Source organism: Sphingomonas cavernae, assembly GCF_003590775.1.
Classification (GTDB): Bacteria; Pseudomonadota; Alphaproteobacteria; order Sphingomonadales; family Sphingomonadaceae; genus Sphingobium_A; species Sphingobium_A cavernae.
In genome coordinates this window covers 911328-968998 of the sequence record NZ_QYUM01000002.1, presented here as the reverse complement: position 1 = coordinate 968998, position 57671 = coordinate 911328, and the positions used below count along the sequence as shown (strand labels likewise).

Sequence of the window (57671 nt, the reverse complement as noted above, 5' to 3'; positions counted from 1 at the left end):
GATGAATGTTCCGCCGCAGGCACTCCAACACAGGACACCTTCGCCCAGAAGCTCCTGGGCCCGGTGCTCAACCATTTCGCCACGCCCGAGCAATGGCAGGAGCACGCTCCACCGATCCTGAAGGGCGAACGCAAATGGTGCCAGGGTTTCTCCGAACCCGGAGCGGGTTCCGACCTCGCGTCGTTGCGAACGAAAGCCGAGCGCCGGGGCGACCATTATGTCGTCAACGGCCAGAAGATATGGACGACCAACGCGCACCGCGCAGACTGGATCTTCCTGCTGGTTCGCACCGATCCTGAGGCACGCAAGCAGGCAGGAATCAGCTTCCTCCTCGTTGACATGAAGACGCCGGGGATCACCGTCCGACCGATCTGGGGCATTGATGGGCACCACCATCTGAACGAGGTGTTCTTCGACGAGGTCGAGGTGCCCGCCGCCAATCTCATCGGCGCCGAAAACATGGGCTGGAGCATCACCAAGTTCCTGCTCAACAACGAGCACGCCTACACCGCAGATTTGCCGTTGCTGAAGCGCTATCGGGGGGAAATGAGGCGGCTTGCCGTGACGCAATCCGTCGGCGGGACACGGCTGATCGACCGGCCCGAGGTTGCACACCGGATCGCGTTATTCGAAACCGAGCTGCGCGCGGTGGAAATGATGGTCCAGCGCACCGCCGCCCTCCACGGCGACCAGGGGCACTTCGCCCACGCGATGGGATCGATGCTCAAGCTGCGCGGGACCGACCTCCAGCAGCGCATGAGCGTGTTCATGGTCGAGTTGCTTGGCGACAGCGGTGCCGTGGCGGACACGCAATCCACCAACGACCTCGCGGCGGAAATGTTCTTCCGGCGTGCCTCCACGATCTACGGCGGATCAAGCGAGGTGCAGCGCGGCATCGTCGCCAAGCTGATGTTCGGGCTCTGAGGAACGGACAATGGACTTCACACTCAATACCGAACAGCAGTTGCTGAGCGATAGCGTCGCTCGCTTCATTCAGACTGAATATGACTTTGAGACGCGAGCCAAGTCGGTCGGTTCCGGCGATCAGAGGAGGGCGTCCCGTTGGGACACCTTTGCTGCGAACGGCTGGCTGGCGGCGGCCGTGCCCGGCGATCTGGGGGGATGGGGAGGCACGGCCGTCGAAACTGCGGTGATCAGCCAGCAGCTCGGCCGCGCCCTGTTTGCAGGGCCTTGGCTCGGGAGCGCGGTGCTCGCGACGCAGGTGCTCATCGCCAGCGGAAATCAGGCACTCATCCGCGAATGGCTTCCTTTACTTTGCGATGGGTCGCGCCGGCTGGCGCTTGCCTATAGCGAGCAGGGCGCGCGTGGCATCGCACATATCGTCGAGACGCGGGCCACCAAGGATGGCGCAACGCACAGGATCAGCGGGCGCAAAACGCTGGTGCTTGGCGGGCTCGGGGTGGATGCGTTCATCGTGTCCGCACGCAGCGATGGAGCAATCAACGATCGGAATGGGGTGGGGCTGTTTCTGGTCGCGGCCGACGCCGCGGGTCTTTCCATGACCGCTACAAAGCTTCACGACGGCACCGAGGCAGCGGACCTGGCATTCGAAGAGGTTCCCGCCACCGTCATATCGAGCAATGCGGCCGACGGCCTGGATGGGCTGGAATACGGGCTGTCCCACGCGATGCTGGCGCTGTGCGCCGAGCTCGTCGGCTGCATGGAACGGTCGATCGAGATCACCGCAGAGTATCTGCGCACGCGAAAGCAATTTGGCGTGCCGATCGGCAGCTTCCAGAGCCTGCAGCATCGCATGGCCGACATGGTGGCCGAGATGGAGCTTGCGCGCTCGATGCTGTTCGCCGCGCTCGCTTCGTTCGAGAATGACGACGTTGCGACACACCGGCGCGTTCTTGACGGAGCCAAGACGCTGATCACGACGGCTGCGCGCAATGTCTGCGGCCAGGGCATCCAGCTCCACGGCGGCATCGGCATGACCGAAGAATGCGCGATCGGCCATTATTTCAAGCGCGCGGTCGTGGCCGATGCGCTCTTTGGCAGCTCCTCGCTTCACGAGGCCGCATGCGCTGCGGCGCTTCAAGACGAGCTTCGGGCCGTACACGCATGACCGCTGACAAGAAGGGCCCCCTCGCCGGCCTGAAGGTGCTGGAGATCGCGGGTATCGGCCCAACGCCTTTTTGCGGAATGCTGCTCGCCGATCTCGGCGCCGATGTGGTCGTTGTCGATCGCACGGTCCCGAACGCGCAGAATATCGATCTCGGGAGCGCCGCCATCACCCAACGCGGCAAACGCTCGATGGCGGCCGACCTCAAGTCGCCCGCCGATGTCGCGCGGGTCCTGGATCTGGTCGAGCGATGCGACGTGTTGATCGAGGGGATGCGCCCGGGCGTCATGGAGCGGTTGGGACTCGGCCCTGACATTTGTCTCAAGCACAATCCGCGGCTCGTCTACGGCCGGATGACGGGTTGGGGGCAGCAGGGGCCGCTCGCCCATGCAGCGGGCCATGACATCAACTATATCGCGCTGTCGGGCGCGCTCTGGTACTCGAGCGAGCCGGGAGAACCTCCCTTTTCGCCGCCAAGCCTTGTAGGCGACATGGGCGGTGGAGCGCTCTACCTTGCGGTTGGATTGTTGGCGGCGGTGACGAACGCCCGCACGACCGGCGACGGTCAGGTGGTCGACGCCGCGATCGTCGATGGCAGCGCACATATGATGAACCTTCTTTTGAGCCTGAAGGCGGCAGGCGAGTTCACGACCACAAGGGGTGAGAGTGTTCTCGATGGTCCTCCCTGGTACGCAACATACCGGTGCTCCGACGGCCACTTCATTTCGCTGGGTTCGCTTGAGCCGAAATTCTATGCCGAGCTGCGCGAGAAACTGGGCCTGGCCGACGACCCCGAATTTGCGCAGACCCGCGAGCCGAAGTCCTGGCCAGACCTCAAGAGGCGCTTCGGCGATCTGTTCGCGATGCGCACACGTGCCGATTGGTGTGTGCTGCTCGAGGGAACCGACGCCTGTTTCGCGCCCGTTCTCGATCCTGACGAAGCGGCAAGGCACCCGCATATGGCGGCGCGCGACATCTATCGGGAAGTCGACGGCGTGCTTCAGGCCGCGCCCGCTCCACGCTTTTCAGGAACGCCCGCGTCCCTGCCCGGCTCGATCCGTGCGGTCCGTACCGATGCCGGTGAGATACTGGACGACTGGGCTTTCGGCTAGTCGATCAACCCTTGGCGCCGCGCCCAGATCATCGCGTCGTAGCGGCTCGATACGCCGAGCTTTATGAAGATGTTCTTCAAATTCCACTTCACCGTTTCTAGCGTGATGTTGAGTGTCAGCGCGATGCGCTTGTTGGACATCCCGGCGGCTACCAGCCCCAAAATCTCGATCTCGCGGGGCGTGAGCAGTGTCTTGGACCGCGGATCGGCGGCATCGGCTGCAATGGGACCGTCGTTGCTGCCGAAGTGCTTGAGCAGCTTTTCCAGATAGTCCTGCGAACGACTGTCCAGCCGGTTTGCCGCGAACAGCCCGCCAAGCAGCTTTTGCAATGCTTCGCCTTCGTCGACAAAAGTCCGGATCAGGCCCAACTCCGCGCCCGTGCGGACGAGTTGGGCCAATTGTTCCAACGCTTTCTCGGTTCTTGTCGTGGCGTCGAGCGCGAGCGTCCTAACGAGGCCCAGGCTGATGCGCAGTCGCCCGCGCCCAATTTTATTGGCGATCTCGTCAGCACCCTGGGCGGCGTGCAATGCCGAGTCGCAATCGCCTGCATGCAGCGCAAGTCGCGCGCGCGCGAGCCCTGCCACAATCAGAATCTCCGACGAAAAGGCGGGAGTCGGGTCGACGCGCGATGCCATCGCGTCCAGATCGGCGACCAGTTCCGCGGCACGTTTGTCGTTGCCCGATCCAAGGAGGATCCGGACCTGCTCACCGACAACAAAGGCCAGCGCGCGATCGAGCCCCAATGAACGGAAGTAGCTTGCGCGGCGCTCGAGCAGCGCCAGCGCGGTGTGAGCGGAATCCTGCAACAGGTCGAGCCGCACCTCGCAGAGGGTCGACCAGATCATGAGCTGGGGCGAGGAGGTCTTGAGGCTACTCTGGCGGTTTGCCAGCAATTCACGCGCATCGTCGATGCGATCAAGTTCGTAATAGACTTCTGCGAGCCCCACAGCGCTCAGCGTGGCGCCGGTCGACGAACGGCCGTGGGTGGCGGCCGACCGGCCGTATACGACGGTCGCAACCTTCTCCGCTTCAACCACCTTGCCCATCATGATCAGCATCACGGTCCGGCAGCCGGCAACCCTTTGCGCCATCGCATTGTCGTTGTCCTCGGGCGGGATCGGGTTGAGATCGAGAATCTGAAGCGCATCGATGAACCGCCCGGCGGCGGCCAGCGACATCGCGCGGATCATGAGATAAACATAGCGCTCGAAGGCGCTGCCAGCTTCACCAAGCTGGCGAGAATCGAGACTTGTCACGCTCTGCGCGGAATCGTCGCGCTGAAAGGAGATCGTCGCATTGACCAGCGCGATCTTGAACATCGTCGCGCAGTCGTCTCTCGCATGTTCGTTGAGCTTCGCAGCCCAGGCCGTAGCGCGAGAAGGCGTTCCCGCCATCGCGAGCGTCAGGCTGCCGAGATAGAGCAGGCGTGGATGCGCCGCGATGGCATCCAGCGACAGGTTTTCGACCAGATGGAGCAGCGGGCCGAGATAGCTGAGCTGCCATGTGCCGGGAACGGCGCGCTCGATGATCGCAACCGCCCCTTCCAGATCGTCCGCGAGCATCGCATGGCGGACCGCCTCGACGATGAGCCTGCGATCGGCAAACCAATTGCTCGCGCGACGATGCAGAGCCTTCATCGCATCTGGTCCCCGGCGTGCGAGGCGTGCTGCCAGAAATTCGGCGAAGAGCGGGTGGAAGCGATACCAGGGCGACCGGTTGTCGGACTCTGCCCGAGTGATGAGCAGATTCTCATCCTCGATCCGGGCGAGCAGGCTTGCTGAATCCTCGCGGCCGGTGAGCGCCTCCGCGAGCGATCCGTTGAACCGGCGGCAAATGGAGAGTGTCTCCATGAAGGCCGACAGTTCGACGGGCAGATGACCGACGACGTCCTCGGCAAGATAGTGCTGCAGGTCGGACGATTGCCAGGCAAGGCTGGACAGTGTCGCGCGGCTTTCGGGGCGGTTCTTGAGCACGATCGACACAAGCTGCAGGCTTGCCGGCCAGCCATTGGTGAAGTCGTGTATCTGCCGCACCTCGTCCGCGGTGAGCCGTGCATTGCCGATATTCTGGGCGAGGAAGGTCCGCGTTTCGGCGACGTCGAAGGGAAGATCGGCACATTCGATCTCGCTGACCTGCCCCATGACGCGAAGCTTGGCGACGCTCAGCGGAGGCAGTGCGCGCGAGGCGATGATCATGTGAAGATTGGGCGGGCCGTGATCGAGCAGCTTCTGCACGAGCTTGTGCGCCCAGGGATCCTCGACATGGTGATAGTCGTCGAGGATCAGGTACAGGTCATGGTCGATAGCGGCCGCCCCGTTCACGATCGCGACGACGAGCCCGTCGAGCTGTGCATTGCCCTCGCGCGCCAGCGGCAGCTCGTCCTGGACCGCGACGCCAAGCCGGGCAAACGCGGCGAGGAGATGCGTGCAGAAGTTGGGAAACTGCTTTTCGTCGGGGTTGAGTGACAGCCAGGCGACCGGAGAGCCTGCCTTCATCAATTCCTGTCGCCACTGCGCGAGCAGGATCGTCTTCCCGAATCCTGCACTGCCCGTGATCAGCAGTAACCGGCAATGCCGTTCGCGTCGCAGTGCCGCGAGAAGGTGGCTGCGTACGAGATGGCGCGAGCCGATCCTTGGCGGCGCGAACTTGGTGGAGACGAGCAGCTTCTCGAGGTCGGTGGGCAGATGCGGCGTGTTCATGCGATGCTAGGGGTTCCGGCTTTGGCTTGGACCTACACCCCCTCGAAGCGGCGCGTCCACCCCCTCCCCAAGGGGGGTTAGATCGCGCGGCGCCCGCCCATAGCCTCGCATCCAATAGCAATAGCGCCGAACGGAGTCAGAGGTGCCGATTTCATATTCAAAGGCGGGCGCCGTTGGCTGGCTGGTGCTGGATCGCCCCGATGCGCTCAACAGCCTCGACCGCGAGAGCGTGCAGCAATTCACCGAGCGGCTCGCGACCTGGCGCGATGATGCAAGCGTGCGCGTGCTGGTGGTCACCGGTAGCGGGCGCGCCTTTTGCGCGGGCGCCGATCTCAAGCAGGCGGGAAGCAAGCCCGAACCGGGAGAGAAGGACCTGCTCGATCTGATCGTGATCCTGTTCGACGCGCTGCGCAGCTTTCCCAAACCCGTCATCGCGGCGGTCAACGGGCTGGCCTTCGCGGGCGGGCTGGAAGTCGTCTTGTGCTGCGATCTCGTCATCGCGGCCGAGACTGCGCGTTTCGGCGATGCACATTCCAATTTCGGCGTGTTTCCGGGGGGCGGCGGTGCGGCGATCCTGCCGCGCAAGATACCGGCGAATGTCGCGCGCTACCTGCTCTTCACGGGCGAGGCATTGAGTGCCGCAGACGCCAGGCTCTATGGCCTCGTCAATGAAGTCGTGCCCGCGGGCGAACTCGAAACGCACGTTCAGGCGCTTGCCGATCGACTAGCGGCGAAGAGCCCGCTGGTGCTGGCGGGCATGAAGCGCGTCGCGAACGAGGCGGCCGACAAGAGCGCCGCGGATGCGCTGCGCCACGAGCTGCTCGAATGCCGCAATCACGGCCGTAGCTGGGACATCACCGAAGGGCTCGCCGCATTCCGCGAGAAGCGCGAACCGCAGTTCAAGGGCTACTGAAATGGCATCGGACGACATCTACATCGTCGGCGTGGGGATGACCCCGTTCGGACGGCATTTCGACAAAAGCGTCAAGCAGCTCACGGCTTGGGCGGTGGAGGATGCGCTGGCGGACTCGGAGTGCGATCGCGCAGCGATCGGTGCGGCGTTCTTCGGCAATACCGGCCAGGGTCATTTCGACGGCCAGCATATGATCCGCGGCCAGGTTGCGCTGCTGCCGCTCGGCATCAAGGGCATTCCCATCCACAATGTCGAGGCAGCCTGCGCGTCAGCCAGCGCCGCCTTCAACCTCGCGGTAACGCATCTGCGCGCGGGCGCGGCGGACGTCGCGCTCGCGGTGGGCGCGGAGAAAATGTACTATCCCGACAAGGCGAAGATGTTCGGCATTTTCCAGTCGGCCTGGGACATCGAGACCGCCGACACCAACGCGGATGCGTACAAGGCACTCGGCGCCGGACTGGAAATCCCCACGGGAACGACCTCGGACAAGCCCTACAGCAACTTCATGGACGTCTATGCCGGCAACGGCCGCGCGTTGATGCTGCGTTATGGCATCACCCAGCGGCAGGTCGCGGCGGTTGCGTCAAAGAACCACGGCCATTCGGTCCACAACGAGCGTTCGCAATACCGGATGCCGATGACGATCGAGGAAGTGCTCGCCGCGCCGCCGATCACCTATCCGCTTACGCTGCCGATGTGCTCGCCGATTTCTGACGGCGCCGCCGCCGCCATCGTCTGCACCGAGGAGGCGATGAAGCGATATGGTTTCGACAGGACGCGCGCGATCAGGGTGCTCGCTTCGGCGATGCGCACCGCCTCGGGCCGTGCCGTCGATGATTACGAGAACCATGTTTCCCACCTGCTGGCGCGTCAGGTTTACGAGCAAGCGGGCATCGGTCCCGAGGACATCGACGTCGCCGAGCTGCACGACGCTGCGTCGATCGGCGAGCTTTCGGGCTGTGAACATCTCGGCCTGTGCAAGCCCGGCGACAGCGGCGCGATGGCCGAGCGCGGCGACACCACGATCGGCGGCAAGCTGCCGATCAATACCTCGGGCGGTCTCGAATCCAAGGGGCACCCGATCGGGGCGACCGGCCTCGGCCAGATCTTCGAGATCGTCCAGCAGCTTCGCGGCGAGTGCGGCCAACGTCAGGTCGAGGGCGCGCGCATCGGCATGCAGGTGAATGGCGGCGGCGTCTGGGGGATCGAGGAAAGCGTCGATCACATCGGATTATTCGGCCGCGCCTGAACGAAAAATCAAGGAACGATAATGACCTATATTCAACCCACCGAGGAACAGCGCCTTGCTGTCGAGGGCTTTCGCAAGTTCCTGCACGGCGAGATCAAGCCGATCGCGCGCGAATATGCCGACCGTTTCATCCCCAAGGACAAGATGCGCGAGATCACGCAGGCGATTGCCGAGTTCGGCATGCCCGGGGCCGCGGTGCCGGTCGAATATGGCGGACTTGGACTCGGCTTCGTCACGCAGGCGATGCTGTTCGAGGAGCTGGTCACCGTCTCGGTCGATATCGGCCTGTGCGTGATGATCAACAACGGTGCCGCCGAGCACCTCAGCCATGCGCCCGATCATATCCGCGAAAAGTATCTGCCGGGCGTGCTGGCGGGCAAGCTGTTCGGCAGCTTCGCGATCAGCGAGCCCGACGTCGGATCCAATGTTGCCGACATCAAGACGCGCGCGGTTCGCGAGGGTGACCATTTCATCGTCAACGGCGAGAAGACGTGGATCACCAATGGCCATTATTCCGACTTCGTGATCTGCACCGCCCGGACGGGCGAAAAGGCGCTCTCGCATATTCTCATCGACCGCGAGGAGCATGGTTACGAGAGCCGGAACATCGAGAAGATCGCGCTCAATTCGCAGTCGACGGCGCAGCTCTTCTTCACCGATGCGCGGGTGCCGGTCGCCAATCTCCTGGGCGGCGAAGGCGAAGGCCTCAAGAACACGATGAAAACGTTCGAGCGGGCGCGATGCCATGTCGGCCTGCTCTCGGTCGGCCTGATGCGCGCCGCGCTCGAGGAATCGATCGCCTATTCCAAGGAGCGCAAGCAGTTCGGCAAGGTGATCGCGGCGCACCAGCTCATCGCCGCGAAGATCGCGGAGATGGCGACGCTCACCGATGCCGCGCGGCTGCTCTGCTTCCGGGCGCTCTCGCTGATCGATGCGGGCGTGCGGTGCGATCTTCAGTCGTCGATGGCCAAATGGTTCGCAACCGAGGCGGGCGTGAAGGTCTGCCGCATGGCTGTCCAGCTCCATGGCGGCAACGGGCTGACCAAGGAATTCAGTGTCGAGCGTCTTGCGCGCGAGGCGATCGTGATCCCGATCCCCGACGGGACAACCGAGATCCAGAAGCTCATCATCGCGCGCGGTCTCACCGGCATCCCGGCGTTCGTCTGAGCGATGATCGACCGCTCTCATATCGGAAAGGCGCTTCCTCAGTCCGTTCTGCGGGTTGAGGCGGGCCGCCTTCAGTTCTTCGCCAAGGCGATCGGGGAAACCAACCCGATCTACCTTGATGAAGCGGCCGCCCAGGCGGCTGGCTACTCCTCTCTGCCCGCGCCACCGACCTTCATCTTTGCCGCCGCGCAGGATGCGGGGACGATGGCGCGGGGCCTTGTCGACATGGGTGTCGACACCAGGCGCGTGCTGCACGCAGAGCAGGGCTTCACCTATCACGGCATGGTGCTTGCGGGGGACATGATCACCGTCACCACGCGTGTCTTCGACATCTACGACAAACGCGACGGCGCGCTCGAGTTCATCGTGCTCGACTCTGCCGCCGCAAACCAGAAGGGAGCCATGGTCGCCGAGATGCGCGCCGTGGTCGTGGTGCGGCATTGAACGGCGGCACGCAGACGATCGCCGCGGGCGACGAACTTCCGCCCCTAGCGCTGCCACCGCTCAGCCGCACGACCTGCGCCTTGTTCGCGGGCGCATCGGGCGATCACAATCCGATCCATATCGATATCGATGCGGCGAAGGCTGCGGGCCTGCCCGACGTGATCGGCCACGGGATGCTCTCAATGGCGATGCTAGGGCGCCTGCTGACCGGCTGGATGCCGCAGGCGCATCTGCGGTCGTTCACGGTCAGGTTCCAGGAACCGACGCTGATCGGCGACGCGGTCACATGCGCGGGACGCGTTCTGGAACGCACCGAAGCCGGGCAGGAGGTGCTGATCCGTGTCGAGATCAGCGCGGTCGACCAGCAAGGCAAGATCAAGACCGTGGGAGAGGCGACCGCCGCGCTGACGATCGAAAATGAAAACGAGACGCCGTAAAGGCGAATATGGGGAGGATTTGATGACCAGAAGAATGCTGTTTGCATCGGCCTGTGCGTTTGCGCTCAGCGCTGGTGGCGCAAACGCCCAGAATGAGGCGCCAGTCGATGAGCCGACGGCGGAGGAGCAGGGAATCATCGTCACCGCGCAGCGCCGTGCCGAAGCGTTGTCGGACGTTCCGATCGCGGTCAGCGCCATCGGCGCGGAACAACTGCAGAACACCGGGCTCACCGACATCCGCGCGCTGAACCAGTTGGCGCCGTCGCTCGTCATCAACACCGGTACCAGCGAAGCGACGACCGCTGCGCGTATTCGCGGCATTGGCACGGTCGGCGAGAATCCCGGCCTCGAGTCGTCGGTGGCGCTGTTCGTCGACGGCGTGTACCGGTCGCGGACGGGCGTCGGCATGACCGATCTTGGCGAGATCGAACGCATCGAAGTGCTGCGCGGTCCGCAAGGAACGCTGTCGGGGCGCAATGCAACCGCGGGCACGATCAACATCCTGACCAAGGGTCCCGAATTCGACCTCGGCGGATATGCCGCGGCGAGCTACGGCAATTACGATTATATGCGGCTCGAGGGCGGCGTCACCGGGCCGCTCGTGAGCGATGTCCTCGCGGCGCGTATCGATGCCTCATGGACCAAGCGCGATGGCTTCATCGAACAGGTCACCCCCGGCGAGCCGGATATCAACGATCGCGATCGCTGGATGGTGAAGGGCCAGTTGCTCTTCACGCCCAATGACGACATCAGCTTCCGCCTGATCGGCGACTATACGAGCCGCGACGAGAATTGCTGCGGCAACGCCTATGTAGCGCCGATCCAGATGCTGACGCGCACCAGCCCGGCGGGCGGCACGCCGCGATTCGGCCCCAACCCGCTCCATCCGATCCTGCAGGCATTGGGCGCCAATATCCAATTGCCCGCGGACAATAAGGGCTATCTGCGCCGGACCGCGACAACTGCGGGCAGGCCCTATACCGCGGAGATGGAGGACTGGGGTTTCTCGGGCGAGCTCAACTGGCAGCTAGGCAACACCGCGCTGACCTCGATCACCGCCTATCGCGATTATTTCTACAGTCAGGGCGTCGATGCCGACTTCAACGCCGCCGACATCCTGATCATTCCCAATCGCGATCGGGAATTCCGTGTCTTCAGCCAGGAACTCCGCCTGCAGGGCACGCTGCTCGATGATCGGCTCGACTGGCTGGTCGGCGGATTCTACGCCGACGAGACGCTGAAGACGAGCGACGACATCAAGTTCGGCGCGGATTACGAGAAGTGGGCGAACTGCCTCGTCGCGGTGCAGACCGGCCAGCCTATCAATACCAATGTGCCGACCTGCACCAACGGAACGCTGCCCGGCGGCGGCTTCGGCGGGATCGCCACCGCATTGGGCGCCCGCCGGTTGCCCGGAACCGGCGCCATCGCGAACATCTTCGAGCAGAAGAGCCGCAACTATGCGCTGTTCACGCACAATGTGATCCAGATCATTCCGAGCAAGCTCGCGCTCACGCTCGGGCTGCGCTACACCAACGAGCGCAAGACGCTGGAATCCAGCGCGAACATGAACAATGATCTGTGCACGAAGATCAACGCTTCGCCGTTCAGGACATTGGCGGCGTTGCCCTGCCTCATCAACGCCACCGCGCCGAGCTTCGCCAAGGGCGATCCGGGTACCCGCAAGTCGGAGGACGAATGGACCGGCACCGCGGTGCTGAGTTACCACTTCAGCGATGACGTGATGGGCTATGCCTCCTATTCGCGTGGCTACAAGGCGGGCGGGTACAACCTCGACGTCAACGCCATCGACCGGCCCTGCGTGACGACGGGCGGCACGCCCGCGCAGAACGCCGCCTGTGTCGCGCAGCTTGCCACCGCTCCGGCCTTCACACCGCTCAACGGCCGTCCAGAGGCGACCGATATGCAATTCGGTTCCGAGACTGTCGATGCATATGAAATCGGCCTGAAATGGGATGGCCGCATGATCGACGTCAATGCGGCGCTGTTCTACCAGAGCTTCAACAACTTCCAGATCAACGTCTTCAACGGCATCAATTTCGAGGTCACCAACCTTCAGGCCTGCAAGGACGATCTGAACGGCGCCGACCAGGACAACAGCGCGGCGACGGGCGCGTGTGCGCCAGACCGGCTAAAGCCGGGCGTCGTGTCCAAGGGCGCCGAGCTGGAGGTTTTCGCCTATCCGGCGGATCATCTGCAACTGAGCACCGGCTTCACCTATCTCGATGCCAAATATCAGCGGAATCTTGCCGGCACCAACGGGCGGCCGCTCATCCCGAACCTGTTCCAGTTCCCCGGGCGACGAACCTTCTCGTCGGAATATTCAGTCACGGGTGCGGCGACCTGGACGCCGCCGCTCTCCGATACGCTGTCGGGTCTGGTGCATGTCGATTTCCGCTACATGAGCGACATCAACACCGGTGGCGATGCCGACTTCGAAAAGAGGCAGGATGGCTACGGCATCATCAATGGTCGCATCGGCGTCTATGGCGAGGACAAGCGCTGGGGCATCGAGCTCTGGGGCCAGAATCTGCTGAATACGAAATACCAGACGACGTTATCCGACGCCCCGTCGCAGGGTAGCGGCACCTATCGCGCCGTCGCCGCCCCCGCCTCGTCGGGCTTCGGTGCAACGTCGACGCAGATCTTCCTGGCCTTCCCGGGCGATCCGCGCACCTATGGCGTGACGCTCAGGACGCGCTTCTGACATGAGCACGGTGCAGGGGGCGGGCATCGGGCTGCCCCCTGCACCGGCTGCGACCGCGCAAATATGCTCCGGTGACGCAAAAATGCGGCGGATACGGAGGGATGAAAATGAAGATTGACCAGCACTTCCCCGCAGTTTCCAGACAATCGTTCCGCTTATCGACCGCGATATTCGCAGCCTTGCTGGCGGGGCCCGTGATGCTCGTATGCCCTGCGATGGCAGAAGCGCCTCGCGCCACGGCGAAGCCCGCCAGCAATGCCACGGCGACGCGAAATGCCGCTGTGCTCGATCGCCTGCCCGTGACCGATCGAGACGATTACGAGGCTGTGCGGCGCGGCCTCGTTGCTTCCTTTCGCGACAATATCGTGGACGCCGATGGAAATACCGTTCTGGATATCAAGACCTATGATTTTCTGAAGCACGCGAAGAGTCCTGACAAGATCAATCCCAGCCTCTGGCGGATGGCGCAGCTCAACGCCAATGCCGGACTCTTCAAGGTCACCGATCGCGTCTACCAGATGCGCGGGTTCGATCTTGCCAACATGACGATCATCGAGGGCGATCATGGCCTCATCGTCGTCGATCCGCTGACGACGACCGAAACCGCACGCGCGGCGCTGGACTTCTATGCACGCCACCGCCCGAAGCGATCTGTTGTCGCGGTGATCTATACACACAGCCATCTGGATCATTTCGGCGGGGTCCGCGGCGTCGTCGACGAAGCCGATGTCAAGGCGGGCAAGGTGAAGATCTATGCGCCCGCGGGCTTCATGCAAGAGGCGGTCAGCGAAAACGTCTTTGCCGGCACAGCGATGCTCCGCCGTGCTCAATATCAGACCGGCGCTCCTGTCACGCGTGGCGAGCGCGGCCAGATCGACACCGGGATCGGCAAGGTCGGCCCGCGAGGGGGGAGCGTCAGTCTCATTGCACCGACTGACCTCGTGACGGCACCCTATGAAACGCTCAAGATCGACGGCGTCGAGTTCGAGTTCCAGATGACCCCCGGCACCGAGGCGCCCGCCGAAATGAACTTCTACCTGCCCCGGTTTCGCGCGCTGGGCATGGCCGAGAACGCGACGCGCACAATGCACAATATCCTCACGCCGCGCGGTGCGCTGGTTCGCGACGCCCGGGCCTGGGGCCGATTTCTCGACGACAGTCTCGTTCGCTACGGACCCCGAGCCGAAGTGATGTTCGCGCAGCACAACTGGCCGACCTGGGGGCGCGAGCGCATCGAAACGATGCTGGCCGACCAGCGCGACATGTACAGCTTTCTCAACGACCGGACGCTGCACCTCGCCAATCAGGGGCTCACGCCGGTCGCGATTGCCGAGGCGATGAAGACGCTCCCCGGCAATCTTGAAAGCAAATGGTACACGCGCGGCTATTACGGCACACTCAGCTTCAATTCGCGCGCGGTCTACCAGCGCTATCTGGGCTTTTACGACGCTAATCCCGCGAACCTCGATCCTTTGCCGCCCGCTGAAAACGCCCAGCATTATGTCGAAGCCATGGGCGGACGCGACCGCGTGCTGGATCTCATGCGCAAGGCTATGGCGGCCGGCGACTATCGCTGGGCGGTCCAGCTCGGCAACCATCTGGTGTTCGCCCAGCCCGACGATCAGAAGGCTCGCAACACGCAGGCCGATGCGCTCGAGCAACTGGGCTATCAGGCCGAGAGTTCGATTTGGCGCAACATGTACCTGACAGGCGCGACCGAGCTGCGAAATGGCGTACAGGCCAAGGGCGGACGAACGACGCCGGACATGGTCCGCGCGCTCGATCCCGCGATGTTTTTTGATCTGATGGCGATCCGTCTGGATGCGGACAAGGCGCAGGGCCATGACATGACCTTGAACTGGGTGTTCAGCGATCTCGATCGGGCTTTCGCGATCACCGTGCGCAACGGGGTGCTGACCTGGCGCGAAGGCTCGCAGCACGCCGCCGCCGATGCCTCGATCACGATGGACAAGGAAACGCTCGATCGCATCAACCTGCGCGAGATCGACGTGGCGGGCGCGGTGATGGCGGGCCGCGTCCGGATCGAGGGCGATGCCGCAAAGCTGCGCCAGCTCATGGGCATGCTGGTGACGTTCGATCCGGCCTTCAACATCGTGACACCGTGACATGGAGAAAGCGCGAGTGAAGACGCGAAACCCCACGAAACTCGCCGCCCTCATGCTGTGCGTTCTCGGCGGAACCCCTGCCGCCACGCAGTCAGCCCCACCGACAGCGGTGCGGGTTACCCCGGATAATTTCGCGCGGGCCGAGACCGACATGTATTTCACGAATGTCGTCGGTCGCGCGGGGCTGGGCAGGCTGGATCATTACCGCGAACTGATGCCGATCGCGCGACAAACGGTCGTGCGCCCCAATCGCGACACGCTCTATTCCTCGGGCGTGTTCGATCTTGACGCGGGGTCGGTCACGATCACCCTGCCGGACGCGGGCAAGCGCTTCCTCTCGTTGCAGATCATAGACGAGGATCACTACGTGCCGATCGTGGTCTATGGAGGCGGCACGCACCGTTTCACGCGGGAGCAGGTCGGCACGCGCTATATGCTCGCCGGTATCAGAATCCTGATCGATCCGACGGATGCGAAAGATGCCGAAAAAGTCCACGCGCTGCAGGATGCGATCAAGGTGTCGCAACCCGGCGGGCCGGGCGCGTTCGAGGCTCCGCAATGGGACAAGGCGAGCCAGAAGCAGGTGCGTGACGCGCTTGGCGCGCTCCGTGCGACGGTTCCCGACTTCAAGCGCGCATTCGGTCCACGCGGACAGGTGGATCCTGTGCGGCATCTGATCGGCGCGGCTACCGCCTGGGGCGGTAATCCCGACAAGGACGCGACCTACCTCAACGTGACGCCCGCGAAGAATGACGGCGCGACGGTGCATCGGCTGACCGTCGGCGCGGTGCCGGTCGATGGCTTCTGGTCTATCAGCGTCTATAACGCGCAGGGCTATTTCGATGCGTCGCAGAGCAGCTTCACGCTCAACAGCCTTACCGCGAAAAAGAGCCCGGACGGGACGGTGACGGTGCAGTTCGGCGGCTGTAACAAGGCGCCCGCCAATTGTCTCTCGATCGTCCCGGGCTGGAACTACATGGTCCGCCTCTATCGCCCGCGCCCGGAGATCCTCGACAGCCAATGGGTCTTTCCCGAGGCGCAGCCAGCGCCATGACCAGCAACATCGGAGGTTTGATGGACACCAAGCTGCGCGCCTGTATCGCGACGCTCCTGCTGCTGCTTGGATTGACCGTGGCGCGCGCCGAAGCGCAAGCGCAGGATCTCAGCGCCGCGGAAGCGCGCGCGATCGCTAAGGAAGCCTATATCTATGGCTTCCCGATGGTCGACAGCTACCGGATCCAGCACGCCTATTTCGTCGATCGGGGCAATGCCGAATTCAAGGCAGCGTGGAACCAGATCGGCAATGTCGGCCGCGTCTACACGCCGGCGGACCGGGCGATCCAGACCCCCAATTCGGACACGCCCTATTCGTTTCTGGGCGCCGATCTGCGCGCCGAACCGCTGGTGCTGACGATGCCGGAGGTCGAGCATGGCCGATACTATTCCGCGCAGTTCATCGACATGTACACGCACAACTTCGCCTATGTCGGCACCCGGGCCACCGGCAACGGGGCGGCGCGCTACCTGCTTGCGGGCCCGGGCTGGAAGGGCGGGATGCCCGAGGGAGTCCGCGCGGTCATACGGTCGGAGACCGAATTCGCGCTGGTGATGTATCGCACCCAGCTCTTCGCGCCGGCGGATATCGGGAATGTCCACAAGATCCAGGCGGGCTACAAGGTCCAGACGCTTTCGCAGTTCCTCGGCACGCCCGCGCCCGCCGCCACACCCGCGATAGACTTCGTCAGGCCGCTGAGCGCGCAGGATGAGCGGACATCGCCGGCCTTTTTCAACATACTCGGCTTCCTGCTCCAGTACGCTCCCGTGCACCCCTCGGAGCAGGGATTGCGCGCGCGTTTCGCGAGGCTGAGCATCGCCCCCGGAAAGAGCTTCGATGTCGCCCGGATGACGCCGGAATTGCGCGCCGCGGTCGAAGCGGGGATAGCGGACGCGTGGCGCGAGTACGCCGCGCTTCCAAGCCAGTTGCAGAGTTCCGACTTCTTCGGAGCGCGCGAGACGCTCCGCAACAATTATCTTTACCGCATGGCTGGTGCGGTCCGCGGGATCTATGGCAATTCCAGGGATGAGGCGACCTATCGGGGTTATCAGGCAGACTCCGCGGGGCAGGCGCTCGACGGAAGACGGGGGCGCTATGTGCTCCGTTTCGCACCGGGACAGCTTCCCCCGGTCAATGCCTTCTGGTCGCTGACGATGTACGAACTGCCCGCGCGGCAGCTTGTGGCCAATCCGTTGCAGCGCTACCTGATCAATTCGCCGATGCTGCCCGCGCTCAGGCGGGATCCCGACGGCGGCATCACGCTCTACATTCAACGGGAATCGCCCGGCGCCGACAGGGAGATCAACTGGCTTCCTGCGCCCGACGGGCCCTTCTTCGTTGGGCTGCGTGCATATTTACCGAAGCCGGAACTGCAGGATGGAAGCTGGAAACAGCCACCGATCGCGCGCGTCGACTGAGCCTTCAGCCGGCCCCCTCCGCACGAGGGGTGGGCCACCTCGCCCCCGTTGCTAGCTTTCCCCGATCGGCGACGATGTCGACCGGCTGGAGAGGAACCATATGACGACGGACCTGCCCGATGACGTGCTGCTCGTAACGCGCGAGGGCCCCGTCACGATCGCCACGCTCAACAGGCCGCACCGGCGCAACGCGCTCACACGAGACCTGCGTGACGCCCTGCAGGCATTTTTCGAGGAGCGGCGTCGCGATTCCGACTGCCGGGTCGTCATATTGCGCGGCGCCGGCGATCATTTCTGCGTTGGCCTCGACATTGTCGCGGTCACGGAGGGCGACAGCATGATCGACGATCTTGATCGCGGCGACTGGGCCCTGACCGACCTGCTACGCGCGATGCGTGCGTGCCCGCAACCGATCATCGTGCTTGCGAATGGCTCGGTTGCAGGTGGCGGGCTCGTCTTCGCGCTGACCGCCGACATCATTCTCGCCAATGAAAGCGCGTTCTTCTGCACGGCCTTCATCAACCTCGGGCTTTCGGGCACCGAGCTTGGCGTCAGCTGGCGCCTCCAGCGGACGCTGGGCCTTTCGCTCGCGCGCGAACTGGTCTTCACCGCCGGGCGTCTGGATGCCACGTGCGCGCTGGCGCAGGGGTTGGTTTCGAGGGTTGTTCCCGACGCCGACCTTGAGGCAGCCGGCCTCGCCATGGCGCAGCAGATCGCCAATGCGACGCAGGATGCGCTGCGCCTGACCAAGCGCAACCTCGACCTCGCGCTGCAATCGCCGACGGTCGAGACCGCCTACGAGCTTGAGGAGCGCGCGCAGATGCGGCGTGCGTCGACGGGAATCCTCAAAACGGCGCTGAGCGACTTTGCAGCCAGACACGGCAAGCGCTGACCTTCACTCCCTTGGGAAAATCCATGCCTTACCAGTCCATCTTTCGGCCCGGCCTGTTCGAAGGCCAGACCATCATCGTCACCGGCGGCGGCAGCGGCATCGGCCGATGCGTCGCGCATGAGCTCGCCTCGCTGGGCGCGCATGTCGTGATCCTCGGCCGCAAGCTCGAAAAGCTTGAGGCGGTGAAGGCAGAGATCTTGTCCGACGGACTGCAGGTCTCTGCGCATGTCTGCGACATTCGCGATGAAGCCGTGGTCGCGGCCACCGTCGATGCCATCCTCGCCGAACAGCGCCGGATCGATGGCCTCGTTAACAATGCGGGGGGCCAGTTCTTCTCGCCGTTGAAGGACATCTCGACCAAAGGGTTCGAGGCGGTCGTCCGCAACAACCTGACGGGCGGCTTCAACATGATGCGCGAGGTCCACAACCGCTGGATGGCGGCCAATGGCGGTGCGATCGTCAACATGATCGTCGACATGTGGATGGGCCTGCCCAATTTCGCGCATTCGGGCGCCGCACGCGCGGGCATGTACTCGCTCACGCAATCGGCGGCTTGCGAATGGGCGCCATCGGGGGTCAGGGTCAACAGCCTGGCCGCCGGGATGATCATGTCGAGCGGCTTCGACAATTATTCCGGCGACGCGGTCACTTTCATCCGCAATGCCGAGCGCAATATCCCGATGCAGCGGGTGGGCACGGTCTCGGAAGTCTCTGCCGCGATCGCGTTCCTGCTGTCGCCAGCCGCGGCCTTCATCACCGGCACCTGCCTGCGCGTCGACGGCGGCGGCCCCAACGCGCGCCGCAGCTGGAAGCTTGAATCCCACGACAAGGCGGCGCGCTTCGAGGGGTTTCATCTCGACTCAACCCCGGAGCTTTATCGGAAATAACCGGGCTTATGGGTGACGGAAGAAGCGTTAGCGTGTTTACGGAAAAGCGCCGTGGACCGCATAGCCGTTTTGCCGTTATACCAAGCCCCGTGAGTCAGTCTTCACGGGGCTTGGTATGAGCCACCAACCGCAGCGAACGTCTCCAGCACGCATCCTGTTGAATGTCCGAAATGTCGTGGCGGGTTCAACCGGGTCCTGAATGCGGGCGGAAGCAGAAGTGCGTTTAGTCCACCGGCGAGTGTCCGCTTGCTGATTGTCGCAGCCGAAACCGGACAGTCCGCATTTTCCCGTTTTAGTGCGGAGAACCCCCACAAATCCATCGGAGCTAGCGTCGGACGCGCGTTCGCGTTTCCAGGTCTGCGATGCGCCGTTCCAGATAGCTTCGATCATCGCTGGTCGGAGTATAGCGCGCATAGGCGGCGTCGAGACGGGTCAAGTCGCCGAGTTCCACACGTACCTGGGCCTGCGAGGTGGCGCTGAGTCCGCTGGCGCTCAGGGCGCGATCGATGTTGGACAAGCGGGTGCGGTTGTCGAGCGCCGTCGAACCGCCGCCATAGGCGGTGTCGCCTACGCCGGCGTCAAGTGCATCGAGGCGAGCATCGAGATCCTCCTGCTCGCGGCTGCTGATGCCGTCCCGGGCATAGGAGGCTTCGGTCTGGATCAAGGCCGCATAGTCCCGCTTGAGGCGCGTAGCCTGGGTCCGGCTCAGGCGGCGCGCGGAGACTCCTGCGTCCACCCGTCGTTCGAACTCGGCACGACCGTCCGCAACCGATAGCGTCGCCGAGCCGCCGTCATCGGCATACCCACCCTCCGTCAGGGCCTGAGTCAGCGCACCATAGCGATCAGCGAGCTCCGTGCGCTCCTGTGTCGTGAATCTATTGTCGGCGCCATAGCGGGTTTCCAGAGAAACGAGCTGATCATATTCGTCCTTCATTCGAGCTCCGTTGGCCGCGGTCAGCGCACCCGATCGGACATCGGCGTCGATGCGGGCGTGGAACTGGGTCCGCTGGGTCGCCAGTGGCTTGCGGCCGGCCGCCCATTGACTCTCGATCGAGGTCGAAACGCCGAGCCGGTCGCCGAACAACGTCCCGAGGATTGCGCCCACACGATCTTCTTGCGTCTGGGCCCGCTGGTCGGCGGAACCAGCCTGGGCGAGCACCGGGCCCGGTGCCAGTATCAAAGCGCCGGCTGCAAATAAGCTCTTGGCCGTCATCATGAGATGATCTCCTTGTAAACTCGAACAAGAAACGCTCCGACCGTGAGCCTAGTTGCACCACTGGCTTCGACGTTGGGACGCGAGACGCCGAGGATGATCCGCGCCCCGGGGACCCACGCTCCACTTCCTTTTCGGCTACCGCGCGCTGTGCGATATCCGCTTTTCCCATTTTCGATTTGGAAGCCGACAGGCTGGTAATTGCCCATACCCGCTGGCGCAGCCATAACGGACGGAAGCCTTCTCGCGGGTCAGCCGTTGGCTCGGAAGCGGATGTCCGTCATCGGTCCTTCCGGAACGCCCCAGATTGTCTTGGAAGTGCCGGTACAAGCTTCCAGATGCCCAGGGCTGCGGGTATCGCGAGACCAAGCCAAGCGGCGACATCGAGCGTCCTGGCACCCAGCAGACCGGCCACCAGCGCCGCGATGGTGATAGCCGCGAGCACCGCCGGCCACAGATAGGTCCGTCCCAAATTGTTCTCGCGTCTTTGCTTCACGTCGAGACACCACTTTCCACGACTTCGAGAACCCGGCGCTGAAGCGACAGGCCACGATGACCGAGCCAGAGATAGATGCCGCTGCCCAGCACAATGATCGCGATGATGTCGAGAACCGCCCATATGATCTTGAGCGGCAGGCCCGCATAGTCGCCGAAGTGGAGTGGCTGTGAAAGGTACATGGCACTCAGGCTCAATGGCCACACGGGCACACCGGTCAGCCTGGATGTCGCCGCGTCGACGAGCACTGGCTGGTAGTTGCGCTGGTCGAGCGGCGAGTGGCCGATCATGAACACGCCATAATGGTGCTCGCCGCTGTAGCCGGTACCCGGATAGCTTACGAACGCTGGCCGCAACTCCGGCCGCGCCATCTTCGCTTCGGCCACGGCCCGCTCGATGGGCCCGAGTTGCGTCGGCACCGGCCTGCCTGTCCCGGCGCCGGTCAACTCGACTAGCTGGCCCTTCTGCCAGCTATCGTAAAGCGGCTCATCCAACGTGTTGATGACGCCGGTGAGGCCGACGACCAGCAGCCAGGCGGTGGTAGCGATGCCGAGCAGGTTGTGCAGGTCGAGCCATTTGAGCCTTGTGCTGCGCGCCCTGCGGACGGTGCCGAAATCGAGCTTGCGCATGAACGGTCGGTAGAGAACCACACCGGAAATTGTTGCTACCGCGAACAGCAGCCCCATCGCTCCCAGAAACAGCTTGCCGGGCAAGCCTGCGAACATGTCGGTGTGTAGCCGCAGAATGAAGAACATGATGCCGTCATTGAACTGCGGCGCGGGCACTGCTGCGCCCGTATAGGCGTCGAACAGCGCGGTCTTCATCCTGGCGGGCGGCGTGTCCGCCGTGGGGCCGAGATTCACATAGACGACTGGCGCATCCTGATACCAGCCGAGGAACAGCGGACGATTGCCTGGATATTGAGCCTTGGCCTTGTCGATCAGCACGTCAAGGTTCACCGGCGTCGCCCCTGGCGGCGGCGCGGTCAATTCCGGCTCGGTTCCCGCGAGATGCGCGATCTCTTCACCGAAGATCAGCGGCAGGCCAGTAACGCACAACAGCAGCAGGAAGGCGGTGCAAGCGAGGCTCGTCCACTTGTGGACCAGGTACCATGCCTGCACCGCTGCCCGCGTCATATGATCAGAACCTGTAGCCTAGCGAACCCACCACATAGCGGCGATTGCCGCTGAAGCAGTCGCCAAAGGTACGGCAGGCCGTAAAATAGCTCTTGTCGAACAGGTTGGATGCGTTGATCGACGCGGTCCAGCGATCCCAATCGACCGAAACCAGCGCATCCACCAGAGTATAGGAGGGCGTCGTGATCGCTGTGGTCGCTCCGGTCGAGCGCGTGCTGCCGATATAGCGTATGCCGGCGCCCAGCCGCAGTACCGCGTCAGGGCCGACCTGGAACGCCTTGACACCCCAAGCCGACGCCTGGTCGCGCGGCACGTCGTTGACGCGCTCGCCCTCCTCGTAGGTGTAGAGGCTTTCCGTCACGCGGGCGTTGTTATGGCTATACGCCGCCGTCAACTGGATGTCGCCGGGCAGCGCGAATGCGCCCTCGATTTCAAAGCCCTTGGACGTCACTTCGCCGGTCTGGAACACGTTAATCGGATCGGCCGGATCATTGGTCGGCCGGTTTTCCTCAACGATGTCGTAATAGTTGGCGGTGATCAGCACGCCGCGCTGCGGCTGCCATTTGACGCCGCCTTCATATTGTCGGCCGCGGGTCGGCACATAGGCATTGCCGGTGCGTGGGTTGATGCCGGACACGGGTTGAAACGCTTCCGAATAGCTGAGGTACGGCGACAGGCCGTATCCCAGCTCGCCGATCAGACCCACCTTGAAGGTCCAGGCCTTGTCGATCACGGCATCGACGCCCTCGGTCTTCGACCGGGCGCGATCGTGGCGTACACCTGCGACGAGCGTCACGCGATCAGCGTAACGGATCTGGTCCTGCACATAGAGGCCAAGCTGCGTATTCCGCTGTTCGGGCAAAAGAGCATAGGGCAGCACGTTGGCGGGCACGCCCGTATTGTCCGGATCGTAGGCGTCGATCGGCGTGATGCCGGGTGTAAAAGCGCTGCCGCCCGACGCGCTCAAGGTGCGCTCGAAATAGTTGCTATAATCGATCCCGGCGAGCAGTTGATGGCTGAACGGACCGGTATCGAACTCGAACCGGGTGTTTACGTCGCTCGTGAGGATCTTGCCGTGCGGCTTGGTCTGGTAGGCGTAGCGGTTGAGAGTGCGCCCGGTGTCGGCGGTGCCGTCGATGAACGGGTTGGCTGGGTTGGAATAGACGTCGGGATAAAGCTCCCGGAATGTTGACTTCGCATCGATGTATCGCGCGCGCGCGCTGATGCTGATCAGGTCGGATACCCGGTGGTCTGCGATCAGCGTCGCAGATGCGGTGCGCTGCTGAAGCGTGTCATAGTCCTCGTCGCCAAGGAACGTGCGATTGCTCAGCCTACGCGCATCGTTGGGAGCCAGGATGGCGGAAACCAAAGGCAGAAATTGCTGGCTGGACGCCGACCGGTCGCGCTGGAACAAGCCGATCAGGGTCACTTGCGTGTCCGGGCCGGGCCGCCAGCTAAGCGACGGCTGGAGCAGCACGCGATTGTCGTCGATTACTCGGGTCTGCTGATTAGCATCGCGCACCACGGCAACGACACGGCCTGCTAGCGTTTCGCTCGAATTCAGCGGGCCGGTTATGTCCACAGCCGCCTGCTTGCGGTCCCACGATCCATATTCCAGCCGCACCGTGCCGCTGGTCTCGAATTCCGGGCGCTTGCTGACGCTGTTGATGATGCCGCCGTTCGACGCTTGACCGTACAGAACCGAAGATGGGCCGCGCAGCACTTCAACGCGCGAAAGCGTATCGACCGCGGTGCGGGTGAAGGGCGCGAAGGTGTAAAGGTTCCGCATCCCATCCAGGAACTGAACGGGCGCCAGGCCGCGGATCATGCTCGCATCGCCACGGGTGTCGAGCCCATAGGCCTCACCGGTTACGCCTGCCGAGTAGCGCAGCGTCTCCTGCACATTGAGCGCGCCGCGATCGCGAAAAAGCTGGTCGGTGACGACGCTGATTGCCTGCGGCGTCTCGATGAGCGGCGTGTCGGTCTTGGTGGCAGTGACGGCCCTTTCTGCCGTGACCGTGATATCGCCATGCTGGACCTCCTGAGCTTGAACAACGTTCGTCCAAGCCACGGTCGCAAGCAACCCACCCACCACTCGTGCAACCATTACTACCCTCCTGTTTCGAGGGCTCGCTAGAGCACTGTTGGCGCTAATGCAACCCAATTGCAAAAGCGAATTTCTTACCGACCAACAGATGTTTAGAGATATCGGAGCGACCCGGTGCGGCAACTGAGCGACGTTGTTGCCTTCCGAAACCGCAATTCCGCCATCAACCAATCTTCCCTAAATCTGAGCCTGAATGAATGGCCGATTTCGGCAACATGCGCCTGGCGCGTGAATGCCAGGGATGGCATCGGTTGCGGTCACGAGGCTACGCCCATAGCCATGGAACTTTCATGCTGGGTGGCCGGTTTTTGACGCATGTATAGGCCTCTGGTCCGAATTGTGACTGGGCTGGCCGTGGGAGCCGCCCCTATAGCCGTGAGCCCGCTCTTTGCAGCAGATGATGCCTCCCCACCGCTTTCGCAGACCGAGACTGCATCGCCTTTGAGTAAGAAGCTCGCGCCATTTGTTTTTGAGGCAGTTGAGCCCGCTGCGCCCTCGCCGTGGCGATATGAAACCCCTCGCCAAGACCCTGTCCGAGCGGTTCGCCCGGTTATGACGCGCAAGAGTGCCGAATTCTATTACCATATCCCCCTATCCGACGAGGTCACTTTGAAGCCCGGAATCTCGCGTTTCCGGGAACCCCGCGACACGTTCGGCACAACGTCGGGTCGGACGGTCGTTGGTCTGGCGGGTAGCGTCAGGTTCTGATCCTTGTAGCGACCATCAGATCGAACCCTTGGTTGCGGCTGTAAGCAATCGTTTCGCCGCTCCTGAGCGTACGTCAGCTTTGCGGCAGCGGAATATGGGGTGCGTCTCGCTTCCCCAAGGGGGCCAACCGATTCCGCCGCGCTGTAGGACAGCTAACTGGAAAGCTGCCGCTCAATTGAGGTTGAACGGAATGCGCAGCGTGGTGCGAAGATCGGTCGCATCGTCGGTCGCGCCAAGTTCCACGGTCCAATTGATGGTGGTTCGCGATGAAACCCGGTAGCTGATACCGAACAGGAAACGCCCGACCTGAAGGTCGCGCGTGCTGGTCACAATGGGGTCGCCGATCGTCGGAATCCCGTTTCGGACTGTGATTGGCCGCACCGTGCTCTTCGTAGAGAAGAGCCAGTTATGCGCATAGGCGAAGCTGAGCGATGTTCGTTCGTTGAGCGCGAGACCGATCCCTGCGGTCATATTGGGTCCGGAACCTGGATCGACATGATCGATCTGGGCATCGCTGATGCGCGTATCGACATCCTTGCCGAAGTTGAAGTTGTAGCCGAGGACCCCGAACAGTGTCGCCGGATCGGTGGGCATCAGAACTGTCACGCTGGGCGAGACGCCCCAGAAGCCGAACCCCGTCGCCGCCTCGGTGGCATTGCCCAGTGCATCGCGCGGCACTTCGAAGGGGCTCGATCCCGTCGGCGCGATGACCTGCACATTGGCTGTCAGGAATGGCCAGCCTCCCGTTCCGTCGGTGAGCTGGTAACGTGCGAGGAACTCCACATCGCCAATGCCCGACCCCTTGGCAGATCTGTTGATCGTTCCCGCGCCCGACTGCGGAGGATTCTGAACGAGCGGGATGAGAACGAAGGCGTCCTCGCGGTAGACCCATGGCACCTTGACGCCGATCTCGATGCGGTCGGTCAATCCGAACCTTCCGACCGCCGACACGGTCAGAACATCCTGTCGGCTTTCGTTGATATCGAATATGCCGACCAGAACCGACTGCGGGATTTCGATGCCGCGGAAGACGAACCGGTTGCGGTCCGCGCGGCCATATTCGAAGGTCGGTTCAATGGTAAGGCGGCCGGCCTTGGTCAGGACGCTTCCGCGGTCCGCGAGCACCGCCACCTCCTGCGCGGGTGGACGTTCGACAGGCTTCACGCCAACGCTGGAGACGCCTTCGGTGGGCGGGGCGGTGTCGGCGCGGTCGGGTGGAGCAACCTGGGCGCTCTGAACGCCCGCCGCGCGCATCTTGTCGAGCAAGGCCTCCTCAAGCTCAATGAGGCGCTGTTCCTGCGCGTCGAGAACGCGGCGTTGCTCCTTGAGGGCGCTACGCTCGGCGGCGATCTGTGCCTGGAGACTGTCGAAATCCGACGTTTCCGGGTTGGCCGCAGGAGCCTGTGCCGACGCCGGATTGGGGAGCATCGCAACAAGCAGCGCCGCCCCCGTCAAAAATCCTCTCATCGACGCCTCCCCGGAGACCGGTTCCGCTCAACGAACGCCACGACCCGCCGCATCAACCGCAATCGACTCCCAGCGAAGCATCGCATTGCCGATCGGCACCGCCGAATTGTGCAAATCGATATTGACCGTAACAACAGTATCTATCGATCTGTCATTGGCGGTATTTGCAACCAGACTGCCGGTGAAGTTACCGATCATATGTCGCAGTTCAAGGGAATCGCCCTTTAATACCACGACTGCCCCACGATCATCCTGTTCGAGCTGCACCGATCCCAATTGGGTCAGCACCGATGGCCCGTTCGGGGTAAGCTCGATCCTTGCCTCTCCTTCGGCGGGTGCGGGCGAAGACACGGCGCCTTCGACAACACGGACGACACCGCCTCCAGGAAGCGTCGTTGTCGTAACGCCGTCCCCCCGGGTTACGGAAGCAGGCCCGGCGCTGGCGCCGCTTTTCGCTGTAAACACGCTCGGCACACCGGGTTCCATCGAAGTGAGCACGGTGCGCAGCGCCAGCGCGCCGTTGACCAGCGTCTGAATCTCGATGCCCAGTGAAATGTCCATCCCGTTCGGCAGAACAAATCCACCACGAATCTCGTCAAGCTCGCTCTCGGTAATGCGTTGCTGCTTTGGAAAGAGTGCGCTCTCGGCAACCGCAGCGGTCGTCCATCCCGGGCTTGATGCGCCGAGCAGCAGCAGTCCTGCCCAGAGCGCCCGCCGGATGGAACGGCCCAATGCCACGACGCCCCCCTACATCTCGACCGGGAACGGGGGAGCTCGGGTCAACGCCAGCGCCTGAAGGCTGGCGGGCTCCATGAGCATCGTCGCTCGACTGCGCGCGACCAGACCCCATTCTTCGCTGCGCCCGAAGCTGCTCTTGCCCTGCTCGACCGCGTCGCCCAGCGCGAACAGGATCCCGTTCCACATGCTGCGGAAGTGCTCTGCCTCGATGAGCCGCATGCCGAGTGACGGATCGCCCACAAGGACCTGGCCGTTGGCGACGCCCTTGATCACGACGAAATGCTTGTATCCCTTCATGTTGATCAGCGCGATGCCGGGGATCCCCGTCGCCTCGATGTCGGCAAGCGTCACGACATATCCGTCGGCCTTGATTCCGCGCGCGTCCAGATAGCGTTTCATGTCGAGCAGCGAAAAGCCAAGTCGCCGAATCTGCTCGCGATCGCCCTGCCGCCACATGCCGACAAAGATCGATTGCTCGTTCTGAAGATCGCCATAATGGTATCGGAGCAACGTCGCGAGCGCTGCGGATCCGCAACTGAAATCATATTGCTGGCGAACGACGGTCAGATAGCGCCGCTCGACCATGCTCTTGACCGGCAAGGCATAATCGCCGGCGGCGAGGCTGAGCGTGCTGCCACTGGGCGGAACGGTGCGGTCCGCACACGCCGTCAGCGTCAGACCGATTGCGGCGATAGAACAGACGCTATTGCTGGATCGCGACATTTACGTTCATCGACGAGTTGATCGACACGTTGTTGCCCGTGTTGGCGGTCACCAGCGCCAGACCATTGAAACCGCCAAAAGACGCGCCGTCGATTGCGATCGTGCCGGTCACCGAGTCGCCGTTGATCGTGTTGTCCGAAACCGTGCTTGTATTCCGGACATTCACGGCTTGGCGGAGGTCCTTGACGTCGGCCATTCCGGTCACCGCGGCGAGCCGCGCTTCTTCGACCACGGTCGCCATGGCAAATGGCGAGGCAGTTTCGTCTCTGGCCGCGTCCGGGGGCAATGCGCTTTCCAAGGGAATGATGGCGACAGGACCGCCGGGATCGGATGCAGTCGCGGGCACAGCATGTGCCAGGCCCGAGATCAGAATCCCGGCCATTAGAAAATGATAGCGGGCCACGGGAGGTTTCCTCCTTCGCATAGGGTAGCGAAAAAGGCCGGCCGCCAGGCGGCGACCGGCCATATGCGACCTTATGGGCCTACGTTGAACGTGCCGATGCTCGCGCCGACATTGATGTTGGCATTTTGCGAGGAAAAGACACCGGTGTTGACGTTCATCGCATTGAGGCCGGCGAAGTTCGAGAACGCGCCGTTGTCAAAGGCGACATCCCAGGACATGACCGGGGTTCCACCAGCGCCGCCTGCGCCGCCCGTGCCGCCTGCGCCGCCTGCGCCGCCCGTGCCGCCTGCGCCGCCCGTACCGCCAGCTCCGCCATCGGCATTGGCGCTATTGTCAGCCGCGCCGCCATCGCCACCTCCGAAGGTTGCGCCGCCGCCGTCGCCATCACCGCCGCTGCCGCCACCGCCAGCGCCACCGCCGTCGCCGCCGCCCGAAGGCTGCCAGAAGGTGACCGTTCCACCTGTCACCGAACCCGCCAGGGTCGAGTATGTAGTGACGGTGGTGTAGGTGGTCGTGGCGGAGCTGCCGTTGTTGGCCGAGCCGACGCCGCTCGCATCGCTGGCGTCATAATTGGCCGTGCTGCCGTTATTGGCCGAACCTATGCCACTCGATGAACTGTTGTCGCTATTGTCACTGTTGTCACTGTTGTCACTGTTGTCGCTATTGTCACTGTTATCACTGTTGTCGCTGTTGTCGCTATTATCGCTATTGTCGCTGTTGTCGCTGTTGTCGACGGTCGACGTGCTGCCGTTGTTCGCCGAGCCATAGCCACTCGATGAACTGTTGTCGCTGTTATCGCTATTGTCACTATTATCGCTGTTGTCGCTGTTGTCGCTGGCATCAACGGTCGCTGTGCCGCCATTGTTCGCCGAGCCATAGCCGCTGGAATCACTCGAGTTCGAACTGTCGGTCGAACTGTCGGTCGCGGTATTGGTCGAACTGTCGGTCGCCGTTGCGGTGGACGTATTGTCCGCCGTTGCCGAGGCTCCGCCGCTGCTTGTGCTTTGCGCCAGTGCCGTACCGGATGCGAGCCCCAATGCGCCGATCGAGGCGGTCAATAACAGGATATGTTTCATGAGATGATCCTCTCCGCTGTTATAAAAGGCGGTCGCGACCCGTTGCCCGCGCATGCGGCTTGGCGCACTCGATGAATGGTGTCGCGGGCAAGTCATGATAGCCGCTTGTGCCGCAGGGACTTAGCCCCAGACGGGTAGACCCTCCGCCCCCAGTCGGGAAGAACCATTACCCCCATTTGAAGGGGGCATTGCGGCCGCCCGAATGCGGACGATACTGCTGAGGATTACGCGCACGAGATCGGCTTGCCGATGCGTGTCGGTCTTGGCGAAGATCTGCTTCAAATAGGCGCGGGCGGTTTGAGTCTGGATATGCATGTCGCGGGCGGCCGCCTCGATCCGCAATCCGTCGACGAGGCGGATGGCCAGGCCCGCTTCGGTCGCGGTCAGGCCGTAGGCTCTGCAAAGCGCGGTTACCAGCGACTGGGTATCCATGTCGGGATCGAGCACATAAAGCGCGGTATGAGGGCCGCCATTCCTCGTTTCTGTGTTGGGCAGGCGAGACAGGACGGCGACGAGCGGTCGGGCGTTCGAGCGCCGCACGAGCATGACTGACGCGCGCTCGCTTTCCGACGGCGCTGTCGGTTCTTCGCAATGGGCCAGGTGCTGGATCGTTGTCTGAAGGCGCAGAGCATTGTCAAAATCGGTCGCCGTCACGGATTGCCCCGCGCGCCGCAAGCCTTCGCCGGCATCAAGCAACTGTGTCGCCCGTTCATTTGCAAAGATGACATTGCCAGCGGGGTCGAGAAGCAAAGTGCCGAAATCGAATAGGTCGAGTGCACGACCAAGAACGTCGGCGCGGCCGCGGTCACGCTTCAACTGCCACACAAGTCTTAGATGAGCGTCAACCCAACCGTGAATTTCCTGCGAGGGCAGAATTACGCTTTCGCGACCTTCGGCGCCGGTGCGGCATGCGGAAAGCGCCAGGAAACAGTCGGATTCGACCTGGCACATGAAGGCCAGGCCGGACACTTCGAGCGAGTCATGCTGGAGATCGTCTCCTTCGGTCTCGAAGGGGATACAGGCAGGGGCTGCGGTGTCTGGCAGCCAGTTCGCGTAGCCGGCGTCTTGCTCGATGGACCATGCAATTCGCGAGGCCAATGCATCCGACACATTGAACACAGCCAGGATGTCGGGTTGGTCGCGATGGATTCCATGTCGGGTAAGCACCGCCATCGGGCATTCCAGATGGCTGGCGACGAGACGAAACAGGCCGTCGACTGCCAGATGATCAGAATGTGCCGTCGAGGTTCGCACCACGACCTCTCCTCCTGACTTATATGCGTCCACCCCCTCCCGGCGCCACGTCAGACTCGTCGATATTTGATCGGTTCGAATGGTAAAATAGGGAATTTCCCCCAAAAGCGGCGACTAAAATGGCTAGTTGATCAGGGGCATTCGGGCGCGGATTGGTGCTGAATACTAACGCAATTGGCCGGGGATCGGCGTGCGGAGCTAGTCGTCAGCAATTTTACGTACGTACGGTCACCGACTCCACCGCCTACCCCCAACCCTGTTAGCCTCTGACGGCTGGCAGAGGGGAACATCTCTTGATAACGCTGAATGCGCAGCCGCTGCGGGACGACAACGAACTGGCGCGATCGCTCTTCAGCTATGCCAAGGGCGAGGTGCTCTATCGACAGGATGATCGTGCCGATTGCTGGTTTGAAGTCGTCTCCGGCATCGTGCGCACTTGCCGCCTGTATCCCGATGGCCGCCGCCAGCTCATGGGGTTCTTCTATCCGGGCGACGCGTTCGGCGTCGATCACGACTTTTACAAGGCCTCCGGCGAGGCAGTGACCGATAAGGTTTTGGCACGCCGGCACCTCAGCCGGGATGCGCTGATCGACGATGCTGCGTTGCATCGCGCGCTCAAGAGCGCCGAGGATTGCATCTTCCTGCTCGGTCACCGCACCGCCGCCGAGCGGCTCGCCGCCTTCCTGCTCGCCTTTGGCGAACGTACGGGTGCGCAGGTCTGTATCACGCTGCCGATGTCACGTTGCGATATTGCAGATTATCTCGGCCTGACTATCGAAACCGTCAGCCGCACGATGTCCGACTTCGTCCGGCGCGGGCTGGTGGCGCTGGACGCGCCGCAACGCGTACGCATCCTCGACGCGCGCCAGCTCAGCGCGGTGGCGGGCGACCTGCACGCGCCCGACGACGCCGAAATCGCGATGCGTCCCGGCTCTTCCAGTCGCGGACCATCCACCCCGCAGCGTCACGCAAGCCATCAAGGCCGCTAGGCTGGATGATGCGCCGCTGACGTCGTGCTTCCGTGCATTCAGGCGTCCGCGGTCGCCTCGGCCATTGATCAGGAGGTTGGCCTCCGTCGCCTGTCGTGCGTCGCCTCGTCTCTTCATCATTTCGGCGGGCCTGCCCCACTGCCAGGCATCAACTACTCAAGGTCGACTGGTGGTCGAAAAGGTCAATGACGGCAAAAAACGTTTGATTGCCAATAACAAACAGCGTTCCAAAGCAAAGCGGCGCGTAGATCTTCACTCCGTGAAGATTGGCAACTTATTATATTCCAACGATAAAATATCTTGGCGGATTTTGCTACGTAATTCTACGTAGTTGGCCGAATTGAACCTTGCAACGCGGTTTACCATCCTGTATTGACAAGGGGTTAGTGGGGTATCCGGGGTCGCCGGTATTTCTACCGATCGGTTTTTTCCCATGTCCGACAGTTACTGTCGTAGTTTGTGTGCATGACTTTGCGGAATAGAGCGACTCGCAAGACATAATAATAGAGGTCACATCACGAGCGCCCCCATCTTAAAAAGGGGAAGCGATATGAATGACCAGTATGATGTAGCGTCGGGTCTTACCTGCCGCGAATACCAGATTCTCGAACTCGTCGCGCAGGGATATTCGGCCAAGGAAGTGGCGCAGCGCATCGATATCGCGCCGCGGACGGTAGAACGGCATATAGACAATGTCCGCCTGAAGCTGCAGGCGCGCAACCGAACGCACATGGTGGCCAAGGCGATTGCCGCAAACCTGCTCACCGCGTCAGGCGAAAAGGTGAAGCCTGCCGCGCGCGATCCGCTGGTGGTTCATATGGGACGCGAGGTGGAACGCGATCTGTTCGGCTATCCCACAGCCACCTCCTATGCGCCGCAAGATATTGTCGCCAATGGCAATCGTTGGCACTGAACCGCGGTCCGATGGACCAATTCGATAACCGGGGCGCGGCCGCTTGCCGGCCGAGGTGATGCGTTAGGAGCGGCGGATCCAAAGCCATGCGCAAACCGGGCGCTCGCTCGCTAGGGTTGTTGGGCAACACGCTCGACGGGGCCTCCGCCCAGCGCGACGTAGAGTGCGACAAGATTGTCCGCCTGTGCGCGGCGGAGTTGCAGCAGCGCTTGCTCTGCCGAGAACAGGTTCCGTTCGGCATCGAGCACTTCGAGATAGTTGGCGACGCCTTCGCGATAGCGAGTCTGCGCCAGCCGCGCGATGCGACGTTGGGCTTCGGTGCCGCGTTCCTGCGCCGCAACCTGTTCGGCAAGAAAGCGTCGGCCGGCCAAGGCGTTGGAAACCTCCTGGAACGCGGTCTGGACGGTCTTCTCATAGGTCGCGATCGCGATATTCTCACGCGCCTCGGCAACCGTCAGATTGCCTTGGGTGCGCCCGAAATCGAAAATCGGCAGGCTGATCGAGGGGCCAAAGCTCCAACTGAAGCCGTTCTCTCCAACCAGATTGCCTAACGCATCGGAGGCGAAGCCGATATTGCCCGTCAACGAGATCGTCGGAAAGAATGCCGCCCGCGCCGCGCCTATATTGGCGCGCGCCGCGCGCAACTGTTCTTCGGCCGCAATGATATCGGGGCGTGCGACGAGCAGTTCGGAAGGTAGACCGGCGGCGAGCTCGGCGGGGCTTGCCTGTCGCGCCAGCGGAAGCGGCGTGGGCAGCGTGCCGGGCAACGGCCCGCCCGTCAGCACCGCAAGGAAATTGTCGCTCTGCGCCTTGACCAGCTTGAGCCCGGCCAGCTCGGTTTCGGCCTGCGTCAGCAGCGATTCCGACTGGCGAAAATCGAGCGCCGAGGTCACGCCGGCATCAAGGCGGCGCTTTGCGATGCGCAGTCCCTCCTGCCGCGAGCGCACGGTCGCTTCGGCAAGCGCGATCCGTTCGGCCGCCTCGCGTCCGGAAAAATAGGTGGAGGCCACGTCGCGGGTGAGCGCGAGGCGGAAGGCTCGCTCGGCTTCGACCGTCGCGAGATATTGCGACCGCGCGGCCTCGGAAAGGTTGCGGACGCGGCCCCAGAAATCGAGTTCGAATGACGAAATCCCGACGCCCACCGAATAGCGGTTGAGCGTGATCGAGCCTTGCTGACCCGGCAATCCAGCCGAAGCCAGCGGCGTTCGGCTGCGGATCGCCGATCCGCTGGCGTCTACATTTGGCAGCCGGGTCGAATCCTGGATTCGGTACTGCCCGCGCGCTTCCTCGATTTGCGCGACTGCGACCGCCAGATCGCGATTATGGGCGAGCGCAGTGGCGACCAGGCTCTCGAGCTGCGGATCGACAAGGAAATCGCGCCAACTGATTTCGGTTGCGCGCTGGCCGATCGAGACGTCCCCCGCATAGCTTTGCGAAAAAGTGGATGCGGTTGGCAGGTCGGGGCGGACATGCTTGGGCGCCATCTGGCAGCCCGAAAGCAGCGTCGCGACGAGCAGTGTCGAAGGAATGATGGCCTTAAGCATGGCCGGGCTCCGGATCGTGATGGCCCTTTTCCGCCGGCGCAGGTGGTCGCTGGCGCGACAGCCACTGGCGTACCGACAGATAGAAGAGCGGGATGAAAAAGATGCCGAGGATGGTCGCCGCGATCATGCCGCCCATCACGCCGCTGCCCACGGCGACGCGGCTGGCGGCACCCGCGCCGCTCGCGATCACCAGCGGCACCATGCCGAGAATGAAGGCGAGCGAGGTCATGATGATGGGCCGCAGGCGCAGCTTGACGGCCTCCATCGTCGCCTCGAGCGGAGATTTGCCCTCGGCTTCCTGCTCGATCGCGAACTCGACGATCAGGATCGCGTTCTTTGCGGCGAGGCCGATGATCGTGATCAGTCCGACGTTGAAATAGACGTCCGCCGAAAGCCCGCGGAACATCGAGAAGAGCACCGCGCCGAGCACGCCCAGCGGCACGACGAGCAGCACTGCCACGGGGACCGCCCAGCTTTCGTAGAGCGCCGAGAGCAGCAGGAACACGACGATCAGCGACAGCCCCAGCAAGATCCCGATCTGGCCCGCCGATTGCTGCTCCTCGTAGGAAATGCCAGTCCATTCGTAGCCGAAACCCTCGGGAAGCTGCTCGGCAAGGCGCTCCATCTCCGCCATCGCCTCGCCTGTCGAACGGCCCGGCGCAGGCTCGCCTGAAATCGTCATCGCCGGATAGCCGTTATAGCGATCCACCTGCGGTGGCCCCGCGGTCCAGTCGACCGTGGTGAAGGCGCCAAAGGGCACCATGTCGCCCTGCGCGCTGCGGACCTTCAATTCGAGCACGTCCTCGGGGGTCATGCGGGTGGGCGCATCGGCCTGGAGCAGCACGCGCAGGATGCGACCATCGCGCGTGAAGTCGTTGGCATAGGCGCTGCCGAAGGAGATGGCGAGCGTCGCATTGACGTCGGCGATCGAAAGGCCGAGCGCGCGCGCCTTGATCCGGTCGATCTGAACGCGGAGCTGGGGGGCGTCCTCCTGCCCCTCGGGGCGGACGCCCGCGAGCACCGGGCTCTGCATCGCCATGCCGAGCAACTGGTTGCGCGCGCCGAGCAGCGCGGCATAGTCGGCGCCGCCGCGGTTCTGGAGCTTGAAGGTAAAGCCCGACGCCACGCCCAGTTCGGGGATCGAGGGCGGATTAAGCGTGAAGACGAAGGCGTCCTTGATCTGCATGATCATGCCCATCGCCTTGCCCGCCAGCGTATCGGCGCGGTTCTCCTTGCCCGGGCGTTCCTCCCACGGCTTCAAGGGCACGAAGGCGATCGCATTGGCCTGGCCCTGGCCGAAGAAGCTGAAGCCGCGGACGAAGACGACGTCCTTCACCTGGGGCTGCTCGCGGTAGAAGGCCTTGACCTGCTCGATCGCCAGATCGGTGCGCTCGGTGGTTGCGCCCGGAGGCGCCTGGACGACCGTGATCAGATAGCCCTGGTCTTCCTGCGGCAGGAAGCTGCCGGGCAGGCGGGTGAACAGGAAGGCGGTGATGCCAACGAGCGCAACGAAGATGCCGAGGAAACGCAGCGGTCGCGCAAGGATACGTCCGACCCCGCCCTGATAGCGATCGGTGGTGCGCCCGAACCAGGCGTTGAAGCGCGCGAAGAAGCGGTGGAGGAAACGCAGGACGGGGTTGGTCGGCTCTTCCTCCACCGCTTCGTGCGGGCGCAGGAAGGTCGCGCAGAGTGCGGGCGTGAGCGTGAGCGCGAGCAGCGCCGAAAACGCGATCGAGATGGCGAGCGTGACCGAGAATTGCCGGTAGATGCCGCCCGTGGAGCCCGGGAAGAATGCCATCGGGATGAACACCGCGATCAGCACGAGCGTAATGCCGATGATCGCCGAGGTGATCTGGCTCATCGCCTTCACCGTCGCCTCATAGGGCGAGAGATGCTCCTCGGCCATGATGCGCTCGACATTCTCGATCACGACGATCGCGTCGTCGACGAGGATGCCGATCGCGAGCACCATGCCGAACAACGAAAGCACGTTGATCGAGAAACCGAACAGCCACAGCCCGAGGCACGCGCCCGCCAGCGCGATCGGCACGACGATCGTCGGGATAATGGTTGCGCGCCAGTTCTGCAGGAACAGGAACATCACAAGGAAGACGAGCGCCATCGCCTCGACCAGCGTCTTCACGACCTCTTCGACCGAAACGGTAATGAAGGGCGTGGTGTCGAAGGGGATCGACCACGCGATGTCGGGCGGAAAGGACTGTTCGAGCTCGGTCATCCGGTTGCGGATGCCCTCGGCGGTCGCGAGTGCATTGGCGCCGGTCTTGAGCTGGACCGCCATGCCCGCCATCGGCTTGCCATTGAGCTCGGTGTTGAAGAGGTAGCTCTGCGCGCCCAGCTCGACGCGGGCGACGTCGCCCAGCGTGACCGCCGAACCATCGGGGTTGGCGCGCAGGATGATCGAGGCGAACTGCTCGGGCGTGGTGAAGCGGTTCTGCGTCAGGATCGTCGCATTGAGCTCCATCCCGTCGGCAAGCGGACGGTCGCCGAGCTGGCCGCCCGGCGACTGGCTATTCTGTTCCTGCACCGCGGCGAGCGCGTCGGCAGGCGAGAGATTGTAGGTCGCGAGCTTGTCGGGATCGAACCAGATCCGCATCGCATATTCGGAACTGAACGACTGGATGTTGCCGACGCCGGGCACTCGGCGCAGTTCGTCGATCACGCGCGTCGTCGCGAAATGGCCGAGCTCGAGCGTCGGGGTATTGCCGCTCTTCGACGTGAGCGCGAGGATCATGAGGAAGCCGCTATTGGCCTCTTCCACCTGAATGCCCTGACGCCGCACCTCTTCGGGCAGCCGCGCTTCGACGCGACGCAGACGGTTCTGCACGTCCATCTGCGCGATCTTGATGTCGGTCCCCGATTCGAAGGTGACCGTGATCGCCGCGGTGCCGTTCGAGCGGCTGGTCGACGCCATGTAGAGGAACCCCTCTACGCCGTTGAGCTCCTGCTCGATGATCTGCGTCACATTCTGCTCGAGGACCGAGGCCTCGGCGCCGGGATAGGTGACGTTGATGGTAAGCGAAGGCGGCGCGACGGTCGGATATTGCTCGATCGGCAGCGCGCGCAGCGCGATCAGTCCGGCGAGGGTGATGCACAGCGCCACCACCCACGCAAAGACTGGCCGGTCGATGAAAAAGCGGGGTGTCATGTCGGGGCCCCCTTCAGCGCGCGGGCGCGGGCTTGGCCGCCGCCGGCTTGCCCGGCTTTGCGATCTGGACGGGCTGACCCGGCTGCACCTTTTGCAGCCCGTTCACGATCACGCGGTCGCCCGCCTTCAGCCCTTCACGGATCACCCAGTTGGAACCCTGCAGGTCGCCGAGCTTGATCGGGCGTTGCGCCGCGACATTCTTGTCGTCCACCACCATGACGGTTGCGCCCTGCGCGGCGAGCTTGACCGCGCGCTGGGGCACGATCAGTCCGTCGGGCCGGACCCCCGCCTTCACGCGCGCGCGGACGAACTGGCCGGGCAGCAGCAATCGGGTGGGATTGGGGAATTCGGCGCGAAGCGCGGCGGTCCCCGTCGCCTCGTCGATCGCGAGATCGAAGAAGTCGATATGTCCGCTCAGCCCATAGGCGCTGCCATCCTCGAGCACGAGGTTGACGGGGAGGCGACCGTCGATCGGCATCTTGACCCGGCCCGAGGTCATGTCGCGCCGCAGCGCAAGCACGTCAGAACTCGATTGCGAGAAGTTGACATAGACGGTGTCGAGTTGCTCGATCGTCGTGAATAGCGTCCCCGCAGTCGCCGTCACGAGCGCGCCTTCGGTGACCTGGCCCCGGCCCGCTCGGCCCGAAATCGGCGCGGTCACCGTGCTGTAGCCAAGGCTCAGTCGCGCGCTTTCGGCCTGCGCGCGGGCCAGGGCGACATCGGCCTGGGCGGTGCGCAGCCGTGCGACCGCGGCGTCATATTCCTGCTTGGAGATCGCCTGATCGGCGATCAGCCCTTGATAGCGCTGGACGTCCTGCTGGGCATTGGCTGCGGTCGCCTGATTGCGCGCCAGCGTTGCCAGAGCCGCGTTGAGGCTGGCGCGCAACTCGCGCGGGTCGATCTGGAACAACGACTGTCCCGCGCGGACATCGGTGCCTTCCTCGTAGAGCCGACGCTCGACAATCCCGTTGACGCGCGCGCGGACTTCGGCGGTGCGCACCGCCTGGATACGGCCCGGCAATTCGATGACATTGTCGATCGCCTGCGGACGGATCGTGATGATGTCGACCTGCGGCGGTGGCGGCGCGGGCTGTTCCCCGCCCGAACACGCAGTCAGCGCAAGCAGGGCCGCCGCGAGCGTGCCCGCTGCCGCATTTCGAGGAGTCGTGGTGCGGCGCATCGCGTTGCTTTCCCTGAAAATCTAGATTTCCTTCCAAATGCATATCGCATTCGGCTTGCGGGCGCCAGTAATGTAACGTACATTACACGTCAATTGCAAAAGCAGGGGGAGGCTGAGCATTGGACATCACCGCGATGGACAAAGGCACTATATCGGGACCGTCACAGGATGCGCGGAAGGAAGAGCGGCGCAGGGCGATCCTCGACGCTGCCGAGATGCTGTTTCTCGAACAGGGCTTCGCCAAGGTGAGTCTGGCGACGATCATTCGCCGCTCGGGTGGCTCGCTCGCTACCGCTTATGAACTATTTGGCAGCAAGCATGGGCTGCTCCGCGCGGTGATCGAGCGCGACAAATGCGAGCGACAGGCGGAGTTCGACGAACTGGTCGAGCACACCGAGTCGGCGGCGGAAATCTTGCGCAGCCTCACCCGACGCATTCTCGAGATCGTCATGCAACCACGCCAGGCGGCAATGATGCGGATCGTCATCGCCGAAAGCATCAGCGATCCGGAATTTGCGCGCGGCTTTTATCGCGAGATCCATCTCGGTCGCGTCGAGCATCTCGCGCAGATCTTCGGCGGTTGGAATGCCGATGGCCGCGCTCGGTTCGACGATCCTGAAGCTGCCGCCGAGCTTTATCTTGACATGGTGGTGGGCGATGCCGAGCTGGAGGCGCTGATCGGTGATGCCATGCGTCGCGGCGGTGAAAGCCTGACGGCGCGCATGGATTGGCGGCTCGACATTTTCATCGACCACTTCAAGGTGAAGTGAGCGTCAATCGCGTGGAGCATTTATGCAGGCGCTATCCGCGCAGGCGGATCAGCCCTTCCTGCGTCACGCTCGCGACGAGCCGCCCGTCGCGGGTGAAGAGGCTGCCGCGGTTGAATCCTCTCGCATGGCCGGCCCATGGGCTGTCCATGCTGTAGAGCAGCCATTCGTCGGCGCGAAAATCCTCATGGATCCAAAGCGCATGGTCCAGGCTTGCGGTTTGAACTGCGGCCGTGGACCAGTGGACGCCGTGCGGCAGCGTCGATGTGGCGAGCAGCATGAAATCGGATAGATAGGCGAGTACGGCGCGGTGGACGCCGGGATCGTCGCCCAGCGGCGCCACGGCGCGCACCCAGATATTCTGCGCAGGGGGCAGAATGTGGTCCGTCTTCTCCCACCGCGACACGACCGGCCGAATCTCGATCGGGCGGGGCGAACTCATCCACTTGAGCAGCTCTTCAGGCACGGTGTCGGCATTGCGGCGGACGATCTCTTGCTCCGGCTTCAGCGCTTCGGGTGGCGGGACCTCGGGCATCGCGGTCTGGTGCATGAGGCCGGTCTCGGGAATCTGGAACGATGCCGCCATGTTGAGGATCGGAACGCCGCGCTGAAGCGCGATTACGCGACGCGTTGCAAAGCTGCGTCCGTCGAAGTCGCGCTCGACGCGGTAGATGATAGGTAGCGCGTCATCGCCGGGGCGCATGAAATAGGCGTGGAGCGAATGCGGCGGCCGCCCGTCGTCGACCGAACGGCTCGCGGCCGCCAGCGCCTGGGCGATCACCTGTCCGCCGAAGACGCGCCCGCGCCCCTCGGTGACCCGCGCGCCGCGATAAAGATCACGATCGATCTCCTCGACATCGAGCAAAATCTTCAGGCGCTCGATCAGCCCCTCGGGAGTCTCGTCGTCGATCATCGCATTCTCCCTGGGGCCTTCGCCATACCGAAAATTCAAAAAACAAATAGACAGCGCGCGCACCCGCTTGAGGATATCGCAAATCCCGCATATCCTCCCTGCGATCAAGGGCTTTTGAAAAAACCCGAGGCATGAACGGAGAGCGGCATGGGCGAGGTGCAACAGTCGGTCGACACGGTGCGGAGCATCTGGCCCGCTTATTCACTCGAACAGATCGAGTCGATGCTTTGCGCAACAGGGGCGCCGTTCGAAATGGAGGAGGTCGTCATCCGGGGCGTGCCGACTCGGACTTGGAAAAATGTGCCTCCAACGCTTGCCGCGCTTGCCCATATTGCGCGGTCGCACGGCGCGCGCTGCTTCACCGTCCATGAGGATGAGCGGGTCAGCTATGACGCCTTTTTCCGTGCGACCGCGACTCTGGCGCACGCGCTCGCGGCGCGGGGCGTGGGCAGGGGCGACCGTGTCGCGATCGCCATGCGCAATCTGCCCGAGTGGCCGGTCGCCTTCTTCGCGGCGACCGCGATCGGCGCGATCGCGGTGCCGCTCAACGCGTGGTGGACGGGCTCAGAGCTCGAATATGCGCTTCGTGATTCGGGGACCCGCTTGCTGATCTGCGACGCCGAGCGCCACGCGCGCATCGCACCGCATCTCAGCGCGCTTCCCGATTTAACGCATGTGATCGTCAGCAGGACATCGCAACCGATCGAGGGCGCCGAGCTTCTGGATACGATGCTTGGTGACGCCGATGGATGGGCGGCCCTGCCTGATACAGAGTTGCCCGAGATTGCGGTGGAGCCTGATGATGCCGCGACGATCTTCTACACTTCGGGCACGACTGGCCATCCCAAGGGCGCGCTCGGCACGCACCGCAATATCCTCACCAATATCCTGTCGACCGCCTATGCAAGCGCGCGCGCCGCGCTGCGCCGTGGCGACATGCCGCTACCCGCGACGCCGAAGACGCTGCTGCTGGTGATCCCGCTCTTCCACGTCACGGCGTGCAATGCGGCGCTGATGGGCGCGGTGTTCGGCGGATCGACGCTCGTCTTCATGCGTCGCTGGGACACGGTGAAGGCCTTTGAGCTGATCGAGCGTGAGCGCGTCAACAGCACCGGCGGTGTGCCTACCATCGCATGGCAATTGCTCGAGCATCCCGAACGCGCGAACTATGATCTCTCGAGCCTGGAAACGATCAGCTATGGCGGCGCGCCCTCAGCGCCTGAACTCGTGCGGCGCATCCAGGCCGAGTTTGGCTGCATGCCCGGTAATGGCTGGGGCATGACCGAGACCTCGGCCACCGTCACCAGCCATGTCGCCGAGGATTATCAGCACCGCCCCGAAAGCTGCGGCCCCGCCGTACCCGTCGCAGAGCTCAGGATCATCGCCGATGACGGGGTGACCGCGCTGCCGCCGGGCGAGGTCGGCGAGATCTGGGCGCGGGGGCCGCAGATCGTGGCGGGATACTGGAACAAGCCCGAGGCGACCGCGGCGACCTTTATCGACGGCTGGGTGCGCACCGGCGATCTCGGCCGGCTCGACGAGGAGGGCTTCTGCTACATTGTCGACCGCGCCAAGGACATCATCATCCGCGGCGGCGAGAATATCTATTCGAGCGAGGTGGAGAACTTCCTTTACGACCATCCTGCGGTGACTGATGCGGCGCTGGTCGGGCTTTCTCACCGCACGCTGGGCGAGGAACCCGCGGCGGTCGTGCATCTGGGACCCGGCATGGCCGCGACCGAGGCCGAACTGCAGGACTGGGTGCGCGCAAGGCTTGCAGCGTTCAAGATTCCGGTGCGCGTGCTCTTTTGCGACGACACGCTGCCACGCAACGCCAATGGCAAGATCCTCAAGAAGGAGCTCAAGGCGTTATTTGATCAGCGATGATCGCGCCATTGCAGCGGCACCCGCTGGGGTTCGAGGAGCTTTGCGCCACATATCAGCATCGCTGCGCCGATGCTGGCGCCGGCGAAGCTCAGCGCCGCCAGGAGGAACTCGGACGCGGTTGCATCGTGCGGCGCGCCCGACGCGATCAAATGCTCGAGGCCGACGCCGGCGAGCAGTGAAAGGCCGATCGAAATCAGCCCGAAGATTCTCAATAGGATGCCCACGAAACCACTCCTGTGGAAACCGTCGGCTTGGACGACCGCCCATAGGCCGCACCGCCAAGCGCGATGCGGATTCATTTAACGGTCACGCAATAGGGTTTCGAGACGATGTCTCGCGTCGTTCCGTAGAGATTTCGTATGATTTTCCGCCGTGGCGTTGACCCTGCTAGCGGGGCGGCTTCTTTTCCAGTGTCTGCTTGAGCGCCGCCAGCGCGCCGAAGGGCCCGGCCTCATCCTCGCTCATCACGCCCGCCGCCTTGAGCGTCGCGTCGGCATCGGCGCTGCGGGGGAAGGGGTCGAGCGCGAGCGCCAGCGTCTGGGCGAGCGCTTCGCCAAGATCGACCGCCTGGCCATCGAATTCGACAATGTCGAGCTCACCTTCGCTCAGTTCGACCTCGTCGGCAGGAACGTCGCCGCTCACCGTCACGAACTTGAGCGCGAAGGGTTCGTCGATCTCCGCGGGGACGCTCTCTCCCGTTGCGACGCAGCTCTGTTCAACCTGCGCGGCAATCCTCCCCCTGGCACTGATGCCGCCAGCCACGCGCACCAGCGCGGCATTGCCTTCAAGGTGCGCAATCGCGATCAACCCGAAGCGCCTGGCCAGCGCGGTGCGCTCGGCGTCATCGGCGGCTACGGCGATTGTCCGCGGACTATCGCCGATCGTGTCGATCCGGACGACCCGGCTGAACTCGGGGGCTGGCGCGCTCATGGTCGTGGAAATCCGTCGGTAACCAGCGTCGCAGCATCGGTCGCGTCGAGCGCTGCGGCCAACGTACGCATCCGGGCCGCGCTGAACGACAGCGCCTCCGCATCGGGCGCGCTTCCACGGTAGAGATTGCGCGTCAGCGCATCCTCCCAGCTCTCGCTGGCCGCAATCGCGCCGCGATAGGCGCTCAGGCGCCCGCCGAGCGCGCTCATCATCTTGCCGATATGCTTGCCCACGATGATGTCGCCGATGCCGATCTGGCGCAGTTGGCCGTCCATGTCCTCGATGAAGATCTCGGTCAGCAGCACCGACTGGTCGGCGCCGCTCTTGCCCTCGCGCTCAAGCCGGACCAGCGCCATCGACAGCAGCGCCGCCACCATGTCGAAGCGGCCATCGACGGTGTCTGCGACGCCACCATCCAGATACCAGGCGGGGTCGCGCGCGGCCTCGACGATGCTGCTGTAAAGCGGCACCAGCGCATCGCGCCCGCTTTGCCTCGCGAAAAGGCGGCTCAAAATCGACACGGTTCAATCGGCTCCCGGTAAGGCGCGCCCTTGTCGGGCGGCAATCCTGCGCATATTGAGGCACGAGGCGCGCCTTGCAATGGGCTGCGCCACGCAATTGCGCAGATTCGAGGAGTGGCCGCAAAATGGTGATGACGAAAAGGGCGATGCCGGTGATCGCGGCGGCCATGGTGGCGCTGATCGCGACGGGCGGCTGCACCCGTATCCGTGCGCACCAGGGCTATATCGTCGACAATCAGCTCGTCCAGGGCATCCAGCCGGGTATCGACAACCGCGATTCGGTCGAAGGCACGCTTGGCCGCCCCACCTTTGTCGGCCAGTTCGACGCCAATGACTGGTATTATGTCTCGCGCTCGACCCGGCAGCTCGCCTTTGCCGATCCCAAGCCCGTCGAACAGACGATCCTGCATGTCCGTTTCGATGCGGCAGGCAATGTTGCCGCGGTCGATCGGCAGGGACTTGAGAAGATCGTTTCGATTCACCCCAGCGGCGACAAGACGCCGACACTCGGCCGCGAACGCGGCTTTTTCCAGGAGCTGTTCGGCAATATCGGCGCGGTCGGCGCACCTGGCATGGGCGGTGGCCAAGGACCGCAATAGCCGGGCTGCGGCCCGGCGTCTGCTCATACAAGACGGAATCGTCATGCTGAACTTGTTTCAGCATCCATGCGGAAACGCCGACGCTGCCGAATAGATCTTATGGACCCTGAAACGAGTTCAGGGTGACGGTGGTGGTTGCCCTAGATCGAACACAGGCCAGAAGGGATTTCGGCCTTCACCGAGATCCCCTTTTTCTTTTGGTGTCAGCCCGCAATCCCTGCGGCCGCGAGCACCGCCAGTGTCACCAGCTCGGACGCGGTCGATGACATCGTCGCCACCTGCACCGGCTTTTCCATGCCGACGAGCATCGGTCCGATCACCGAATCGCCGCCCAGTTCGCGCAGCAATTTGGCCGAAAGATTGGCCGACTGCAGCCCCGGCATGATGAGGACATTCGCCGGACCCGAAAGGCGGCTGAACGGATAGTTCGCCATCACCTTGGCATTGAGCGCGACGTCGGGCGCCATTTCGCCTTCATATTCGAAGCTGACGCCGCGCGCGTCGAGGATCGATACTGCGGCGCGCAGATTTTCGAGCCAGGTGCCCTCGGGATTGCCGAAGGTCGAATAGGAGAGGAAGGCAACGCGCGGTTCATGCCCCATGCGGCGCGCGACCGCGGCAGTACCCTCGGCGATGTCGGCGAGCTCCTCGGCGCTGGGCCGCTCGTTGACCGTGGTGTCGGCCATGAAGACGGTGTGGCTCTGCCCGACAAGGACGTGAATGCCGAAGGCCGTCGACGCCGCGCGCTTGTCGATCACCTTGCGCACCTCGCGCATCGTGCGCGAATAGGTGCGCGTGACGCCGGTGATCATCGCGTCCGCCTCGCCCAACTGGAGCATCAGCGCGCCGAAGATGTTGCGGTCACGGTTGACCATGCGCTCGATCTCGCGCTTCAGATAGCCGCGGCGCTGCAGCCGCGCGTACAGAAACTCGACCATCTGGGGCACCAGCTTCGAATTGACGCTGTTGTGCACCTCAAAGCTCTCGGGATCGTCGACCCCCATCGCGCGCAGCTTGTCGTAGACGTCGTCACGTCCGACGAGCACAGGGATGCCATAGCCGCCGTCGCGGAACTGGATCGCCGCGCGCAGCACGACCTCTTCCTCGCCCTCGGCGAAGAGCACGCGCTTGGGATGCGCGCGCGCTGCCTCATAGGCGAGCGTCAGCACCGAGGTCGTCGGATTGAGCCGTCCCTTCAAGGTTTGGCGATAGGCCGTCATGTCGAGGATTGGCTTTTGCGCCACGCCCGAATCCATCGCCGCCTTGGCGACCGCGGCAGGCACTTCCTCCATCAGCCGCGGGTCGAAGGGCGCGGGGATGATATAATCGGGGCCGAAGCTGTGCGCGAGCCCGCCATAGGCGATCGCAACTTCCTCGGGCACCTGCTGGCGCGCCAATTCAGCGATAGCGTTGGCCGCGGCGATCTTCATCTCGTCGTTGATCGCGGTGGCGCGGACGTCGAGCGCGCCGCGGAAGATGAAGGGGAAGCCAAGGACGTTGTTGACCTGGTTGGGATAGTCCGAACGGCCCGTGGCGACGATCGCGTCGGGACGCGCAGCCTTGGCTTCGGGCGGGGTGATCTCGGGATCGGGATTGGCCATCGCGAAGATGATCGGGCTCGGCGCCATGTCCTTGACCATCTCGGGCTTGAGCGCACCTGCCGCCGAAAGGCCGAGGAAGATATCGGCGCCGACCAGCGCTTCGGTCAGCGATCGCGCATTGGTCTTGACCGCATGTGCCGATTTCCACTGGTCCATGCTCGCCTCACGGCCCTGATAGATCACGCCCGAGCGGTCGCACATGATGACGTGATCGTGCGGCACGCCCATCGACTTGATCAGCTCGGTGCACGCGATCGCCGCAGCGCCGGCGCCGTTCACGACCACGCGCACGTCCTTCAGGCTGCGTCCGGTCAGGTGGCAGGCGTTGATCACCCCCGCCGCGGTGATGATCGCGGTGCCGTGCTGGTCGTCATGGAAGACGGGAATGTTCATACGCTCGCGCAGTTGCTGCTCGATGATGAAGCATTCGGGCGCCTTGATGTCCTCGAGGTTGATGCCGCCAAAGCTGGGTTCGAGCAACGCGACCGCGTTGACGAAGGCGTCGGTGTCCTCGGTATCGACTTCGAGGTCGATCGAATCGACGTCTGCAAATCTTTTGAACAGCACCGCCTTGCCCTCCATCACGGGCTTGGAGGCGAGCGCACCGAGATTGCCGAGGCCGAGGATCGCGGTGCCGTTGGAGATCACCGCGACGAGATTGCCCTTGGCGGTATAGTCATATGCGGTCGCGGGATCCTCAGCGATCGCGCGCACGGGAACCGCCACGCCCGGCGAATAGGCAAGGCTCAGATCGCGCTGCGTCGCCATCGGCTTGGACGCAATGATCTCGATCTTTCCGGGGCGGCCATGCGAATGGAAGAGCAGCGCCTCCTTTTCGGAGAATTTCACGTTGCTGCCTTCGCTCATTCGAGGATCCTTTTGCTGTTGTCCGGCCAGGAGCTGCCGTTACGGCAAGCGGCCGATGGATATTGCTGAGAGTCGCGTTCGCTCTAAGCACAAAAATCGGTCAATGCTACCTTTGGCAAAGCTGAAATTAGCCGGTATCAGCACCGCGAGCCCATGAACAAGCAATCGCGCCCGCCCTCCGCCGCCCCGTCCGCACCGACGCCGATGATGGCGCAATATCTTGCGCTCAAGGCAGAGGCGCAGGATTGCCTGCTCTTCTACCGGATGGGCGATTTCTTCGAGCTGTTCTTCGATGACGCAAAAATTGCCTCCGCGGCGCTCGATATCGCGCTCACCGCGCGCGGTGAGCATGACGGCAAGCCGATTCCGATGTGCGGCGTGCCTGCGCACTCGGCCGAGGCCTATCTCGCGCGCTTGATCAAGGCGGGGCACCGCGTCGCGATCGCTGACCAGATCGAAACCCCCGAACAGGCCAAGGCGCGCGGTTCCAAATCGCTCGTCGGTCGCGCGATCATCCGCGTGGTCACCGCGGGCACGCTGACCGAGGAAACGTTGCTCGACGCGCGGTCTGCGAACTGGCTGGTGGCGCTTGGCGAAGCGGGTGGCGCGCTTGGCCTCGCGGCGGCGGACATCTCGACGGGCCGTTTCGAGGTGACGCGGATCGATCCCAATGCGCTCGGCGCCGAGCTCGCCCGGCTCAACCCCGCCGAAATCGTCGTTGCCGAAAATGCGGCGCACTGGCCCGACGCGGCCTTTGCCCGCCCGCGCGCCGATTTCGACAGCACGGGTGGCGAAACCCGGCTCAAGACGCTGTTCGGGGTCGCCACGCTCGACGGTTTCGGTGGCTTCGACCGCGCCGAGCTTGCCGCCGCGGGCGGACTCGTCGCCTATCTCGACCATGCGGGCAAGGGCACGCTTCCGTTCCTCCAACCGCCCATCCGCCGCGCGGTCGAGGGCCATATGATGATCGACGCGGCGACGCGCGAGAGCCTCGAACTGACGCAGGCGAACGGCGGCGGGCGCGCGGGCAGCTTGCTCGATGTCGTCGACCGCACCGTCACCGGCGCAGGCGCGCGGCTGCTCGCCGCGGACATCGGCGCACCGCTTGCCGACCGGCTCGCGATCGAGGAGCGGCTCGATCTCGTCCAGCATTATTGCGACGATTCCGGCTTGCGCGAGCATGTCCGCGGGGCGCTTAAGGCACTGCCCGATATTGGCCGTGCGCTCGGGCGGCTCGTTGCGGGACGCGGCAGTCCGCGCGATCTCGGTCAGCTCCGCGACGGACTCGGCGAGGCGCGGCTGCTGCGCGAAAGGCTTGGGAACCTCATCGATCCGCCCGTGCTCCTCGCACGGCTGCTGCCGATGCTTGACGGTCACGGCGCGCTGGTCGACCACCTCTCGCGCGCGCTCGTCGCCACGCCCCCGATCGACGCCGCGCAGGGCGGCTATATCGCCGAAGGCTATGATGCAGCACTTGATGAGCTGCGCGGCGTAGGCGGCGACGGCCGGCGCGCGATCGCCGCGCTCGAGGCGCGCTACCGCGAGCAGACCGGGATTTCGGCGCTCAAGATCCGCCACAATGGCGTGCTCGGTTATCATGTCGAGGTGCCCGCCAGGTCGGGCGATGCGCTGATGCGCCCCGAATCGGGCTTCACCCACCGCCAGACGCTGGCCGGGGTGGTTCGCTTCAACGCGCCCGAGCTCCACGAACAGGCGCTGCGCGTGACCCAGGCAGGCGCGCACGCGCTCGCCGCCGAGGCCGCGCATCTCGAGGCGCTGACCGAAGAGGCGCTGGTGCGGCGCGAGTCGATCGCGCATACCGCCGATGCGCTTGCGCGGCTCGATGTCGCGTCAGCGCTGGCGGAACGCGCCGCCGAGGGCGGCTGGACGCGGCCTGACCTTGTCGAGGATCCGCGCTTCGAGGTCGAGGGCGGCCGCCACCCCGTCGTGGAACGCGCGATCGAGAAGGCCGGCGAACGCTTCGTCGCCAATGATTGTCGGCTCGCGGAGAACCAGAGGCTGTGGCTGGTCACTGGCCCCAATATGGGCGGTAAATCGACCTTCCTTCGCCAGAACGCGCTGATCGCGGTGCTGGCGCAGGCGGGCAGCTTTGTCCCTGCGTCGCGAGCTACGCTTGGGCTTGTCGACCGACTGTTCAGCCGTGTTGGCGCGTCGGACAATCTGGCGCGCGGGCGCTCGACCTTCATGGTCGAGATGGTCGAGACCGCCGCCATCCTCGCGCAGGCGACCGAACACAGCTTCGTCATCCTCGACGAGGTAGGGCGCGGCACCTCCACCTATGACGGCCTCGCGATCGCATGGGCGGTGGTCGAGGCGGTGCACGACATCAACCGCAGCCGATGCCTGTTCGCGACGCACTATCACGAGTTGACGCGGCTCGCAGAACGGCTCGACGCGCTCTCGCTCCATCACGTCCGCGCGCGCGAGTGGAAGGGCGATCTCGTCCTGCTCCACGAACTTGCTGACGGTCCGGCGGACCGCAGCTATGGTATTGCGGTCGGCAAACTTGCGGGGCTGCCCCCCACGGTGCTCCACCGCGCCTCGGAAGTGCTGAAGAAGCTCGAGGCAGGGCGTGCGCAGACCGGGGGGCTCGCGGCGGGGCTCGATGACTTGCCGCTCTTCGCGGCGATGGCCGCACCGGCCGAGGAGGATAAGGACGTGCTTCGCGACGCGCTGAACATGCTTGATGCGGATGCGCTCACCCCGCGTGAGGCACTCGACGCACTTTACCGGCTCAAGGCTATCGCGACCGGGGGCTGAACGCTCAGCCAGGCGTGTCTGGCCTTTGCGCGGCTTCGATCAATGCGCGGATCGCCCAGCGCTTGACCGCGAGCGTCTCTTCCTCGCCGAGTTGCAGAACGTCCTTGAAGACGATCATGGCCTCGGTCCCGATGACAAGCGGCAGCGCCCGGATCAGCATATCCAGCGCCTCGGGCGCGAACTGATCGCGCACGGGATCGAGGGCTGCCTCGACCAATGGCGTGCGGCGATTCTGACGCGCCAGCAGTTCTCCGTCGTGCTCGGGGCGGCGGAGCGAATGCGCGAGCATCGTGCGAAGTTGCGCCTCGTTCTCCTTGATCATCGCATTGAGTGCATCGTCGACGCATGTCACACGCGCCACGGCATCATCCGGCGGAGCATTGCGCAGGATTTCGTCCGTCTCGGGAACAGCGACATCGAGCGCCGCCTCAACGAGAAGCGCGTCGAGCCCCGGAAAATAGCGATAGGCCGTCGCGCGCGACACCAAGGCCTCCTCCGCGATTTCCTCAAGCGTCGGGGTGGTCCCTTGGCGGATCAGGCGCGCGGCCGCCAGAAGCAGGTCCTTGCGCGTGCGTCGCCTCTGATTGGGGCGGCCCGCCCTTTCCGAATCCATGATTCAGCCCTGCGGCAATTGCTGGATGATCGCGGCGAGGTCGAGCCATACATTCTCGCGGCTGATCGTATTGTCTTCGGCAAATTCGATGATGTGGAGCAGTCTGAATTCGAGCGGTCGATCGCGACCGTCGATGCCAAATGGACGCCCGGCGGCGCGGCCGCGCCACAGCGATTCGTCGACAAGGAAATCCTCGCCATAGTAACGTCGCAAAGGTTGCACGCTCCCATCGGCAAGATCGGCGAACAGCGCTTCATAAAAGGGTTTGGCGGCATCGCGACCGTGGGTCGGACCCGTGGGCGCGCCAACAATGTCATGTTCGACATCGGGCGCGAGCGTCGCGAGTACCCCGGCCACGTCATCCTGCATCTCGAACGCGAAATGCACGTCCATCATACGGTCCATCGCCTGGCGTGTGAGTGCCATGAGCAGCCTCCATCGTAATCTATACGAAAGACTCATAATGAGATTTCAATCTCATTACAATAACGAAGTCGCGACCTGATGACGTCGGTTACTGTGCCGCAAAGCGCTGGCATGCCCCTGTTTCCGTCACTAGATAGGAGCCATGTCAGTCCGTTTCGAAAGCATTCCGCAGCGCCGCGCCATCGTCGATCGACGCGGACTTTCAGACGCCCTCGCCGAACTCCTGCCCGGCAGCGGCGACACGACCGCGCTGCGTCAGGCTGCTGTGGCGCTGTTGAAGAATGCGCTTGATATCGGACGCGTGGAGATTGCGCGGCGACTGACCGAACATCCCTCGCGTGGCAGCGAGGCGGCGTCCGCGCAGGCATTCCTCGTCGACCAGCTCTTGCGGCTGACCTATGACTTCACGACCAAACGGCTGTATCCTAACAGCAATCCGACCGCGGCGGAGCGCATCGCGCTGCTCGCGGTGGGCGGCTATGGGCGCGGCGAGATGGCGCCCTTTTCGGACGTCGATATCGGCTTTCTCACGCCCTGGAAGCAGACGAGCTGGACCGAGCAGGTCATCGAATCGATGCTCTACACGCTGTGGGACCTCGGCTTGAAGGTGGGGCAATCGAGCCGCTCGCTCGACGAGATGGTGCGCATGGCGAAGTCCGACATCACCATCCGCACGGGGTTGCTCGAGGCGCGCTATGTCTGGGGCGACCAGGCGCTCTATGACGAGGCAAGCATTCGGTTCGCCAACGAGGTGATGGCGGGCACGGGCCGCGCCTTCATCGCCGAGAAGCTCGCCGAGCGGGACATCCGGCATAAACGCATGGGTGATAGCCGCTATGTCGTCGAGCCCAATGTCAAAGAGGGCAAGGGGGGACTGCGCGATCTCCACGCGCTGTTCTGGATCGGCAAATATATTTACCGCGTGCCCACCGTCGCCGAGCTGGTCGACAAGGGGCTGCTGACCAGGAACGAGCTGCGTCAGTTCCAGAAGGCCGAAAACTTCCTCTGGGCTGTGCGCTGCCACCTGCACAGCATTGCGGGACGTGCCGAGGAACGGCTGACCTTCGACTTCCAGCCCGAAATCGCGCGCCGCATGCGCTATGCCGACCGCCCGGGTAAGTCGGCGGTCGAGCGCTTCATGCAGCATTATTTCCTGATCGCGAAGCAGGTGGGCGACCTTACGGGCGTGTTCCTAGCGCATCTCGACGAGAGCCACGCCGCGCGCGGGCGCCGCTTTGGCCTGCCTATGATCCGCCGCAGCCCACGCAAGCTCAACGGCTTCGTACTCGAACGCGGCCGGCTCGCGCTGCCCGCCGACGATTTCTTCGCAAAGGACCCGGTGCGCTTGATTGAGATGTTCGCGCTTGCCGACAAGCACGGGCTGGAAATCCATCCGCTCGCGATCCGCGCCGCCGCCCGGGACGCCAAGCTGATCGATGCGCGCGTGCGCAACGATCCGCGCGCCAATGCGCTGTTCCTCGACGTGCTGACCAGCTCGCGCGATCCTGAAACCGTGCTGCGCTGGATGAACGAGGCAACGGTGTTCGGCCGCTTCGTTCCCGATTTCGGTCGCGTCGTCGCGCAGATGCAGTTCGACATGTACCATCATTACACCGTCGACGAACATTCGATCCGCGCGATCGGCCTGCTCTCGCAGATCGAAAATGGAACGCTCCACGACGAGCATCCGCTTTCGACGGTGATCGCCAACCAGCTTGTTTCGCGGCGCGTGCTCTATGTCGCGGTGCTGCTCCACGATATCGCCAAGGGGCGCGGAGGCGATCATTCGGTGCTCGGCGCCGAAGTCGCCAAGAAGCTTTGCCCGCGCTTCGGGCTCACCCCCGCGGAGACCGAGACCGTCGCCTGGCTCGTGCGCTGGCATCTCTTGATGTCCGCCACCGCATTCAAGCGCGACCTTGCCGATTTCAAGACCATCCTCGATTTTGTCGAGATGGTGCAGAGCCTCGAGCGCCTCCGGTTGCTGCTGATCCTGACGGTGGTCGATATCCGTGCGGTGGGTCCCGGCGTCTGGAACGGCTGGAAACGGCAGTTGCTGACTGACCTGTTCGAGTCCGCCGAGGAGATGCTGCGCCTTGGCCACAAGCAGAAAGGACGCGCCGAGCGCATCGCGGCAAAACAGGCCGCGCTGCAGGAGGTGCTTGGCTGGGACGACGCCGAGATGGCCAAACTCAAGAAGACGCTCACCGACGCCTATTGGATCGCTGAGCCGTCAGATGTGCTCGAACGCAATGCGCGGATGATCGCGGCCGCCGCAGACAGCCCGCTGTCGATCGAGGCGCAAGTCTATCCCACGCGCGGCGCGACGCTCGTCACCGTCTATGCCAGCGACCATCCCGGGCTGTTCTACCGCGTTGCGGGCGCGATCCATCTGGCCGGAGGCAGCATCATCGACGCGCGCATCCACACGACGCGCGATGGGATGGCGCTCGACAATTTCCTCGTCCAGGATCCGCTCGGCCGTCCGCTCGACGAGCCGCAGCGACTGAAAAGGCTCGAAAGTGCGATCGAGGATGCGCTTGCCAACCGTCACAAGCTCGCCGACCGTTTGGCACAAAAGCCGCTCGTGCGCACGCGCGCAGAGGCGTTCGAGATCGAGCCCGCGGTGCTGATCGATAACAAGGCGTCGAACCGGTATACCGTGATCGAGGTCAACGCGCGCGATCGTCCCGCGCTGCTCAACGCGCTTGCCTATGCGCTTTTCCAATCGAAGGTGACAATCCATTCGGCGCACATCGCCACCTATGGCGAGCGCGCGGTCGACACCTTCTACATAACCGACCTGATCGGCGACAAGATCGAGGGTACGTCGCGCCTCAAGGCGCTCGAGCGGCGGATGCTCGAGGCGGCGGGGGGCGAGCAGGCGGACCGCAAGGCGGCGTGATCAGATAAGCACTTCGGCGGCGGGCGGCTCTTCGACCGCGGTGCGCGGTCTGGGCGTGTCGGGCGGGATGAAGCTGATCGCGATGTCGCCCGGTTCCACCAGCGGCCGCGCCGACGTCGAAAAGAACAGCAGACGCTTGTCGGGCTTGAGGACGGCGACAGGTTCGGCCTCTGCGGGCAGTCTCTCGCGAAAATCGTCATAGCCGAACTTGTCGGTGATCCGCGTGCGGCTGAAGCTCCAATCCTCGCTTGTGCGCGTCAGCAGTTCGTCCATCGACAGTCCGCCCTCCAGCAGCACGCGGCCGCGCGACGCGGTCGGCGCGTCGGGCTTGTCGGCGCGCGTCTGGCTGACGCGTTCGGTGCCGATTTCGGGGCCCAGTTCGGCGCAGATCAGCGCGTTATACGCGTCGTTGTCGGTCGCGGCGACGATGTGCTGATACCCACCCAGGTCATGCTGATCCTGTGCCTGCTCGTCGAGAACGTCCCCCTGCCACGTCTCCAGCCCTGCCTTGCGCGCCTCGCGCAATGCAAATTTGGATGGGTCGGCAACGGTTACCCCGATATCGAGCGACTTCAGCATCGCCCCGAGCTGGGTGGTCCAGGCATTGGCGCCGACGATCAGCACGGCGCTTCGTTCGCCCGTGTCGATCCCGAGCCGTGCGGCGAGCCAGCGCGCCGAAAAGCCGTGTGCGAAGATCGTCGCGACGACGACCCCGAAGCTCAAGGGGATGAGTGCCTCGGCGTCCTCGATGCCAAAGTCGGCAAGGCGGATCGCGAACAGCCCGGTGATCGCGACCGCGACGATGCCGCGCGGACCGATCCACGCGACGAACAGTCGCTCGCGCCAGGGCATCGAGGAAAGCAGCAGACTGACGAGCACCGTCACCGGCCGCACGACGAACAGCAGCAGGAACAGGAAGATCAGGAAGCGCGCCTGGAACTGGCTCATCGTCGCCCAGTCGAGCGTCGCGGACATCAGGATGAACACGCCAGAGACAAGGATGACCGTCAGATCCTCCTTGAAGCGCCTGAGCGCATGGCTGGCTGCGAGCGGGCGGTTGGCGATCACCACGCCCATGATGGTGACGGTGACAAGGCCGGTTTCGTGCTGGATTACATCAGCGATCACGAAACCCGCGATCACGGTCACGAGCAGGATCGGGGCCTTCAGATATTCGGGCACATAGCCGCGCGGGAAAAGCCAGCTCACCGCAAAGCCCAACCCCGCGCCGAGCAGGCCGGCCACGAAGGTCGAGGCGAGCACGTCGAAGCCTATCGCCGCGATGTCTGCGCCTTCGCCACCATATGTGACCCAGGCATAGATGAAGACCGCGAGCAGGGCGCCGATGGGGTCGTTGACGATCGCTTCCCATTTGAGCGTGTTCCTGACGCGCGGGCTGATGTTGAGCGGACGAAGCAGGGGTTGCACGACCGTCGGCCCCGTCACGACCAATATTCCGCCGAACAGGGCCGCGACCTCGAACGACAGCCCCGCGCCATAATAGGCTGCCGCGGTTGCCAGCGCCCAACCGAGCGGCGCGCCGATCACGACAAGCCGGAGCACGGGACCGCCCGCATGGCGCAGATCGCGAAAATTGAGGCTCAGCCCGCCCTCGAAGAGGATCACCGCGACCGCGAGCTTGACCATGGGCTCCATCAGCGCACCAAAATCGCGCCTCGGATCGATCAGCCCCAATATCGGGCCCGCGAGCACGCCCGTCATGAGCATGAGTGCGATGGCGGGCTTGTTCGTGCGCCAGGCTATCCACTGCGCGCCGATGCCGAGCAATCCGATCAGCGCGATCTTCACCATGAGGGAGTCGAGCAGCATGGTCACGACCATGCCAAGCCGTATGGCACTGTTCAAACAAAACCGGCCCGCCCCCGGTTGGGAACGGGCCGGCCGTTACACTTTGATATGTGTCAGAACTTGCCGCGCAACGTGATGCCGTACGTCCGCGGTTCGGCGAGGAACTGCGAGAAGATCTGCCGGCCGCCCGGGAACTGCGGATCGACGAATGGTGCGAAAGTGAAGCCCGGCGCGAACGGCGGTGTGGTCGACCCACCCGCCTGGAAGGGTGAGTTGAACGCCACCTGCGCATAATCCTCGTTGAACAGATTCTGCGCCCAGAACTCGACGGCCCAGCGCTCATCGGGGCCGCGGATGCCGAGGCGCGCGTTCACCACGACATAGCTGTCCTGCTCCTTCTGGGGAAACAGGTCGGAGCCGGTATTGAAGTCGCCCGTCATCCGCGAGTCGATGTAGACGAGCCCCGACAGTCCCGACCCGCCGATCTCCGGTGTCCAGGCGAGCGAGGCCGTGCTCACGAACTCGGGCGCGTTCGAGAGATTGTCGCCCGGCAACATTCGGAGCGCGGGGCTGAGCGGCGCTCCGCTTTCGTTGCCCACCAGATTGTTGCGATACTTGGTTTCGGCATAGGTGAAGCCCAGATTGACGCGCAGGTCGCGCGCCGGGACGAGCGACGCCTCGATCTCGACGCCGGTCGAACTCACGCCATAGCCAACGTCGTCGGCCGCGCACGCGCCCGTGCCCAGCGCCGGATTGAGGTTGAATGCCGCGCCCGGCGCGATCACAGGGTTCAAGAAATTGGCCGAGCCCGGGAAGAAGCTCTGGTCGCGGTCCGCCCCGCCCAGGTCCTGCCCGCACCCGTTGACGTTCTGGACGATGAACACCGTCCCGTCGAAGGTGTTGAGCTGGAAATTCTTGAACTCCTGGCGGAACGCCGCGACGTTCAAGCTGAACGGCCCGGTCGCATATTTCGCGCCGATCTCGAACGCGTCGACGATCTCGGGGTCGAACTGGAGACCGCTCACCAGCGCCTGCGCGCCGCCCAGGCTCGCGAACGAGACCGACGGCGCCTTGAGCGCCGAGCGGTCGAGGTTGAACCCGCCTGCCTTATAGCCACGCGAATAGCTTCCGTAGAGCAGCAGATCGTCGGTCGGCTTCCACGAGAGCACTGCGGTGCCGGTGAACTCGTCCTCACTGCGCCGATCATTGATCGAGACGCCATTGAGCTCGGCGGTCGAGTTGCCTTGGCACGAGAGGTTGAGGATCGACTGCGAGATCGCGAACAGCGCCGGGTTGAACGCCGGGCCGTTCGGGTTGGTGAAGGCCCCCACCAACGCCTGGTTGGCGACGCAGGCGGTGTTGTCATTGCCGAAGGTCGCATCGAACTTCTTGCGCTCGTTGGTGTAGCGCAGCCCCAGCGTGACATCGAGCGTGGACGTCACGTGGATGATGTTGTGCGTGAAGAAGGCGTAGTTGCGGCTGTTCTGCTTGTAAACGTCAAGCGTCGAGCCACGGTCGTTGATGCTATCGAGATTGTTCATCGCGGCATAGATCAACGGCGATGCTGCGCCGAATACCGGCGGCCGGGCCGCGAGGCACGCGCTTGAGGTCGGCGAGTAGAGCGCCGAAAGCCCGCCCGGCGACACGATCCGGCACGTCGCGAACCGGCCATATTGGTTGCCGAAGCGCAGATTGTCCGTCGCTGTCAGGTCCTCGTCGGCGTAATAGGCGCCGATGAGCCAGTCGAGCTTGTCGTCGAAGGCGGTTCCCTGGAGTCGCAGCTCCTGGCTGAAGGTCTCGAACTTGCGCGAGGAATTGTTGTCGTCGGCGCGATAAAGGATGTCGACGCTGCTGTAGTCGATGTCGCCCGCCTGGCTGCTGAAATAATTTCGGTACCCGCTGATTGAGGTGAGCGTCGCGTTTCCGAAATCCCAGTTGATCTCGACCGAGGCGCCATAGTCCTCGGTCTCGCCGCCATAGCTGCGCCCCGGCGTGACCGAGAGCTCGCGCGAATAGCCGGCATTGAGTGCGTTGATGTCCTGCCCGAGCGCGGTCAGCACGTTAATGATGTTGTTGCCCGAGTCGTTGGTGCGGCCGGGCACCGCGCCCGGCTGCTGGAGCGGGATCGCGGGGTTGTTGAGATTGCCGATGAACGGATTGACGCTGTTGTCGACATAGGTCGCGCCGCAGCATTTCTCGTCGCGCTTGGTATAGTCGCCAATGACGCGAACGCTGAGGTCGCTCGTGGGCTCGAAGAGCAACTGACCGCGCACGAAGTAGCGGTCGCGATCGTTGACGCGGGTGTCATTGGCTGCATCGTAATAGAATCCGTCGCGCTGCACCCACACCCCGTCGATCCGGGCCGCAAGCGTATCGGTGATCGGCCCGGTGACGCCGCCCGCGAGGCGCCAATAGTCGTAATTGCCGTAAGTCGCCTCGACATTGGCACCGAAGTCGAAGCTCGGGCTTTTCGAGACGATGTTGATCAGGCCTGCCGAGGCGTTTCGCCCGAACAGCGTTCCCTGCGGCCCGCGCAACACTTCGACGCGGTCGATCTCGCCCAGCTCGTTGAGGCCGATGCCCGAGCGCGAGCGGTAGACGCCGTCGATGAACACGGCGACCGAGCTTTCAAGGCCGGGGTTGTCGCCCACGGTGCCGATGCCGCGGATACGTGCCGAGCCATTGGCTTCGCTGCCGGTCGATGAAACGAGCAGCGAGGGCGCGATCTGG

43 protein-coding genes (2 of these 43 cut by a window edge) are annotated in these 57671 nt (G+C 63.7%); 21 read left to right on the top strand and 22 right to left on the bottom strand.

What is annotated here, in order from left to right; genetic code table 11:
* The 3 genes in view from D3876_RS04780 to D3876_RS04770 are tightly spaced (at most 10 nt apart) and all read left to right on the top strand, a layout consistent with a single transcriptional unit that may run on beyond the window.
* A protein-coding gene (locus D3876_RS04780) for an acyl-CoA dehydrogenase family protein (protein WP_119759976.1) crosses the window boundary here: on the top strand, nucleotides 1-924 show its 3' portion. The gene continues 231 nt to the left of window position 1, outside the view; the window shows 924 of its 1155 coding nt (coding positions 232-1155); its start codon lies off the left edge, out of view; the stop codon is at nucleotides 922-924.
* 10 nt (nucleotides 925-934) lie between these two features.
* The gene (locus tag D3876_RS04775; RefSeq protein WP_119759975.1) at nucleotides 935-2089 is read left to right on the top strand and encodes an acyl-CoA dehydrogenase family protein; all 1155 of its coding nucleotides are present in this window, start codon (nucleotides 935-937) and stop codon (nucleotides 2087-2089) included.
* Nucleotides 2086-3198 carry a CaiB/BaiF CoA transferase family protein gene (locus D3876_RS04770; protein WP_119759973.1) on the top strand — a complete coding sequence of 371 codons (1113 nt, stop codon included), beginning with the start codon at nucleotides 2086-2088 and terminating at the stop codon, nucleotides 3196-3198. Before D3876_RS04775 ends, D3876_RS04770 begins: the two co-directional genes overlap by 4 nt.
* On the opposite strand, the gene D3876_RS04765 is transcribed toward D3876_RS04770, so the two are convergent.
* Nucleotides 3195-5897, bottom strand: coding sequence for a winged helix-turn-helix domain-containing protein (locus D3876_RS04765; RefSeq protein ID WP_119759971.1), 2703 nt, complete (start codon nucleotides 5895-5897; stop codon nucleotides 3195-3197). The genes D3876_RS04770 and D3876_RS04765 overlap by 4 nt on opposite strands.
* Nucleotides 5898-6039: 142 nt before the next feature.
* Here D3876_RS04765 and D3876_RS04760 point away from each other — a divergent pair, with 142 nt between their 5' ends.
* The 11 genes from D3876_RS04760 to D3876_RS04710 all read left to right on the top strand — a co-directional run bounded on the left by D3876_RS04760 (nucleotide 6040) and on the right by D3876_RS04710 (nucleotide 19212).
* Nucleotides 6040-6810 (top strand): enoyl-CoA hydratase/isomerase family protein, encoded by a 771-nt coding sequence (locus D3876_RS04760; RefSeq protein ID WP_220475416.1) that lies wholly within the window; start codon nucleotides 6040-6042, stop codon nucleotides 6808-6810.
* A gap of 1 nt (nucleotide 6811) precedes the next feature.
* Nucleotides 6812-8059 carry a thiolase family protein gene (locus D3876_RS04755; RefSeq protein ID WP_119759970.1) on the top strand — a complete coding sequence of 416 codons (1248 nt, stop codon included), beginning with the start codon at nucleotides 6812-6814 and terminating at the stop codon, nucleotides 8057-8059.
* Between the two features lie 21 nt (nucleotides 8060-8080).
* On the top strand, nucleotides 8081-9226 hold the full coding sequence (locus D3876_RS04750) for an acyl-CoA dehydrogenase family protein (RefSeq protein WP_119759968.1): 1146 nt from the start codon (nucleotides 8081-8083) through the stop codon (nucleotides 9224-9226).
* A 3-nt stretch (nucleotides 9227-9229) separates the two neighbouring features.
* Nucleotides 9230-9670: a MaoC family dehydratase N-terminal domain-containing protein gene (locus D3876_RS04745; protein ID WP_119759966.1), complete on the top strand. Its 441-nt coding sequence runs from the start codon at nucleotides 9230-9232 to the stop codon at nucleotides 9668-9670.
* Complete coding sequence (locus tag D3876_RS04740; RefSeq protein WP_119759965.1) at nucleotides 9667-10107, top strand: MaoC/PaaZ C-terminal domain-containing protein; 441 nt, start codon at nucleotides 9667-9669, stop codon at nucleotides 10105-10107. The genes D3876_RS04745 and D3876_RS04740 overlap by 4 nt, the downstream gene beginning before the upstream one ends.
* Before the next feature lie 22 nt (nucleotides 10108-10129).
* On the top strand, nucleotides 10130-12835 hold the full coding sequence (locus D3876_RS04735; RefSeq protein WP_182911875.1) for a TonB-dependent receptor: 2706 nt from the start codon (nucleotides 10130-10132) through the stop codon (nucleotides 12833-12835).
* A gap of 107 nt (nucleotides 12836-12942) precedes the next feature.
* Nucleotides 12943-14961, top strand: coding sequence for an alkyl/aryl-sulfatase (locus D3876_RS04730; protein ID WP_220475415.1), 2019 nt, complete (start codon nucleotides 12943-12945; stop codon nucleotides 14959-14961).
* A gap of 16 nt (nucleotides 14962-14977) precedes the next feature.
* Nucleotides 14978-16015, top strand: a complete 1038-nt coding sequence (locus D3876_RS04725; protein ID WP_238475238.1) for a DUF1254 domain-containing protein — start codon at nucleotides 14978-14980, stop codon at nucleotides 16013-16015.
* A gap of 20 nt (nucleotides 16016-16035) precedes the next feature.
* Nucleotides 16036-17433 carry a DUF1254 domain-containing protein gene (locus D3876_RS04720; protein WP_119761040.1) on the top strand — a complete coding sequence of 466 codons (1398 nt, stop codon included), beginning with the start codon at nucleotides 16036-16038 and terminating at the stop codon, nucleotides 17431-17433.
* Nucleotides 17434-17533: 100 nt separating this feature from the next.
* Entirely contained in the window at nucleotides 17534-18325 is a 792-nt protein-coding gene (locus D3876_RS04715) for an enoyl-CoA hydratase/isomerase family protein (protein WP_119759962.1), read from the top strand.
* Between the two features lie 23 nt (nucleotides 18326-18348).
* Nucleotides 18349-19212: an SDR family oxidoreductase gene (locus tag D3876_RS04710; RefSeq protein ID WP_119759960.1), complete on the top strand. Its 864-nt coding sequence runs from the start codon at nucleotides 18349-18351 to the stop codon at nucleotides 19210-19212.
* 325 nt (nucleotides 19213-19537) lie between these two features.
* On the opposite strand, the gene D3876_RS04705 is transcribed toward D3876_RS04710, so the two are convergent.
* The 9 genes from D3876_RS04705 to D3876_RS04660 all read right to left on the bottom strand — a co-directional run bounded on the left by D3876_RS04705 (nucleotide 19538) and on the right by D3876_RS04660 (nucleotide 30536).
* On the bottom strand, nucleotides 19538-20428 hold the full coding sequence (locus D3876_RS04705) for a hypothetical protein (protein ID WP_119759958.1): 891 nt from the start codon (nucleotides 20426-20428) through the stop codon (nucleotides 19538-19540).
* A gap of 489 nt (nucleotides 20429-20917) precedes the next feature.
* On the bottom strand, nucleotides 20918-22057 hold the full coding sequence (locus D3876_RS04695; RefSeq protein ID WP_119759955.1) for a PepSY-associated TM helix domain-containing protein: 1140 nt from the start codon (nucleotides 22055-22057) through the stop codon (nucleotides 20918-20920).
* Between the two features lie 4 nt (nucleotides 22058-22061).
* Complete coding sequence (locus D3876_RS04690) at nucleotides 22062-24164, bottom strand: TonB-dependent siderophore receptor (protein WP_119759954.1); 2103 nt, start codon at nucleotides 24162-24164, stop codon at nucleotides 22062-22064.
* 879 nt (nucleotides 24165-25043) lie between these two features.
* Nucleotides 25044-26339, bottom strand: a complete 1296-nt coding sequence (locus D3876_RS20725) for a transporter family protein (RefSeq protein WP_147417590.1) — start codon at nucleotides 26337-26339, stop codon at nucleotides 25044-25046.
* A 27-nt stretch (nucleotides 26340-26366) separates the two neighbouring features.
* Nucleotides 26367-27077: a hypothetical protein gene (locus D3876_RS04680; protein WP_147417589.1), complete on the bottom strand. Its 711-nt coding sequence runs from the start codon at nucleotides 27075-27077 to the stop codon at nucleotides 26367-26369.
* Between the two features lie 9 nt (nucleotides 27078-27086).
* The gene (locus D3876_RS04675) at nucleotides 27087-27800 is read right to left on the bottom strand and encodes a C39 family peptidase (RefSeq protein WP_119759949.1); all 714 of its coding nucleotides are present in this window, start codon (nucleotides 27798-27800) and stop codon (nucleotides 27087-27089) included.
* Nucleotides 27781-28266 carry a hypothetical protein gene (locus D3876_RS04670; RefSeq protein ID WP_147417588.1) on the bottom strand — a complete coding sequence of 162 codons (486 nt, stop codon included), beginning with the start codon at nucleotides 28264-28266 and terminating at the stop codon, nucleotides 27781-27783. Before D3876_RS04670 ends, D3876_RS04675 begins: the two co-directional genes overlap by 20 nt.
* A gap of 8 nt (nucleotides 28267-28274) precedes the next feature.
* The gene (locus tag D3876_RS20385) at nucleotides 28275-29279 is read right to left on the bottom strand and encodes a hypothetical protein (protein ID WP_182911874.1); all 1005 of its coding nucleotides are present in this window, start codon (nucleotides 29277-29279) and stop codon (nucleotides 28275-28277) included.
* A 120-nt stretch (nucleotides 29280-29399) separates the two neighbouring features.
* Nucleotides 29400-30536: a helix-turn-helix transcriptional regulator gene (locus D3876_RS04660; protein ID WP_147417586.1), complete on the bottom strand. Its 1137-nt coding sequence runs from the start codon at nucleotides 30534-30536 to the stop codon at nucleotides 29400-29402.
* A 290-nt stretch (nucleotides 30537-30826) separates the two neighbouring features.
* Here D3876_RS04660 and D3876_RS04655 point away from each other — a divergent pair, with 290 nt between their 5' ends.
* Together D3876_RS04655 and D3876_RS04650 are read left to right on the top strand one after the other, a co-directional pair.
* Nucleotides 30827-31522, top strand: coding sequence for a helix-turn-helix domain-containing protein (locus tag D3876_RS04655; RefSeq protein WP_119759943.1), 696 nt, complete (start codon nucleotides 30827-30829; stop codon nucleotides 31520-31522).
* 550 nt (nucleotides 31523-32072) lie between these two features.
* Nucleotides 32073-32435 carry a response regulator transcription factor gene (locus D3876_RS04650; RefSeq protein WP_119759941.1) on the top strand — a complete coding sequence of 121 codons (363 nt, stop codon included), beginning with the start codon at nucleotides 32073-32075 and terminating at the stop codon, nucleotides 32433-32435.
* Between the two features lie 110 nt (nucleotides 32436-32545).
* Here the strand turns inward: D3876_RS04650 and D3876_RS04645 are convergent, their stop codons facing one another.
* Genes D3876_RS04645 through D3876_RS04635 form a run of 3 tightly spaced genes read right to left on the bottom strand, consistent with a single transcriptional unit; the run spans nucleotide 32546 to nucleotide 38325 of the window.
* Entirely contained in the window at nucleotides 32546-33979 is a 1434-nt protein-coding gene (locus D3876_RS04645; protein ID WP_119759939.1) for an efflux transporter outer membrane subunit, read from the bottom strand.
* Complete coding sequence (locus tag D3876_RS04640; RefSeq protein ID WP_119759938.1) at nucleotides 33972-37145, bottom strand: efflux RND transporter permease subunit; 3174 nt, start codon at nucleotides 37143-37145, stop codon at nucleotides 33972-33974. Before D3876_RS04640 ends, D3876_RS04645 begins: the two co-directional genes overlap by 8 nt.
* A gap of 13 nt (nucleotides 37146-37158) precedes the next feature.
* The gene (locus D3876_RS04635; protein WP_119759936.1) at nucleotides 37159-38325 is read right to left on the bottom strand and encodes an efflux RND transporter periplasmic adaptor subunit; all 1167 of its coding nucleotides are present in this window, start codon (nucleotides 38323-38325) and stop codon (nucleotides 37159-37161) included.
* A gap of 119 nt (nucleotides 38326-38444) precedes the next feature.
* On the opposite strand from D3876_RS04635, the gene D3876_RS04630 reads away from it, so the two are divergent.
* On the top strand, nucleotides 38445-39095 hold the full coding sequence (locus D3876_RS04630) for a TetR/AcrR family transcriptional regulator (RefSeq protein ID WP_119759935.1): 651 nt from the start codon (nucleotides 38445-38447) through the stop codon (nucleotides 39093-39095).
* Between the two features lie 31 nt (nucleotides 39096-39126).
* Here the strand turns inward: D3876_RS04630 and D3876_RS04625 are convergent, their stop codons facing one another.
* A complete protein-coding gene (locus tag D3876_RS04625; protein ID WP_119759933.1) occupies nucleotides 39127-40005 on the bottom strand; it encodes an acyl-CoA thioesterase in 879 nt (292 codons plus the stop codon).
* Between the two features lie 147 nt (nucleotides 40006-40152).
* Here D3876_RS04625 and D3876_RS04620 point away from each other — a divergent pair, with 147 nt between their 5' ends.
* Nucleotides 40153-41892, top strand: coding sequence for a class I adenylate-forming enzyme family protein (locus D3876_RS04620; RefSeq protein ID WP_119759931.1), 1740 nt, complete (start codon nucleotides 40153-40155; stop codon nucleotides 41890-41892).
* Here the strand turns inward: D3876_RS04620 and D3876_RS04615 are convergent.
* The 3 genes from D3876_RS04615 to D3876_RS04605 form a co-directional block, all read right to left on the bottom strand.
* Nucleotides 41883-42116 carry a hypothetical protein gene (locus tag D3876_RS04615; RefSeq protein WP_147417585.1) on the bottom strand — a complete coding sequence of 78 codons (234 nt, stop codon included), beginning with the start codon at nucleotides 42114-42116 and terminating at the stop codon, nucleotides 41883-41885. The genes D3876_RS04620 and D3876_RS04615 overlap by 10 nt on opposite strands.
* 163 nt (nucleotides 42117-42279) lie before the next feature.
* On the bottom strand, nucleotides 42280-42822 hold the full coding sequence (locus D3876_RS04610) for a YceD family protein (protein ID WP_119759928.1): 543 nt from the start codon (nucleotides 42820-42822) through the stop codon (nucleotides 42280-42282).
* Complete coding sequence (locus tag D3876_RS04605) at nucleotides 42819-43343, bottom strand: ubiquinol-cytochrome C chaperone family protein (RefSeq protein WP_119759926.1); 525 nt, start codon at nucleotides 43341-43343, stop codon at nucleotides 42819-42821. The genes D3876_RS04610 and D3876_RS04605 overlap by 4 nt, the downstream gene beginning before the upstream one ends.
* 131 nt (nucleotides 43344-43474) lie before the next feature.
* Here D3876_RS04605 and D3876_RS04600 point away from each other — a divergent pair, with 131 nt between their 5' ends.
* Complete coding sequence (locus tag D3876_RS04600) at nucleotides 43475-43942, top strand: outer membrane protein assembly factor BamE (protein ID WP_238475292.1); 468 nt, start codon at nucleotides 43475-43477, stop codon at nucleotides 43940-43942.
* A gap of 203 nt (nucleotides 43943-44145) precedes the next feature.
* On the opposite strand, the gene D3876_RS04595 is transcribed toward D3876_RS04600, so the two are convergent.
* On the bottom strand, nucleotides 44146-46410 hold the full coding sequence (locus D3876_RS04595; RefSeq protein ID WP_119759923.1) for an NADP-dependent malic enzyme: 2265 nt from the start codon (nucleotides 46408-46410) through the stop codon (nucleotides 44146-44148).
* Nucleotides 46411-46614: 204 nt separating this feature from the next.
* Here D3876_RS04595 and mutS point away from each other — a divergent pair, with 204 nt between their 5' ends.
* Entirely contained in the window at nucleotides 46615-49191 is a 2577-nt protein-coding gene (gene mutS, locus D3876_RS04590) for a DNA mismatch repair protein MutS (RefSeq protein ID WP_119761039.1), read from the top strand.
* Between the two features lie 4 nt (nucleotides 49192-49195).
* On the opposite strand, the gene D3876_RS04585 is transcribed toward mutS, so the two are convergent.
* Together D3876_RS04585 and D3876_RS04580 are read right to left on the bottom strand one after the other, a co-directional pair.
* Nucleotides 49196-49804 carry a TetR/AcrR family transcriptional regulator gene (locus D3876_RS04585; protein WP_119759922.1) on the bottom strand — a complete coding sequence of 203 codons (609 nt, stop codon included), beginning with the start codon at nucleotides 49802-49804 and terminating at the stop codon, nucleotides 49196-49198.
* A 3-nt stretch (nucleotides 49805-49807) separates the two neighbouring features.
* Nucleotides 49808-50230 carry a nuclear transport factor 2 family protein gene (locus D3876_RS04580; RefSeq protein ID WP_119759920.1) on the bottom strand — a complete coding sequence of 141 codons (423 nt, stop codon included), beginning with the start codon at nucleotides 50228-50230 and terminating at the stop codon, nucleotides 49808-49810.
* A 142-nt stretch (nucleotides 50231-50372) separates the two neighbouring features.
* On the opposite strand from D3876_RS04580, the gene D3876_RS04575 reads away from it, so the two are divergent.
* Nucleotides 50373-53132, top strand: coding sequence for a [protein-PII] uridylyltransferase (locus tag D3876_RS04575; protein ID WP_119759919.1), 2760 nt, complete (start codon nucleotides 50373-50375; stop codon nucleotides 53130-53132).
* Here D3876_RS04575 and D3876_RS04570 read toward each other — a convergent pair whose 3' ends face one another.
* Nucleotides 53133-54962, bottom strand: a complete 1830-nt coding sequence (locus D3876_RS04570) for a cation:proton antiporter (protein ID WP_119761037.1) — start codon at nucleotides 54960-54962, stop codon at nucleotides 53133-53135.
* Between the two features lie 92 nt (nucleotides 54963-55054).
* A protein-coding gene (locus tag D3876_RS04565) for a TonB-dependent receptor (RefSeq protein WP_119759917.1) crosses the window boundary here: on the bottom strand, nucleotides 55055-57671 show its 3' portion. 239 nt of this gene lie beyond the right edge of the window; 2617 of the gene's 2856 nt are visible here — the last part of the coding sequence; its start codon lies beyond the right edge, outside the window — the gene reads right to left on this strand; its stop codon occupies nucleotides 55055-55057.

What these genes read in the sequence shown, in the direction of transcription:
- D3876_RS04775 (WP_119759975.1), top strand. Translation starts at nt 935, where the DNA reads ATGGACTTCACACTCAATACCGAACAGCAGTTGCTGAGCGATAGCGTC.
- D3876_RS04770 (WP_119759973.1), top strand. Translation starts at nt 2,086, where the DNA reads ATGACCGCTGACAAGAAGGGCCCCCTCGCCGGCCTGAAGGTGCTGGAG.
- D3876_RS04765 (WP_119759971.1), bottom strand. Translation starts at nt 5,897, where the DNA reads ATGAACACGCCGCATCTGCCCACCGACCTCGAGAAGCTGCTCGTCTCC.
- D3876_RS04755 (WP_119759970.1), top strand. Translation starts at nt 6,812, where the DNA reads ATGGCATCGGACGACATCTACATCGTCGGCGTGGGGATGACCCCGTTC.
- D3876_RS04750 (WP_119759968.1), top strand. Translation starts at nt 8,081, where the DNA reads ATGACCTATATTCAACCCACCGAGGAACAGCGCCTTGCTGTCGAGGGC.
- D3876_RS04745 (WP_119759966.1), top strand. Translation starts at nt 9,230, where the DNA reads ATGATCGACCGCTCTCATATCGGAAAGGCGCTTCCTCAGTCCGTTCTG.
- D3876_RS04735 (WP_182911875.1), top strand. Translation starts at nt 10,130, where the DNA reads ATGACCAGAAGAATGCTGTTTGCATCGGCCTGTGCGTTTGCGCTCAGC.
- D3876_RS04730 (WP_220475415.1), top strand. Translation starts at nt 12,943, where the DNA reads ATGAAGATTGACCAGCACTTCCCCGCAGTTTCCAGACAATCGTTCCGC.
- D3876_RS04720 (WP_119761040.1), top strand. Translation starts at nt 16,036, where the DNA reads ATGGACACCAAGCTGCGCGCCTGTATCGCGACGCTCCTGCTGCTGCTT.
- D3876_RS04715 (WP_119759962.1), top strand. Translation starts at nt 17,534, where the DNA reads ATGACGACGGACCTGCCCGATGACGTGCTGCTCGTAACGCGCGAGGGC.
- D3876_RS04710 (WP_119759960.1), top strand. Translation starts at nt 18,349, where the DNA reads ATGCCTTACCAGTCCATCTTTCGGCCCGGCCTGTTCGAAGGCCAGACC.
- D3876_RS04705 (WP_119759958.1), bottom strand. Translation starts at nt 20,428, where the DNA reads ATGATGACGGCCAAGAGCTTATTTGCAGCCGGCGCTTTGATACTGGCA.
- D3876_RS04695 (WP_119759955.1), bottom strand. Translation starts at nt 22,057, where the DNA reads ATGACGCGGGCAGCGGTGCAGGCATGGTACCTGGTCCACAAGTGGACG.
- D3876_RS04690 (WP_119759954.1), bottom strand. Translation starts at nt 24,164, where the DNA reads ATGGTTGCACGAGTGGTGGGTGGGTTGCTTGCGACCGTGGCTTGGACG.
- D3876_RS20725 (WP_147417590.1), bottom strand. Translation starts at nt 26,339, where the DNA reads ATGAGAGGATTTTTGACGGGGGCGGCGCTGCTTGTTGCGATGCTCCCC.
- D3876_RS04675 (WP_119759949.1), bottom strand. Translation starts at nt 27,800, where the DNA reads ATGTCGCGATCCAGCAATAGCGTCTGTTCTATCGCCGCAATCGGTCTG.
- D3876_RS04670 (WP_147417588.1), bottom strand. Translation starts at nt 28,266, where the DNA reads ATGGCCGGTCGCCGCCTGGCGGCCGGCCTTTTTCGCTACCCTATGCGA.
- D3876_RS20385 (WP_182911874.1), bottom strand. Translation starts at nt 29,279, where the DNA reads ATGAAACATATCCTGTTATTGACCGCCTCGATCGGCGCATTGGGGCTC.
- D3876_RS04650 (WP_119759941.1), top strand. Translation starts at nt 32,073, where the DNA reads ATGAATGACCAGTATGATGTAGCGTCGGGTCTTACCTGCCGCGAATAC.
- D3876_RS04645 (WP_119759939.1), bottom strand. Translation starts at nt 33,979, where the DNA reads ATGCTTAAGGCCATCATTCCTTCGACACTGCTCGTCGCGACGCTGCTT.
- D3876_RS04640 (WP_119759938.1), bottom strand. Translation starts at nt 37,145, where the DNA reads ATGACACCCCGCTTTTTCATCGACCGGCCAGTCTTTGCGTGGGTGGTG.
- D3876_RS04635 (WP_119759936.1), bottom strand. Translation starts at nt 38,325, where the DNA reads ATGCGCCGCACCACGACTCCTCGAAATGCGGCAGCGGGCACGCTCGCG.
- D3876_RS04625 (WP_119759933.1), bottom strand. Translation starts at nt 40,005, where the DNA reads ATGATCGACGACGAGACTCCCGAGGGGCTGATCGAGCGCCTGAAGATT.
- D3876_RS04620 (WP_119759931.1), top strand. Translation starts at nt 40,153, where the DNA reads ATGGGCGAGGTGCAACAGTCGGTCGACACGGTGCGGAGCATCTGGCCC.
- D3876_RS04610 (WP_119759928.1), bottom strand. Translation starts at nt 42,822, where the DNA reads ATGAGCGCGCCAGCCCCCGAGTTCAGCCGGGTCGTCCGGATCGACACG.
- D3876_RS04600 (WP_238475292.1), top strand. Translation starts at nt 43,475, where the DNA reads ATGACGAAAAGGGCGATGCCGGTGATCGCGGCGGCCATGGTGGCGCTG.
- D3876_RS04595 (WP_119759923.1), bottom strand. Translation starts at nt 46,410, where the DNA reads ATGAGCGAAGGCAGCAACGTGAAATTCTCCGAAAAGGAGGCGCTGCTC.
- mutS (WP_119761039.1), top strand. Translation starts at nt 46,615, where the DNA reads ATGATGGCGCAATATCTTGCGCTCAAGGCAGAGGCGCAGGATTGCCTG.
- D3876_RS04585 (WP_119759922.1), bottom strand. Translation starts at nt 49,804, where the DNA reads ATGGATTCGGAAAGGGCGGGCCGCCCCAATCAGAGGCGACGCACGCGC.
- D3876_RS04580 (WP_119759920.1), bottom strand. Translation starts at nt 50,230, where the DNA reads ATGGCACTCACACGCCAGGCGATGGACCGTATGATGGACGTGCATTTC.
- D3876_RS04575 (WP_119759919.1), top strand. Translation starts at nt 50,373, where the DNA reads ATGTCAGTCCGTTTCGAAAGCATTCCGCAGCGCCGCGCCATCGTCGAT.
- D3876_RS04570 (WP_119761037.1), bottom strand. Translation starts at nt 54,962, where the DNA reads ATGCTGCTCGACTCCCTCATGGTGAAGATCGCGCTGATCGGATTGCTC.